Origin of the sequence: Labilibaculum filiforme (genome assembly GCF_002843315.1) — a bacterium.
Classification (GTDB): Bacteria; Bacteroidota; Bacteroidia; order Bacteroidales; family Marinifilaceae; genus Labilibaculum; species Labilibaculum filiforme.
The window spans coordinates 1-57,671 of sequence record NZ_MVDD01000005.1; the positions used below are offsets into that span (position 1 = coordinate 1).

Annotated in this window: 41 protein-coding genes, 1 tRNA gene and 1 CRISPR repeat array (1 of these 43 running past the window's edge); of the genes, 30 read left to right on the forward strand and 12 right to left on the reverse strand. The window is 35.3% G+C overall.

Annotation, left to right across the window (positions count from 1 at the left end; genetic code table 11):
* Nucleotides 1-740: 740 nt before the first annotated feature.
* The 3 genes from BZG02_RS08225 to pyk form a co-directional block, all read right to left on the reverse strand.
* Nucleotides 741-1,445 (reverse strand): mechanosensitive ion channel domain-containing protein, encoded by a 705-nt coding sequence (locus BZG02_RS08225; protein ID WP_101260953.1) that lies wholly within the window; start codon nt 1,443-1,445, stop codon nt 741-743.
* Between the two features lie 11 nt (nt 1,446-1,456).
* Nucleotides 1,457-6,472 (reverse strand): amino acid permease, encoded by a 5,016-nt coding sequence (locus BZG02_RS08230; protein ID WP_101260954.1) that lies wholly within the window; start codon nt 6,470-6,472, stop codon nt 1,457-1,459.
* 662 nt (nt 6,473-7,134) lie between these two features.
* Entirely contained in the window at nt 7,135-8,583 is a 1,449-nt protein-coding gene (gene pyk, locus BZG02_RS08235; protein ID WP_101261196.1) for a pyruvate kinase, read from the reverse strand.
* Between the two features lie 513 nt (nt 8,584-9,096).
* On the opposite strand from pyk, the gene cas6 (BZG02_RS08240) reads away from it, so the two are divergent.
* From cas6 (BZG02_RS08240) to cas2, 11 genes are all read left to right on the forward strand, one after another.
* A complete protein-coding gene (gene cas6, locus BZG02_RS08240) occupies nt 9,097-9,813 on the forward strand; it encodes a CRISPR-associated endoribonuclease Cas6 (protein WP_245868069.1) in 717 nt (238 codons plus the stop codon).
* A gap of 147 nt (nt 9,814-9,960) precedes the next feature.
* Nucleotides 9,961-10,635 (forward strand): CRISPR-associated endoribonuclease Cas6, encoded by a 675-nt coding sequence (gene cas6, locus BZG02_RS08245; RefSeq protein ID WP_101260955.1) that lies wholly within the window; start codon nt 9,961-9,963, stop codon nt 10,633-10,635.
* A 6-nt stretch (nt 10,636-10,641) separates the two neighbouring features.
* Nucleotides 10,642-11,244, forward strand: coding sequence for a hypothetical protein (locus BZG02_RS08250; protein WP_101260956.1), 603 nt, complete (start codon nt 10,642-10,644; stop codon nt 11,242-11,244).
* A gap of 11 nt (nt 11,245-11,255) precedes the next feature.
* Nucleotides 11,256-11,711 carry a transposase gene (locus BZG02_RS08255; protein ID WP_101260957.1) on the forward strand — a complete coding sequence of 152 codons (456 nt, stop codon included), beginning with the start codon at nt 11,256-11,258 and terminating at the stop codon, nt 11,709-11,711.
* Between the two features lie 256 nt (nt 11,712-11,967).
* A complete protein-coding gene (locus tag BZG02_RS08260) occupies nt 11,968-14,136 on the forward strand; it encodes a CRISPR-associated helicase/endonuclease Cas3 (protein ID WP_101260958.1) in 2,169 nt (722 codons plus the stop codon).
* A gap of 12 nt (nt 14,137-14,148) precedes the next feature.
* Complete coding sequence (locus tag BZG02_RS08265; RefSeq protein ID WP_180335671.1) at nt 14,149-15,711, forward strand: hypothetical protein; 1,563 nt, start codon at nt 14,149-14,151, stop codon at nt 15,709-15,711.
* Between the two features lie 20 nt (nt 15,712-15,731).
* On the forward strand, nt 15,732-16,787 hold the full coding sequence (locus tag BZG02_RS08270) for a CRISPR-associated protein Cas7 (RefSeq protein WP_101260959.1): 1,056 nt from the start codon (nt 15,732-15,734) through the stop codon (nt 16,785-16,787).
* A gap of 67 nt (nt 16,788-16,854) precedes the next feature.
* Nucleotides 16,855-17,451, forward strand: a complete 597-nt coding sequence (locus BZG02_RS08275; protein WP_101260960.1) for a transposase — start codon at nt 16,855-16,857, stop codon at nt 17,449-17,451.
* Between the two features lie 65 nt (nt 17,452-17,516).
* A complete protein-coding gene (gene cas4 / locus BZG02_RS08280) occupies nt 17,517-17,996 on the forward strand; it encodes a CRISPR-associated protein Cas4 (RefSeq protein WP_245868074.1) in 480 nt (159 codons plus the stop codon).
* Nucleotides 17,997-18,025: 29 nt separating this feature from the next.
* Entirely contained in the window at nt 18,026-19,030 is a 1,005-nt protein-coding gene (gene cas1b / locus BZG02_RS08285) for a type I-B CRISPR-associated endonuclease Cas1b (protein WP_101260962.1), read from the forward strand.
* Nucleotides 19,030-19,296: a CRISPR-associated endonuclease Cas2 gene (cas2, locus tag BZG02_RS08290; protein WP_101260963.1), complete on the forward strand. Its 267-nt coding sequence runs from the start codon at nt 19,030-19,032 to the stop codon at nt 19,294-19,296. The genes cas1b and cas2 overlap by 1 nt, the downstream gene beginning before the upstream one ends.
* Before the next feature lie 222 nt (nt 19,297-19,518).
* Nucleotides 19,519-24,565: a CRISPR direct-repeat array (repeat unit 30 nt; unit sequence CTCTCAATCGCACCATACTGGAATTGAAAT).
* Nucleotides 24,566-24,693: 128 nt separating this feature from the next.
* Here the strand turns inward: cas2 and BZG02_RS08295 are convergent.
* Nucleotides 24,694-24,775: transfer RNA gene (locus BZG02_RS08295), tRNA-Leu, on the reverse strand.
* A 374-nt stretch (nt 24,776-25,149) separates the two neighbouring features.
* Here BZG02_RS08295 and BZG02_RS08300 point away from each other — a divergent pair.
* From BZG02_RS08300 to BZG02_RS08320, 5 genes are all read left to right on the forward strand, one after another.
* On the forward strand, nt 25,150-26,142 hold the full coding sequence (locus BZG02_RS08300) for a dihydroorotate dehydrogenase-like protein (protein ID WP_101260964.1): 993 nt from the start codon (nt 25,150-25,152) through the stop codon (nt 26,140-26,142).
* A gap of 245 nt (nt 26,143-26,387) precedes the next feature.
* Nucleotides 26,388-27,920 carry an L-piperidine-6-carboxylate dehydrogenase gene (gene amaB, locus BZG02_RS08305; protein WP_101260965.1) on the forward strand — a complete coding sequence of 511 codons (1,533 nt, stop codon included), beginning with the start codon at nt 26,388-26,390 and terminating at the stop codon, nt 27,918-27,920.
* Nucleotides 27,921-28,362: 442 nt separating this feature from the next.
* On the forward strand, nt 28,363-31,125 hold the full coding sequence (locus BZG02_RS08310) for a hypothetical protein (RefSeq protein ID WP_101260966.1): 2,763 nt from the start codon (nt 28,363-28,365) through the stop codon (nt 31,123-31,125).
* Between the two features lie 169 nt (nt 31,126-31,294).
* The gene (locus BZG02_RS08315) at nt 31,295-32,962 is read left to right on the forward strand and encodes a hypothetical protein (RefSeq protein WP_101260967.1); all 1,668 of its coding nucleotides are present in this window, start codon (nt 31,295-31,297) and stop codon (nt 32,960-32,962) included.
* Between the two features lie 96 nt (nt 32,963-33,058).
* Entirely contained in the window at nt 33,059-34,531 is a 1,473-nt protein-coding gene (locus BZG02_RS08320) for a DUF5723 family protein (RefSeq protein WP_101260968.1), read from the forward strand.
* 250 nt (nt 34,532-34,781) lie between these two features.
* Here BZG02_RS08320 and BZG02_RS08325 read toward each other — a convergent pair whose 3' ends face one another.
* From BZG02_RS08325 to BZG02_RS08340, 4 genes are all read right to left on the reverse strand, one after another.
* On the reverse strand, nt 34,782-34,961 hold the full coding sequence (locus tag BZG02_RS08325; RefSeq protein WP_101260969.1) for a hypothetical protein: 180 nt from the start codon (nt 34,959-34,961) through the stop codon (nt 34,782-34,784).
* A gap of 95 nt (nt 34,962-35,056) precedes the next feature.
* Nucleotides 35,057-35,422 (reverse strand): hypothetical protein, encoded by a 366-nt coding sequence (locus BZG02_RS08330; RefSeq protein ID WP_101260970.1) that lies wholly within the window; start codon nt 35,420-35,422, stop codon nt 35,057-35,059.
* A 942-nt stretch (nt 35,423-36,364) separates the two neighbouring features.
* Nucleotides 36,365-36,766: a Bfi1 family immunity protein gene (gene bfi1, locus BZG02_RS08335; RefSeq protein WP_101260971.1), complete on the reverse strand. Its 402-nt coding sequence runs from the start codon at nt 36,764-36,766 to the stop codon at nt 36,365-36,367.
* Nucleotides 36,767-36,768: 2 nt separating this feature from the next.
* A complete protein-coding gene (locus BZG02_RS08340) occupies nt 36,769-37,755 on the reverse strand; it encodes a hypothetical protein (RefSeq protein ID WP_101260972.1) in 987 nt (328 codons plus the stop codon).
* A 333-nt stretch (nt 37,756-38,088) separates the two neighbouring features.
* On the opposite strand from BZG02_RS08340, the gene BZG02_RS08345 reads away from it, so the two are divergent.
* From BZG02_RS08345 to BZG02_RS08375, 7 genes are all read left to right on the forward strand, one after another.
* Nucleotides 38,089-38,334: a DUF4834 family protein gene (locus tag BZG02_RS08345; RefSeq protein WP_101260973.1), complete on the forward strand. Its 246-nt coding sequence runs from the start codon at nt 38,089-38,091 to the stop codon at nt 38,332-38,334.
* 183 nt (nt 38,335-38,517) lie between these two features.
* Nucleotides 38,518-40,071, forward strand: coding sequence for a glycine--tRNA ligase (locus BZG02_RS08350; RefSeq protein ID WP_101260974.1), 1,554 nt, complete (start codon nt 38,518-38,520; stop codon nt 40,069-40,071).
* Nucleotides 40,072-41,179: 1,108 nt separating this feature from the next.
* On the forward strand, nt 41,180-42,391 hold the full coding sequence (locus BZG02_RS08355) for a carcinine hydrolase/isopenicillin-N N-acyltransferase family protein (RefSeq protein ID WP_101260975.1): 1,212 nt from the start codon (nt 41,180-41,182) through the stop codon (nt 42,389-42,391).
* A 184-nt stretch (nt 42,392-42,575) separates the two neighbouring features.
* A complete protein-coding gene (locus BZG02_RS08360; RefSeq protein WP_101260976.1) occupies nt 42,576-45,194 on the forward strand; it encodes a YfhO family protein in 2,619 nt (872 codons plus the stop codon).
* A complete protein-coding gene (locus BZG02_RS08365; RefSeq protein ID WP_101260977.1) occupies nt 45,187-46,410 on the forward strand; it encodes a CDP-glycerol glycerophosphotransferase family protein in 1,224 nt (407 codons plus the stop codon). Before BZG02_RS08360 ends, BZG02_RS08365 begins: the two co-directional genes overlap by 8 nt.
* Before the next feature lie 65 nt (nt 46,411-46,475).
* Entirely contained in the window at nt 46,476-47,711 is a 1,236-nt protein-coding gene (locus tag BZG02_RS08370) for a CDP-glycerol glycerophosphotransferase family protein (RefSeq protein ID WP_101260978.1), read from the forward strand.
* A 9-nt stretch (nt 47,712-47,720) separates the two neighbouring features.
* Nucleotides 47,721-48,110 (forward strand): FAD synthase family protein, encoded by a 390-nt coding sequence (locus BZG02_RS08375; protein ID WP_101260979.1) that lies wholly within the window; start codon nt 47,721-47,723, stop codon nt 48,108-48,110.
* 62 nt (nt 48,111-48,172) lie between these two features.
* Here BZG02_RS08375 and BZG02_RS08380 read toward each other — a convergent pair whose 3' ends face one another.
* A complete protein-coding gene (locus BZG02_RS08380) occupies nt 48,173-49,762 on the reverse strand; it encodes a formylglycine-generating enzyme family protein (RefSeq protein ID WP_218972189.1) in 1,590 nt (529 codons plus the stop codon).
* A 187-nt stretch (nt 49,763-49,949) separates the two neighbouring features.
* A complete protein-coding gene (locus BZG02_RS08385) occupies nt 49,950-51,422 on the reverse strand; it encodes a lipopolysaccharide biosynthesis protein (protein ID WP_101260980.1) in 1,473 nt (490 codons plus the stop codon).
* A gap of 189 nt (nt 51,423-51,611) precedes the next feature.
* Here BZG02_RS08385 and BZG02_RS08390 point away from each other — a divergent pair, with 189 nt between their 5' ends.
* From BZG02_RS08390 to BZG02_RS08415, 6 genes are all read left to right on the forward strand, one after another.
* Entirely contained in the window at nt 51,612-52,484 is an 873-nt protein-coding gene (locus tag BZG02_RS08390) for a cell division protein FtsX (protein ID WP_101260981.1), read from the forward strand.
* Between the two features lie 156 nt (nt 52,485-52,640).
* Entirely contained in the window at nt 52,641-52,883 is a 243-nt protein-coding gene (locus tag BZG02_RS08395) for a DUF3098 domain-containing protein (RefSeq protein WP_101260982.1), read from the forward strand.
* A gap of 58 nt (nt 52,884-52,941) precedes the next feature.
* Nucleotides 52,942-53,730 (forward strand): undecaprenyl-diphosphate phosphatase, encoded by a 789-nt coding sequence (locus BZG02_RS08400; protein WP_101260983.1) that lies wholly within the window; start codon nt 52,942-52,944, stop codon nt 53,728-53,730.
* A 37-nt stretch (nt 53,731-53,767) separates the two neighbouring features.
* Nucleotides 53,768-54,472, forward strand: coding sequence for a tRNA pseudouridine(55) synthase TruB (gene truB, locus BZG02_RS08405; RefSeq protein WP_101260984.1), 705 nt, complete (start codon nt 53,768-53,770; stop codon nt 54,470-54,472).
* An 82-nt stretch (nt 54,473-54,554) separates the two neighbouring features.
* A complete protein-coding gene (gene queA, locus BZG02_RS08410; RefSeq protein ID WP_101260985.1) occupies nt 54,555-55,610 on the forward strand; it encodes a tRNA preQ1(34) S-adenosylmethionine ribosyltransferase-isomerase QueA in 1,056 nt (351 codons plus the stop codon).
* A 126-nt stretch (nt 55,611-55,736) separates the two neighbouring features.
* The gene (locus BZG02_RS08415; RefSeq protein ID WP_101260986.1) at nt 55,737-55,967 is read left to right on the forward strand and encodes an NINE protein; all 231 of its coding nucleotides are present in this window, start codon (nt 55,737-55,739) and stop codon (nt 55,965-55,967) included.
* A 51-nt stretch (nt 55,968-56,018) separates the two neighbouring features.
* Here BZG02_RS08415 and BZG02_RS08420 read toward each other — a convergent pair whose 3' ends face one another.
* Both BZG02_RS08420 and BZG02_RS08425 read right to left on the reverse strand, forming a co-directional pair.
* Entirely contained in the window at nt 56,019-56,450 is a 432-nt protein-coding gene (locus tag BZG02_RS08420; protein WP_101260987.1) for a globin domain-containing protein, read from the reverse strand.
* 104 nt (nt 56,451-56,554) lie between these two features.
* The gene (locus BZG02_RS08425; RefSeq protein ID WP_101260988.1) at nt 56,555-57,250 is read right to left on the reverse strand and encodes a Crp/Fnr family transcriptional regulator; all 696 of its coding nucleotides are present in this window, start codon (nt 57,248-57,250) and stop codon (nt 56,555-56,557) included.
* A 220-nt stretch (nt 57,251-57,470) separates the two neighbouring features.
* Between BZG02_RS08425 and BZG02_RS08430 the strand changes: the two genes are divergently transcribed.
* Nucleotides 57,471-57,671: the start of a NifB/NifX family molybdenum-iron cluster-binding protein gene (locus BZG02_RS08430; protein ID WP_101260989.1), read on the forward strand. Its footprint extends 237 nt past the window's final position; only the first 201 of its 438 coding nucleotides appear in the window; it begins with the start codon at nt 57,471-57,473; its stop codon lies off the right edge, out of view.

Sequence of the window (57,671 nt, forward strand, 5' to 3'; positions counted from 1 at the left end):
AATTCCTAAAAGACAGTCGTTACTGCCTCTAAAAGCGGTTGCAAAGATAAAGACTTTTTAAGCTCATCTGCAAGAAAAAAGTAAAGTTTTTTTTATCTTTTTTTTCGCCGGTGTAAAACCGTTTCAACCACAATCTTGTAAAGAACTTTCGCCGTTTAAAGCGGGTGCAAAGATAAAGAATTTAATTCCTAACCTGCAAATGTTTTTTCAACTTTTTTTTAAAGCTAATTGCACTCCTAAGCCCCATGTTTCCTAGTGACTCGTCGAGTTCGTTAACCCTTAAAGCGGGTGCAAAGATAAGAAATAAAAATCTACATATCCAAACCCAAAGTGAAAAAAATTCAAAGAAAAATAAACTCCGGTTTTTGTGAAACAAAAATCACTCCCTAAATCATTCTAACCGTTGAACACTTTCCGTTGAAAGCGGTGCAAAGATAACCTATTATTTTTCCCACTTCCTAATTCTTTTGAAAAGTTTTTTTTAACAACTTCTTAACGTACTGGTAACCTGACTGAAAAAATGAATTATTTTTTAAAGGAGCGAAGATTGAATGAAATTATCGCGGAGAATTACATTCGCTACTTAATCTGTTTTTTTCCATTAGGGATAGAAGCGATATCCTTTTATTGAGGAACGAAGTAAAAGATTTAGCGAATAGCCCGACCAATTGCCTTTGTTTTGGAAAAGGAAATTGGGAATGGCCAAATTAAAATCGGTAAAACTTCTAGAATACATACTTCTAATAGTAGTTTTTAATGTTTTCGTCCACTCTATTCTTTATATCTTCGGCAAAATGTGGTTGCAGCGTATAGATTACTACTTCAATAAAATATTCATCGTTAACGTGTTCAATATTTTCGATAAGAACAGGTTGCGATAAAGCTACCCAAGGCGTGTTAATAATTTCGACCTTTAGCTTAGGAATGATATAATTTGTTTGTACCGCCCTTGGGAAAAAAAACTTGAGATTCACCTTATTCAGGTTAGCATTATTACTTTGCTTACTAATGATAGTGGCACTGATTTTATGATAGGGAATGCTTTTTATATCGCCATGCTTATCGATAAGGTTCAAACTAAAATTCCCGAGCTTCTCAATTTTTCCTTTCAGGTCGTTTATTTCCACAATACTTCCCTCCCTTACTTTGTCTTGAATTTTTAAATAAACTCCAGAAAAAAAGTCTCTGAGCAGGTAAAATGAAGGTATAATAGCTATTACAATAACAATTCCCAATGAAACTAGGCCAAATATATTTTGTGAAAAATAGTACTGTTTCACTAAACCTATTACTATTCCGAGCCACAATAAAAGCTCTAGTATGGTTAATAGGTAGGTGCTATGATGTTTAAAAGTAGGTGAATACTTTAAGGATCGATTAATAAACCCTAACAATCGGAACATTACAACAATGCCCAATAGAATAAAAAAAAGTTTTACAGACATATGCTTTGTGTTTAGATGATTCCTTTATTGATACATGTTTCGACCATAAACGGCTCGATATTGCGACCCAAACGGTATGTATTAAGTCCTTTTGTTACAATAAGACCGAAATTAAGGAGCTTTACTAGCAATAAATCAACTGCTTTAGTATCGTAACCTGTAATCCGCATCAACTTTTCAGCATCCATGTATTTGTGCTGTATAAATAAGGCTACCACCACCAAAAGCTCGGCATCTAATCTTTTTAGGACCTCCATGTTTGGTTTCGACGGCTTTTTAATACTTATGGTACCAGCCTCCGAATCTACAATGTTAGCTTTCCATGTACTTAGTGCCACTCCAGGAATTCCCTGGGTAAAGTTAAAATAGGCACTAAATAGTAAGGACAAACTAAGTGGAGATATATCCTCTTCTTCCTTGCCATTGTATTTTAGTTTTAAACCACTTGATTTATGCCTGTAAATGATCAATTTTTGCAATTGCTCGGTATTAAAGTTACCACATTCAACAACTGAAAGTAAATGCACTTGAAGCGGCAATGTTTCTTTTATTACGTTGTATGCGTATTTATTACAATTCAACATGAAGAATACCTTATGACTGTAGTTTGCTATCAGCTCAATAATTTTGTTGATTACTTCGCCACCTTTATGATTTCTCTCCCACCACAATTCAATATCATTCATTACCACAATGCTATTGTGAGGAATGCTATTAAAAATATCGTCGAAATTGGACATGTGAACCATTTGTTCCTGCATGCGGGTTAATAACACATGAGTATCGACAGAACCATTTATAGGTGGATCGATCCAAAAAACATTACTTTTCTTGACTAAATTGTTTGCGGCATAACGAGTCAAAGCCGTTTTACCGGACCCATGCACTCCATGAATTAATACGGCACCACTAATGCCATACCTATGACGTTGCATGGCCTGCTTAATTTTTAAATACTCTTCCTCTCGGCCCACCCAAAACTCATCGGATATTTTAGAGCTTCCGCTTAATAAGCTACGATAAAAAACCGGCACGCGCTGGTACACCTTTTTATTGGGTATGAGTTGGTCAATAATATCTAAAATTTCGTTGGCATTAGGCTTGCCTGGTTTCGTGTTTGATAAATATTTTTTAGAAAGAATAATCCCACTACTTGTATTATTTAATAGTTGAATAAACACATTACTAAGTTTGCCTTTTAAAAATTGATATTTATCGCTAATGCTTTTGCTTAGTTTTTTATTCTTACTCTCTCGTTTTAATGTACTTATCTTCTTTTCTGATTCTAAAATAGCATGATAGAAAAAGTTGGAGAAGGTCTCTAACATTAAATCGGTAGCTTTTTTATCTAATACCAACAGAGCATTCTCAATTTTTGCTTTTTCACTAATTACCTTCGCACTTAACTTTTGGTAAAACTCTTGATGTTGATTTTGCTCTCCTTTTAATACATTGTTATTTTGATCCCTATTGCTGAGTCGAAATTGAAGCAAACTACTAAACTCTCTGCACTCAACAATGGCTTGATTAACAATTCCTCCCAGACTTAATACTTCTCGATAAAAAGGTTCATAAAACAAAGTATCAAACGAATGAGATCCAATTCTTCGAAGATTAATATCGATGCTTGTTAGCTCGCTAAAAGGAACCGCCTTCGAATTTTTGTATATGGTTGCTGGTAGCTGAATATTCTCTGGTAACTCATCAATAATTTTAGACAATTTAGTGTGCGATTCGCTAAAGAAATTTTGAATTTGTAGATTATCTGGAAAAATTTGAGATTTCACATTTGCAGTATCCGTCTTCGCAACAATATCAATATTTTCGGCCAATTTAGTGATTGGACTAATTACAAATTCGTTGATATAGGCATACATGCGTTCATTACCAGCAAGAAGTACATTAACTCCCAATTTTTGCTGAGAAATAATCAACACATCAAGATGTAGGGATGTATTGATTAAATTAACCGCAGTTTCCCAATTTTCAGCATACGAAACCAGATACTCGTCGTGTATGTTACTTCGTGTTTTAAATTTTGCATTTGCAGTTTTAATCGATTTTGGATTGTCCATATCCTCGACCAAAGCGATCAGAACCTGACGAACAGACAGTGCAATTGTATTACTAGATTGCTCCTTAAATACAATTAATTCATCCTCAAGCTTTTTAAACTCCGATAAGCTTTCGGATAAACTAAAAAGAAGAATTTCTTGTGAGCTCTCGTTTTGCAACAGCAATTTTTCGTATTGATCGTTAATCCCGAAAATAATTTTTCGAAGCGTTGTAAATAACTGTATGGATAGCTCATCCAATCCTGTTAACTGCTCAGAAATTTTTGGGAAAAGTTCGCTACTTAAATAGTAATCAATAGCCTTTTTGTAAGTTAATTTAGACCTACTTTCTTTCTGCTTATTTGGAATAGTAAAGGCAAGCGCCAGATGATCGGGTGTTTCGTATAATAAATTGCCTTTTTTTGCCAGTAATTCATTAATACCTGCACTTATTCCTTTTTGCGCGCTCAATAAGGTCTGAGGGTTTTTTAACTCCACTATTTTATTGATGCTTCGAAGAAAAGATTGATGATTCCGATTTATCGTTTTTTCATATTCATGCTTCCCTAATTCTGCTAATTCACTTTCTAGCTTAGCATGATTCGCCACAGCAAACTCCCGAATACTTTTCAATATATACAGCTCGCTATCAATGGCTTGCAGTAAAGCATCCTCTACAACTGGTGTGCTTATGGAAGTAAGTTTTGTTTCGAGACTGCTAATATTTGCAGAAACAAGCGAGTTGCTTATTTCGGGTAGCGATGGTAAGTTGATATTTTTTACAATGGCTGGCGCTTTTGTTTTTGCATCGGTTAAGGGACTTATTAAATCGATAACCTCGAATTCATTAGAAGGACTTAAAAACAGTAAGCTTGCAGGTAATTCAGTAAGCTGATTAACTGTGTTAATATATTCAGAGCTATATGCTTCATTTTTTTGCGACAGTCCTAACAATACTAAATCTGCATCGCGCGATTCGGTACAAATAATTGATTCTTTTGTGCGGGTGCCAAAATCATTACCAATGATCTTAATATCCGCAACAATACGCCTATCTACCAACAATTCTTTAATGTTTCGTTGTAAGGTATCGCCAATAAATGTATTGTTATTAATTATTAAAATGCGAATTTTTGCATCTCGCCATTTGGGGTCGATCAACAAAAATTTAATGATGTGAAGGCCTAGATTCAGAATTCTTCCTTTTCCATTCCACCAGATATCAATATTTTGTTTCTTCCCAAATCCAAGCTCCTTATGGTAGCTTAAAAAGATGGCATTTAAACTTTTAGCTTTAAAATCTTGAAGTACATGAGTTAAAAATTCGGCATTCTTTAAATCCTTACTCCATCCCATTAAAATGGTATTTGGTTCAAAACCTGTAAATCCGTAGGCATTGGTCACCGTTTTCATGCCCTCCTCTAAGGTTTTACTGGAGTACTGACGAGTAAAATAATTGGGTGCCAATTTGTTTTTAGCAACCGAAAGTTCTTTTACAGGATTACGATCCTGCCCCACTACTAATTTAAAATCGGTTAAAGCTCCTAACTTTCCGGTTAGCGAAAGTCCCATTTCAATAAGGTGCGGACGTGCGTTTTCGCCTCCGCTGAATAAGATGATATTCGGTTGCCAATTGCGGGAATTCACCTTTTGAATGCTCAGTTTTAAGAGTGCTTTTTTTGCCAGGTTCGTCCAAAAACTACTCCAGGCATCCCCGGTTTCTAAAATTAATTCTTTCCGTTGCAAGTACAAATAGAGCAAGCTCAATACAATTGTTGCTCCTGCAAGTGCCAGAAAATCGAGCAGGATCATTACTATAAAAGCCGACAAAGCTCCCAATATGCTTACAAATTTTGGAATTTTAAAAGCAGGGCGAAAATCGGAACTAGACCAACTCTCTATGGCAGAAGCCAAATTTAAAAAAGCATAAGTGGTAATGAAGAACATCGATACAATACGTGCAATTACATCTAACTCACCAATTAATATTCCTGCCTCTGCAATAACAAATGCAACTAATAATGCATTTCGAGGTTCATTAGTAGCACCAGTACCTTTCGCAAAGGCTCTGTGTGCAATTTTATCCATTGCAATGGCTTGAAGAATACGAGGTGCACCTAAAATACTTCCCAAAGCAGATGATAATGTAGCTCCCCAAATACCGGCAATAACCAATTGAGGAACCAGGGAAATTTTAAAGAGAATATCAGGATCGTTGGCTAATGCATCGGAACTAACGGTAAACGCGTAAAAAAAAGCCAATGCAATGTAAACAACAAAACCAATCCCTACCGCCATAATTGCACCCATAGGTAGCGACTTACGTGGATTTTTTAAATCTCCAGACATGGAAACTCCTGCTTCGAAACCTGTTACTGCAGGAAAAAAGATACCAAACAGCAACATAAAAGGAGCCGAAGTAGCTAATGGTTTTAAATTTACCGTGGTGGGAGCAAAATCGTGATTACCCAAGAAAATAGAAAACAGTGATAATACAATGGCACCCATTATAAAATACTGTGACTTAATGGCTAAGGAGGTACTTATGAACGTAATTGTGGTAACAGCAATCAGCACAATGGTACCTGCTATTCGGATATTAGCTATTGTATTTTCGATGCCCCAGTATTGCAAAAAACTTTCAGAAAAACCAATCAAATATAAGCTGACACTAAAGGATAAACCAACGAATAAGGCTAAACCTAAAGTACCACCAATAGGTAAACCCAAACTTCGCGAAATCATAAAATAAGTACCGCCGTTTTGTACTGGCTTATCCGTTGATAAAGAGGCCACACTAAGACTTGTTGTAATGGAAATAATATGCGCAATAAGAATGATTCCAATGGTATTTATCAAACCTGCCTGTCCAATAATTGCAGGAAAACGTAAATACATGATCACACCAAGAATAGTCAATATCGAAGGAGTAAACACTCCTCCAAAGGTTCCGAATTTTTTTGCTTTAGCCATCTTGCTACTTATTATCTAAATTAAATCTTGCTTTATTCGTTTCTCCTTACTGTTAAAAATTGTCTGATTTCGGCAACCGCTTGCTGTTTCTTTATCAGTAATAATACTTCGTATATCCATGATTATAACATCTCTAGTGCTGGAAGCGAAACTCGATTTCCTCACTTTTTTAGGCAATTCAGTTCTTTAAATCTTTTAAATTTTCAGACTCTTTCCAATCGCTTTCAAAATCTATTCAAGCTTATCTCTTTTCCACTACTTTCAAGTTCTCCAAACCAAACATTAAGTGTACTTTTAAAAATAGACTAAACCTCTTATTATCAGATTATACCTGTAGTATTTTAAATTCGATATAGAAGCTAACTTAAGCATTAAAAGTAAGGATATAAAATAAAGTAATAGTAATAATAAAATCGATACACCACATGCCTACATTCGTCTTTTTTATCTGCTTTTGTGAAATTTTAATTTAGTTCGGGACAATGCTTTTGTTTCTTTTATATCAGCAAATTACTAGAAGTTTGCCTCCTTTTTAAAAGACCCAAAACAATACCTTTACAGTATCTATACAACCAATAATTCCGAATAGTTCCACAATTACTTATTCCTCTCCTAAAATGTAAAAGCTCAACGAATATCTTCGATCGTTTTTTTGATCTATTCTACACATCTTGTTTTTCCGAGATGCGTAAAAACTCCATTCGAGGATTGGCGTTTGGGTTAAAAGACGATGGACCCGCCACCAAAATGGCAATTGAACCCTTAATATCTCTTTCGTGTAGCCATATTCGAGCAAATTCACTCCAATTTTCAGGTTCTTGACTCAGCAGAACGGAATGTACTCCGTACGAGAAGGTGAGTCCTTGACAAACATTGGCATGTTGACTTACTGCCACAATCCAAACCTCAGGGGCAAAGCGCGAAATCATTCTAGCCGTTTTGCCAGTTCGGGTAGGTGTAAATACACTTGCACAAGGCACGGTTTGCAATGCATTTTGTACCATCGTTGAAAGAGCCGCTGCTCCGGTAGCCGGTTTTTGCGGATCGAAAACTACATTCAAATCCACTTGTTTGTGTGCGGGACGGTTTTTCTCCGTGTAACTAGCAATATCCGCGAGCATTTTAACAGATTCTTCGGGATATTTCCCCATTGCTGATTCTCCTGAAAGCATTATGCAATCGGTACCATCCAAAATAGCATTTGCGACATCGGTTGATTCGGCACGAGTTGGTAAGCGACTAATCGTCATCGATTCCAACATCTGAGTAGCGGTAATAACAGGCTTACCGGCCATTCTGCTTTTATTAATCAGTTGTTTTTGTATGATGGCCATTTTCTGAATCGGTATCTCCACACCCAAATCACCCCGAGCTACCATGATGCCATCCGAAGCCTTAAGTATTTCATCAAAGTTATCCAAAGCATCAGCACGCTCTATTTTTGCAATAACAAAAGGATCTTTTCCAAGATCACGAGCAGCTTTTCGCACACTTTCGATGTCGGCAGCGGTTTCTACAAACGATTGACTGATAGCATCTACCCCATTTTCTAAAGCGAATTTAAGACATGCGCGGTCGTGATCAGTAAAGGCACTTAATCCGAGATTTATACCCGGTAAATTGAGTCCTTTTCGGGAGCGTAACTCACCACCCACCGACACTTTGCAGTGTACATCGATATCAGAAATAGATTCGACAATGAGTTGAACTAATCCATCGTTTAAAAAGAGCCTGTCGCCGATTTTAACAACCTTAGGCAAACGCTCAAAACTCACCGAAACTCGTTGTTGATTGCCCGTAATATCTTCGCTAGTTAGTGTAAAACTATCGCCTGATGCTAATTGAATAGGTTCTTTTTCTATCGTTCCCAAACGCATCTTTGGTCCCGGCAAATCGGCCATAATCGCAACCCTACGTCCGGTTACTTTTTGAGCTGTACGGATACGCACTATTCGTTCGGCATGATCGGAAAAATCGCCATGAGAAAAATTTAATCGCGCAATATTCATACCGGCTCGCATTAAACGTTCGAGCATTTCGGGCGAGTCGGAAGCCGGGCCGATGGTTGCAACTATTTTTGTTTTATGATTGGACAAGAATGTATTAGGCATTTCTTTAATTTTTATATTTTTTAGATCCTTAAAAACTGCTCCCTTCATTTAGCTAAGTCTGATTTTTAAAACCACCCAACCAGCTTACAAATTATTACTTAGGGTGAATTGCTAACCATTTACAATAAAGCCAGAGGAATTAAAGATAATGATATATAATTAGCTAATGCTACAAATGATCCTCTCTTGTGAAGGATTATGGGTTTTTGTAAGCATATTCTGAAATTTTAATTTAGTTCGGGATAATTCTTTTTGACATACAAGCTTAAAATTGGACGATATCCACATGAAAATTACGTTTGGGTTCATGAGTTAATTCTATAATCAGATTTCTGAAAATAATGAAGAACTAGCATTACTTTTTCAGTCCCTCCTACTTCTCATAAACTTGACACATTTGACACATTGAAATTTTACTAATTTTACTTAACTTGCTTTTCAATTCGAATATTGCAAGTACAATCAACTACAAAACAGCTACTTGACACAAGATTGAAACGACAGAATAAAATTATGAGATTTGAATTAACATTGAACCGCACCACAAAGCAGCGAATGCTGCCCATGGATTACCAGTATTACATTAGTGCCTGGATTTACAAAGTATTAAAACACGCCGATGCCAACTTTGCCGATTTTCTGCACAACAAAGGTTATGGAAGAGATAAAAACACCAGCAAACTTTACAAACTGTTCTGTTTTTCGAAGTTGAACTTTGGAAAGCCAAAACTCTGGAAAGAAAAGAAACTTTTTGAGATTTCAGCTCATGAAATTAAACTGCAAATTTCGTTCGATGTGAACGAAGTGGCTTCCAATTTCATAAAAGGTTTGTTTATGCAACAAGAATTTTATTTGGGCGATAAATTTAACGGTATCGATTTTAAAGTTGCTAATGTGGCTGCACTGGCTGAACCTGATTTTACAGAAACAATGTGCTACCATTTACAAACTCCTTGGGTGATTAGTTATCAAAAAGAAAATGACAAACCTCCGAGATATCTTTCGCCTACGGATGAACTGTTCGATAGCCTGACAGTAAAGCATCTGACTGAGAAATACGAAAACACCCGCCAAGCAAAATTAATTGAGCCAGACCAGATCAATGTTAAAAGACTAAACGATTTTAAACGTGCTGGTTTTGTGATAAAACCTGGAACCAGAGAGCAAAGTCGCATTGTTGGAAATTTATTTCTTGACTATTTAAAAGTTGAAATGGTGATGAATTATTAAAACTAATGGTAGGTAAATAAATTAACCTTCAAGGTTTTTAAAACCTTGAAGGTTAGAATAAAAAGAAACACTCTGAATATAGCAATTAATAAATATGAAGTTTTTAATAAAAGATTATGTACTCTAAAATAAAAATGAACTAAACATATGAGAATACACATAAAAACCACACCTTCAAAGCAAACTATTGATTTCAACCATTTGCATTTGCTCACTGGAACCATCCATAAATGGTTTGGAAAAAATGAGTTTCATGATTCCATTTCGCTTTACTCATTCTCCAACTTAACAGGAGGTAAAGCATCAAAAAATGGACTAGACTTTCCGAACGGCGCCAGTTTCTTTATCAGTTGTTGGGATAATCAACAAGCCAAACTGCTAGTAACAGGAATCCAAAACCATCCAGAAATGTTTTTTGGCTTGAAAGTCGCTGAAATTATCTTACAGGAAGATCCCGAATTATCAACAAAATCGAGCTTCCAGGTTGGAAGTCCGATTTATATTCAGCGTAATCTAGAAAATGGCAGAAAAAAATTCTACTATTTCGATGATAAAGAATCTCCAGAACTTCTTGCAGAAACTCTTACCTCAAAAATGATAAATGCTGGTTTAGCTGAAGATGAAACATTAAAAATAACTTTCGATAAAAACTATCGCAAAAAAGGCACTAAAAAAATCGATTATATCCGAGGCAATAAAGTCACACAAATTCGGGCAAGTTGGTGTCCTGTAATTATTGAAGGCAAACCAGAAACTAAAGCTTTCGCATGGAATGTAGGAATTGGGAATAGTACTGGAATTGGCTTTGGAGCTATAAAATGAGATAATATGGAAAAGATATTCGTAGTAAAATATACAGGTCCTTTTGGTTTTATAAAGCCATGGACTGCTGTTCGCGATAGCGAAACCTACAGCCAACAATTTTTAACCCCTTCTATTGTCGCTGGAATAGAACGAAAACTATTTCCTGAATTATTGAAAGATGATGATGGAGAAATTAAAAAGATTGTTGGACATCGGTTAAGCTATAAACAAATATCGCAACAACAAGAACAAATTCAACCACGAGGCTGGAACAAAAAAAGTAGTGGTGAAGAAAAAGGATTTCACCGACCTTATGCAATATTAGTTAGGGGTGTCCTCATTGAACCTGTTCTTTGGTTGGCATTTAAAACCATGAAAGATGCTTCAAGTGCATCAGAAGAACACATTTGTCTGTGTAGAAATGAAGATATTCTTTATCCTAACAGTGAAATAATTGAAGTTGCCAAAGATGAATTTAATACAGATCAAGATCAATTTGCAGGATTTGAACTGATATTTGAAAGAAACGATGAATCATTTCTTGTTGGATACAATCGAATAAAAAAGAATGAACCAATGTACGGTTACTTAAAAGTGTTAGGCACACCAGTAAAAACCAATTACTAAATAAACCTGAAATGGCACAATCATTATCAAAATTATATGTCCATTTGATTTACCACATAAAAAATACCTCGGTAGTAATCCGTGATGAAGAAAAACAGAAACTTTACGCCTATATGGGTTCTGTTTTAAAATCGAACGATTCAATTCCAATAATAATTAATGGAACAGAAGACCACGTACATATTTTATGTGTGATGTCGAAAAATATTGCTCTTGCAAAACTGATAGAAGAAATAAAACGCCACAGCAGTAGGTGGATTAAAACACTTGATAAATATTATAATGATTTCGCATGGCAAGGAGGTTATGGAGGTTTCTCCGTTAGTCCATCCATTCATGACAAAACAAAACGGTATATCGAGAATCAAGAAGAACATCACAAGAAAAAAGACTTTAAAGAAGAATATTTAATGTTTTTGAAAGAATATGGAATTAAATACGATGAAAAATATTTATGGTACGATTGATTTGCCCTTTCAGGGCGATTATTTGATGCGATGCATCAAACCCAGGGTTTCGCCCTGGGCTGAATTAAATTGGGCTTTCAGCCCGAAAAAATTTAATTCTTTGAATGTAATTTTCATCTAAATAATTAGTCCGTAACTATAATTGCCTGAAAGGCACATTGATTTTAGCCCAATGGCAACGCCTTGGGAGATTATAGCAACATTATATAATCTGCGGGCTGAAAGCCCAATTAAACAGAAAATCAAAAAATAATATATGAACCAAGTTTGCCCACATATTAAAGCCAAAGGAAAGCCCGAAGAAACCACATTACATCAACATTTGATGGAGGTTAGCTTAGCCGTAGAAAAAATTGCTGGTGCTCTAAATTTTGATGCAGAGATAGCACGATGCGGTGCTATTTTACATGATATTGGAAAAACCAGCTCTGTTTTTCAATCGCGATTAAATTCGAAAACAATACCTAAAACACCATTCAGGCATGAAATAGCTTCCTGCTTTTTTCTTTCTGCTTTCCCAGAAAATATACATCCTCAACTAATCGAGATGGTAATTGCCCATCATAAATCAATTTTACATGATGCTAGAGATAAAGGAATACTCGATTTAGAAGAAGTACGCGGAGATACTTTTAGCCTTCACATAAAAGATTGGAATAACTGGAAGGTTGATGCTATAGAAATTTTAAATGCATTAGGCATTAAAGCGGATAATATTTCGGAACAACAAGCACAAGAAAACTTTGATAAAGTTTATGACTATTGCGATGATATTGTACAAGAAAGAGGTTTTTCAGAGTGGAGAGGTCTGTTAATGGCAGCTGATCATTTTGCTTCTGCTCTATCGGAAAATACAGAAGAATATCTGAAACGCACTTTTCAAACTCCAAACCTTAACTTCTATAATCGTCAACATAAACTCTATCCTTTATCCGAAAAAAATAGCGTGTCAGATAAAAGACACACTATGGTTGTTGCTTGCACCGGAGCAGGAAAAACCGACTACTTATTTCGCAGATGCAAGGGTCGCATTTTTTACACACTTCCTTTTCAGGCTTCTATCAATGCCATGTATAAACGGGTAAAAAATGATTTGAAAAATGACAATCCAAACTTGGACATTCGCTTACTGCATGCGTCTTCTTCTATTTCAGCAAAAGGAGCTACCAAAGAAGAAAAAATAATACAAGGACACGTTGGTGCAGCTGTTAAGGTGCTAACACCACACCAAATAGCTGCTATTGCCTTCGGAACAAATGGTTACGAAGCTATGCTTTTAGATATTAAAGGTTGCGATGTTATATTAGATGAAATTCACACCTATACCAATATTACAAGGGCTATTGTTCTTAAGATCATTCAAGTTCTTAACTATTTAAATTGCAAGATTCATATTGGAACTGCAACTATGCCAAGCATTCTATACAATCGAATTATCAATATTTTAGGAAAAGAGAATGTATTGGAAGTAAAATTGGAAGATAAAGAATTAACAGCTTTCAATAGGCATATTATCCATAAGTTGGATGATTGGGATCAGACCCATGAAATAATATCAACAGCAGTTCTCGAGGATAAAAAACTATTAGTAGTTTGCAACCGTGTTCAACATGCACAAGAACAATACAAAAAATTGTCGGACTTAAACCCTGAAATACCAATTCTTTTAATTCACAGTCGATTTAAAAAAGGGGATCGCGATGAAAAAGAACGATTACTTTTAGGACTGACAGAAGATGGAACACCCAACGGAAATTTCAACACTTCAAACAAAGCCTGCATTGTTGTATCTACCCAAGTTGTTGAAGTTAGTCTGGACATTAGTTTCGATCTCATGATTACTGAAGCTGCTCCTCTTGATTCTCTTATTCAACGATTTGGACGTGTAAACCGAAAACGGAACAATGACACCATTGGAAAATTCAAGCCTATTTATGTTTTAGCTCCACCTGAAGATGAAAAAGAAGCCTTGCCTTACGATCTTGAAATTATAAACCGAAGTTATGCAACACTACCCAACTATGAAGTGCTTCAGGAAAATCAATTACAAGCTAAAATAGATCAAGTTTTTACTGAAATTGATTTTCTAAAAATTGAAGAACATTCGGTTTTTAAAGAAGATGGACGATGGACAATTGATAAACTCACTCATAATTCAAAAGCTATTTTACTTGACCTACTGGATATTGACAGTGTGAATTGTATTTGTGAGGCGGATGAAGATGCATACCGTGAAGGAAATACCGAAACAAGAAGCAAACTCACCGTGAGTACGCGCTATTACATTGCCCAGAATCTAAATCAGCTTACTAAATGTGGAATCGAGCCTTTTATTTTACCCGATGCCGCTTATAGTAGCGAATTTGGTTTAGATGTATCAAAAGCAAAACCAGAATTTTACGATACTAAATATTCATTCCTATAAAATGAAAATACAATGATAGCATCAACAATAGGACGCACTTTTTTGAAAGTGTTCAATGAAAAAACAGAAAATAATTATACTGCCAAGGAGTTCTTTGAAAAGGAATATTTTGAAACTTTTTACAATCATTCAAAGTACTTTTCTTGGCCACAAAATTCTCCCTTTGTGCAAGGAATAACGACACTTGAAAATGGTATACTCGGATTAATGAGTGTTGTAAAAAATGAAAATGGCGATACCAAACAATTTAGTACTGATGAAGAACTTGAGGACTGGTGCAACAAATTAAAAAAGGATCCAAATTTTGGAGGTTTTAAGGTTAAAACAAAGAAGCAAGTAAAGATTATCCAAAAATTAAGCCTTGCAAAAAGAAAAGAACTCCTAGAAGAATTTACAAATAAAGTAATTGAAGCGAAGAATAATAAAAACATAGAAGCAAGTATTGCCATTGGTTTTCCTGCTTCTGAATTAAAAGAATATGCTACAACATCAGGAGCTGTAACCGATATTACTATTGAAAACGATATTGAAGACATATATCTTTCATGGATTGGTGGTGGCTTATGTGTAGGAATCGCAGGTGGATATTCTATATTCTTTAATGAACCCAATATTCTTTTTAAACTTTATGAAGGATGGAAAATTTATCGAAACTATTTAAATGATCAAAGCTTGCTTAAACTCAGAGGAAATCAAATAAATACATGGAACGGACAATGGTTAAATTTTGCATTTAATAAACGTTTCCGCGAAGATTTTGACTTTGCTCAACTTCACACTCAGGATGTATTTTCAGTCACTGAACAAGTAATTGAAGTCAATACTATTAACTGGAGTGAACTATTTTTTAATATCTCCAATAAATATCCACAACAAACCTTAACTGGCTATGTATTTAGTTTAGGTCAAACCAATAAAACCCTAGGTTTTTACCCTTTTCATTTCGATAAGGCAAAAACACTTATTCACTATTACAAACTACTATTCGGAGAACAAGCCGCTTTAACTGAAGCCAAAGATTATGAAGCCTTATTTGGTATTCATATAAAACGTGCATGCGAATTAGGTTCTATTGGACTCCAAGCATTGGAACCCAAAAACTTGCGAAAATATTTTGGTAATGACTCTACATTAACATTAGCCAAACCAAAATTGAATCAAAAAGGAAACGAAACCGATGAAGATTATGGAATACGCAAATGCAAAGTTCTTCAAAAAGATTACGATAATATAATTACTTACAGAACATATAAAACTTGGTTATTAGCTATGATTACAAAAAACAAAGAAGAATCGTTAGAATATACCAACGAAGTAGCTAGGGCACTTCTTGCGTATAGAGCAAAAGCAACCAAACTTGACAGAAAGAACTTAATTCAATCTGACATTTTGGGCGCTAAATCAAAAAAAGCATTTATCGATGCTTTAGTTACAATCATTTCAGAAATAGATGAGAATGGATTGTTAGTAATGAAACAACTGCGTGATAGAGTACATATGATGTCGGCTGAGGATTTTGGCTATTTCGTTGTACTACTAAAATTTGATTACGCTTACGAAGAAAGAAATTCATAAATCTTAAAAAATATAAAATAATGAATACTATTTATATCAGAACATTAAAGAGAGCAGAACACACCGTATTTTGTGTGGCCGATGGTCAGAAAACATACTACGATCCTCAATTCAACAAGAGTGTTCCCTATTCCAGTGGACAACAAGTAAAGCGATCGATGATCGATGCACTTTCAAACGCCTTAAACGAGGTTCCATCTCCAACTACATTTTTATTTGATGTTAATAAAAAAGGAGAAATGAAAGAAGGTGAAGTTTTTGCAACTTGCGATCCATCTTATGCAGACCAACTATTTGGCGGATGGATGAAAGCTTCCAAAGGTGGAAAAGATAGAACCATAAAACGTAGAAGTCCATTATCAATATCATCAATGCGAGGTTTACATCCATTATTAGCAGGCATTGACAAGGAAAACGTTTCATTTGATAGAAGCGACAGGCCTAACAACAAGGTTATTGTGCGAGATGAAAAAAATAATATTCTGGATGAAGAACAAATTACTGCTTTGCTTGAAGGAAAAGACCGAAGTTTAAGCCGTAAATGGATACCTGACAACAAAAGAGCCGTTGGTCTTTTTGTGCAAGACATGGCCATCGACCTTCGTCGTTTATTCTGTGTACTACTGAATAAATTGGAACCTGAAATTACTGCAGAAACAGAAGCCAAACTTCGCGAGGTTGGTTGGGAAGAAATCCAAACCGTTTTTGGAACTTGTTTAGTGACTCCTAAAGCTGTTCGTGAAAAATTAATTCCCGCTTTAGCCCACGCAATTATAAACTGGACAATCACTTCCAATCAATCGCGAACTTTTAGTCTAATGGAAACTTTAGCTGTTTCTGTATCAGATAATGCCAATAAAATTGCAGGAAGTATTCGGGCTAAGCTAAAAGAGGAAGAAGATAACAAAGCAGAACCTATTATCGAAGAAGAAATGACTGGTGTTGAAAGTTTCGTTACTCTTTCGGCTGGTGGTTATATCAGAACTAAAAAAGAAAGTGCAGATGCCCTTGATAAAGCAGAACAATCGTTAATCGACAAGATGCTTGCTTTCGACTACGAAAATCAATTAAATTAAAACAGATCATTTCATACCAGACCTTCAAGGTTTTAAAAACCTTGAAGGTCTAAAAAATGAAAAAACAATGGCAAATCCACAAATCCCTTTAGAGCCTGATCAGTTTTACCACATCTACAATCGTGGAATAAACAGTTGTTCTCTGTTTAAGGAGGCAGGCAATTACGAACATTTTCTGAGATTGTATGACAAGTACATTTCGCCGGTTGCCAAAACTTTTGCTTGGGTACTAATGGGAAATCATTTTCATTTGCTGGTATACATTACAAAACCAGAAGGTCTCGAAGATCTTCGTCCTTTAGAGCTTAATAAACGTATTAATCAACAATTCTCGAATCTGTTTAATGCTTACACAAAGGCCTTCAATAAAAGATACAATCGTACGGGAAGTCTTTTTGAACACAGTTTTCGGCGAAAAATAATTGATTCTAAAGATTATTTAAGACAAGTAGTACTTTACATACACAACAACCCCGTACATCACAATTTTTGCGATCATCCAATAGAGTATCCATGGTCATCGTACTTAACTTGCATATCGGTACAAACAACAAAACTAAATCGAGATGCAGTAATGGGCTGGTTCGATCATCAGGCAAATTTCAAATTAAGGCATAATCAAAAACTCGATATCGAAAAAATAGAACAATGGCTGGATTTGTAATGTTTCAACAAAAAAATCAATTCTTATAGCTTATGCATATCACTGGCACACACTTCAATTATTACATGGTTTGTCATCGCAAGCTGTGGTTATTTGCGAATAATATCCAAATGGAACAGTCTTCGGATTTGGTTTACGAGGGAAAAATGATTCACGAAAGCAGTTATCAGCAACGAAGTTCGAAATACGAAGAAATTGCAATAGATGGTATTAAAGTGGACTACTACGATACTAAGAATAAGGTGGTTCACGAAATTAAAAAATCGAGTAAGTTATTCGAATCTCATGTTTGGCAGGTAAAGTACTATATCTATGTATTGGAATTAAATGGTATCGAAGGCGTAAGTGGCATTCTGGAATATCCGAAAGAACGCAAAACAGAAGAGGTGTTTTTGAGTATCCCCGATAAGGAGAGAATTGCGGAACTACTTGAAGAAATTGATACAATTATTCACTCCGATAAATGCCCTGAAGTCATAAATAAGCCTAAATGTAAAAAATGCTCTTACTTCGACTTTTGTTACAGCTCAGAAAACGAAAAGTAATATTTTATATCAATAAATCTTAATCTGAAATGAAGAAAACCTATTACTTATTCAATCCTGGACGTTTATCGAGAAAAGACAATACGCTAAAATTTACACCTGTTGATGAAGAGGGAAATGATTTGAAACCACGATACCTGCCTGTTGAACAAGTTGACCAATTGTATGTTTTGGGAGCCTTGGATGCCAATTCGGCGTTGTATAACTTTTTAGGAAAAAATGATATTGCCGTTCATTTTTACGATTACTATGAAAATTATACCGGATCGTTTGCTCCGAAATGCAAATTGCTTTCGGGAAAAATGCTAATAGCTCAAACTCAGGCCTACTTAAAAAAATCGAAACGTATTATTGTTGCCCAGTCTTTTATTGAAGGCGCATCGTTTAATATGCTAAAGAATTTAAGATACTACGATAATCGAGGTAAGGATTTAATGCCTGTAATTGAAAGTATTGAGCTTCTTCGGAAAAAAATTGGTGAGACAAAAGAAATTGATGAATTGATGGGTATTGAAGGAAATATCCGCAAAAATTATTACGATGCGTTCAATTTAATCATCAACGATCATGAAATGGGAATTCGGACTAAACGTCCTCCTTTAAATATTGTAAACAGTCTGATATCCTTTGGAAATATGATGTGCTACTCGGAGTGCTTGCGCGCCATTCAAAAAACACAATTGGAGCCCACCATTAGTTTCCTGCACGAACCAGGAGAACGAAGATTTAGTCTGGCTTTAGATTTGGCAGAAGTATTTAAACCTTTTTTAGTAGATCGTGTCATCTTTAAGGTGTTAAATAAAAAGGAAATTCAGGAAAATGATTTCGAAGAAAAATTGAACCGAATTGTTTTGAAAGAGAAAGGAAAGAAAAAATTTATACAAGCTTTTGAGAAACGATTGGAGGAAACCATTAAACATCGGAGTTTAAACAGGAATGTTAGCTACAAACATTTAATAAAATTGGAATGCTATAAATTACAAAAACATCTGTTAGGTATAGAAGAATATAAACCCTTTAAAATTTACTGGTAATGTATGTAATTTTGGTTTACGACATGGGCGAAAAACGAGTTGGGAAAATGTTGAAATTGTGCCGACAATATTTAAACTGGATTCAGAATTCGGTTTTTGAGGGAGAAATAACAGAGGTGAAATTAAAAGAATTAATTTTAAAAGCTGAATTTATTATGAATGAAGAAGAACATGATAGTTTAATTCTGTTTAAAAGCCGAGAACAAAAATGGCTGGAAAAAGAGGTGATTGGACATGAAAAAAATGATTTGGATCAATTCCTTTAGTTGTCGATAAGGCATTACCAGTTCTTTCACTCCCTTTTTTTTAATGTTATTTCGTATTTTACGTTCTTTGACATACTGAAAACACAACTATTTCGACATTGTTGTCGAAACCCCGTATATTTTGTACTTTTACCCATCGACAACTTAGACCTATGGTTTAAGTTGAATCTGAAAATCTTAATTTGCTGATTTTCAGGTGTTTTTTTTCGAGTCGTCGATCGACTCTCAATCGCACCATACTGGAATTGAAATTGATTATGATTTATCAGATATGTCACAAGATAAACACTCTCAATCGCACCATACTGGAATTGAAATTTATTTAACCGAGAAACTAATCCGGCTAAGCCTGGCTCTCAATCGCACCATACTGGAATTGAAATTGCAGCATTTTTAAGCATTCGATCTTCAATCTTTTTCTCTCAATCGCACCATACTGGAATTGAAATATTACTTGATAAGGCTGATCAAAAATATCTTTTCGTACTCTCAATCGCACCATACTGGAATTGAAATGAAAACAAGCCGTTTGGGCTTTGAGATGAATCTACAACCTCTCAATCGCACCATACTGGAATTGAAATTGGAAATTTTTAATTGAACAGCATCCAACAGCCCTCTCTCAATCGCACCATACTGGAATTGAAATAATAAACAAAGTAAGCCAATGGTCTTTCGATGTAGCTCTCAATCGCACCATACTGGAATTGAAATGTATAAATTAACGCAGGAGTTTCGCCAACACAAGACTCTCAATCGCACCATACTGGAATTGAAATAAATAATCAAGGTAAGTACTTGGCTAGATGAATACGTCTCTCAATCGCACCATACTGGAATTGAAATAAATTATAACAGGGGATTATAAATCGCATCGCATTCTCTCAATCGCACCATACTGGAATTGAAATGGGGATAAGGAACTGCTTGAAAGAATGGAAATTGAAACTCTCAATCGCACCATACTGGAATTGAAATACGCTCGCATACAGTTTGTAACACCGCATAAAAATACTCTCAATCGCACCATACTGGAATTGAAATAAATAATCAAGGTAAGTACTTGGCTAGATGAATACGCTCTCAATCGCACCATACTGGAATTGAAATTTGCTCATCGAGTTTTGCAAGAAACTTTTATGCGGTGCTCTCAATCGCACCATACTGGAATTGAAATGAACCAAGGGCATCACTCCATGCTAGACTTAATTTTCTCTCAATCGCACCATACTGGAATTGAAATTTAGGAATGAACGCTTATACAAGACTATTACTAACACTCTCAATCGCACCATACTGGAATTGAAATTAAATACGTAGCTCCAAAATTCGATAAGGCAACAGCTCTCTCAATCGCACCATACTGGAATTGAAATATAGAAGAAGAAGTAGACCCTAAAGGGGGTAAAAACTCTCAATCGCACCATACTGGAATTGAAATAGTAAAGAGCATAGCGATAAAGGGGTTGATGATTTGCTCTCAATCGCACCATACTGGAATTGAAATAAAGACTTGGTGTGGATGCTAACTCTTTTTTTACACTCTCTCAATCGCACCATACTGGAATTGAAATCTCATATTGTCGAATACGTTCTTCATAGCCTTTCTACTCTCAATCGCACCATACTGGAATTGAAATAACAACATTGAAGATCATAATAATACCGAGAATTTAACTCTCAATCGCACCATACTGGAATTGAAATTCGCTTGACAGGTCGTAATCGATAGAACAAAGGTAACTCTCAATCGCACCATACTGGAATTGAAATCAGGTAAAAACAAAGCTGATTTATTAGATCTTTATTCTCTCAATCGCACCATACTGGAATTGAAATTCTTTAACGACCCATCACGCCCAACCATCTCAATCCTCTCAATCGCACCATACTGGAATTGAAATCTAACAGGCTTGTACTTCGCAAACCTGTTAATAAGCTCTCAATCGCACCATACTGGAATTGAAATCTAAACGTACCACTACCTGCATTAACTATATTCCTACTCTCAATCGCACCATACTGGAATTGAAATTTACAACGAAATTTGCACCAACTTTTTTACGCTTCTCTCAATCGCACCATACTGGAATTGAAATATGTAACAAATATGCACGGCAAATTACCTATGTATACTCTCAATCGCACCATACTGGAATTGAAATAAAATCACCAAGCATTTGAACATCTTTTTTATTATAAGCTCTCAATCGCACCATACTGGAATTGAAATTCAGAAAGTGAGAATTTGCCTTTTAGTTTTTTTAATCCTCTCAATCGCACCATACTGGAATTGAAATAAAAAAAGGAGCGTTTAAGCTCCTTTTTCTATTTAACTCTCAATCGCACCATACTGGAATTGAAATTAAGGCAGGCATGACAGGCGATCAAAAAGAGGCATTCTCTCAATCGCACCATACTGGAATTGAAATATGGAAATTTAAGGTTGATTAATGTTAAAGCAGGTACCTCTCAATCGCACCATACTGGAATTGAAATTGATGCCAAGGGCAATCGCCAAAATAACGAGTAGTCTCTCAATCGCACCATACTGGAATTGAAATCAGTTTAAACAAACCTGAAAAAATGGTCTATACTCTCTCTCAATCGCACCATACTGGAATTGAAATCATTGTAAATAAGCTTACCGCTATTGGTTACATGCTCTCTCAATCGCACCATACTGGAATTGAAATAACACAACAGTAGTGGTGAAGCTCGTGGTGTTTACCGCTCTCAATCGCACCATACTGGAATTGAAATTGGACTCAGCGCGGTGGTCAAGTCGAGCTACCGTTCTCTCAATCGCACCATACTGGAATTGAAATAATGGAATAAATAGTGTAGCTTTCAGGCTTCCTTTCTCTCAATCGCACCATACTGGAATTGAAATAACCGAAATGTACACTCGTAAAGATGATACTAAGGCTCTCAATCGCACCATACTGGAATTGAAATTGGAGTTATCTTGAATTGTCCACATCTAAGTCTTAATCTCTCAATCGCACCATACTGGAATTGAAATTTTATTGGGAACACCTGCTATACTGGTAAACTCCTGCTCTCAATCGCACCATACTGGAATTGAAATTCAATGTTCATTCTCATCAACATATTTTTAACAGCAACTCTCAATCGCACCATACTGGAATTGAAATTTGCTATTTGCTGCAGTTGCTAAACCTTTATTCATTCTCTCAATCGCACCATACTGGAATTGAAATAAAATATCAGCAATTGCAGTTCCAACCTTAGCCGATCCTCTCAATCGCACCATACTGGAATTGAAATGAAAAAGCAAACGAACTAGTATTTGAAGAGCTAGATCTCTCAATCGCACCATACTGGAATTGAAATGCTGAATATCAAGCTCATGGCGAAGGATATTACCAACTCTCAATCGCACCATACTGGAATTGAAATAAAAAAGAAGTACACACAAAAAGAAGCAATTTATCACTCTCAATCGCACCATACTGGAATTGAAATAAGCAAACACCCGAAGCGTTGTCGAACTTATTGCAAACTCTCAATCGCACCATACTGGAATTGAAATTACATTATTAATTCCTAAATGACATGAACATCGCTCTCTCAATCGCACCATACTGGAATTGAAATACGAAATTCCTGCGCCCAATAATGACCATTCGTTTTCTCTCAATCGCACCATACTGGAATTGAAATAACTTAAACTCTCAATTTGTAACCTCAGATGCTACGGCTCTCAATCGCACCATACTGGAATTGAAATGTAAAATGGGTCGTCTTGTACCAATAATGTGCGAAGCTCTCAATCGCACCATACTGGAATTGAAATACGTCACTTTCTAAAAGACGACAAATTCCAATACTTCTCTCAATCGCACCATACTGGAATTGAAATTAAGAAAGCAACCAAATTTACCGTTAAATCGGTCGGCTCTCAATCGCACCATACTGGAATTGAAATACATCAAAAGAGGGGCTGCTTTATGGTGATGATTGGACTCTCAATCGCACCATACTGGAATTGAAATCTAGTAGCGTGCCTTTATCATCCTCTTTGACCTCTCTCTCAATCGCACCATACTGGAATTGAAATCGCATTTTCCACAAGGTATTGTGATTCGCACACGCTCTCTCAATCGCACCATACTGGAATTGAAATAGCTTCGTAGTCTTGCTTGTCTTTTTTGTCTAACTCTCTCAATCGCACCATACTGGAATTGAAATCACTTAACATGGTAGCTTCCTATTCCAGAGGCTCTTCTCTCAATCGCACCATACTGGAATTGAAATTTCATGCTGATTTTGTACTGTACGAAGCAAGAAAAGACTCTCAATCGCACCATACTGGAATTGAAATAAGTTGTGTCCAATGGATTACCTAAACTACGACTTGCCTCTCAATCGCACCATACTGGAATTGAAATCACGAAAATATAGACTTATCAATTGATATAGGTGAACTCTCAATCGCACCATACTGGAATTGAAATTTACTTTCAACACTAATTTTAATACACATATCTCCCTCTCAATCGCACCATACTGGAATTGAAATTTGCTGTAAAGACGTTATGGACTCCGAATATATCACCTCTCAATCGCACCATACTGGAATTGAAATAGCGAAAGCGCAAAACTAAGAAGAGAAAATTTAATTACTCTCAATCGCACCATACTGGAATTGAAATCTTTTAGCCCGTTATCAAAAGTCCATATTTTAAACCCTCTCAATCGCACCATACTGGAATTGAAATAAGCAATCGACAAGTTAAAAGAAAAATTAAAAGGCTCTCAATCGCACCATACTGGAATTGAAATATGAGAATCACACCGTCAATTACATCGATTTTGTTTGCTCTCAATCGCACCATACTGGAATTGAAATTACCTCGAACCATTCTCTTACGATCATGTTATCCACTCTCAATCGCACCATACTGGAATTGAAATTAACGAATTAAAAAAACGAAAGGCTATGAAATTTGCTCTCAATCGCACCATACTGGAATTGAAATTCATCATAGAGCCGTTTTTAATGGATAATAAGAGGCTCTCTCAATCGCACCATACTGGAATTGAAATTGTGTAGGCACGCTTCCCGAACTGGTTATAAACTACTCTCAATCGCACCATACTGGAATTGAAATAAAGCAGGGTTAACCGCAACACCCTCAAACATTTCCTCTCAATCGCACCATACTGGAATTGAAATCATCGACAGTGAGGTTTGGCTTAAAAAACCTGACGGCTCTCAATCGCACCATACTGGAATTGAAATACATATGCCGTACTATTTCCAATAAATTCATTCCCACCTGATATTCGAATTGATCCCAATTTTTGAAACTGATCCTGAATTTACCACAAAAAAAAAATCCTTCCGAAAATATCGAAAGGATCTTTTTGTACCCAGGGCCGGGATCGAACCGGCACGGGTTGCCCCACTGGTGTTTGAGACCAGCGCGTCTACCAATTCCGCCACCTGGGCATTGCTTTTGAATGCGATGCAAATATAGACCTTTGTTTCAATCTCACAAAACAAAAACACTATTTTTTTTCGAAAAAAACTTCTCCCCTAAAATCTCTGTAAAGCAAGCCTACCGCAGATGTACTGAGCTTCATTTAATTATCCATTATGAAATTCATTATTTTAATTGCGTTATTAATGGCATTGAAGAACTAAAACTTGCACTACAAACGAAAAAATAGGTAACATTCCCGCTTCGCAGGCAAAATCAACTTAGCAATTCACATCAGGAATTTCTATATTAGCATAAAGATTATTGATTTGAAATATTCTACTTGCAAAACTACATTTGATAAAAATCATTTCACACAAAACATAAACTAAACTTTTCTAACATGCCAAACTTAGCTACCAATTACCTTGGATTAGATTTAACCAGTCCTATCATAGTCGCCAGTTCGGGACTATCCGATTCTATCGAAAAATTAATTGAATTAGAAGTACATGGCGCAGGGGCAATCGTGCTAAAATCTCTTTTCGAGGAAGAAATAATTATGGAAATGGATGAGCAAATGCACTCCATGACTAGTCGCCCTTTTGTATATCCCGAAACTTTCGATTATATGGATCAAGATCCACACGAAGATACTCTTCGAAAATATCTTCGATTGATTAAGGAAGCAAAATCGGCAGTTTCTATTCCAATTATTGCAAGTATTAACTGTGTAAGTGCCCAAAAATGGACTTATTTTGCTCAAGAAATAGAAAAAGCAGGAGCCGATGCGCTGGAAATAAACCTATTTGTTCTTCCTACCGATATGAATAGAACTGGAGATGAAAACGAACAAATTTACTATGATGTTTTAAAAACAGTAAAAGAACAAGTTGCTTTACCAATTGCCTTAAAAATAAGCCCTTACCATTCCAACTTATCGAATTTAATTAAGCGTTTGGATGATATGCATGTAGATGGAATTGTAATGTTCAATCGCTTTTACAGTCCCGATTTCGATATTAAAAATTTAAGCATTACCAGCGGACAAATTTTATCGAGCTCCGACGATTACAAGAATTCTTTACGATGGACTGGAATTATGTCGGAACGAGTAAAATGTTCTATTGCCGGCACAACAGGTATTCATACCTCCGAAAGTATTATAAAACATTTACTTGCTGGTGCCGATGCAGTTCAATTGGCTTCGGTATTGTATAAAAACGGTCCTGAATACATCGATGTTTTATCGAAAGAACTTTATGCCTGGATGGAAGAACACAATTTTAAGAAAATTAGCGATTTTAAAGGAAAAATGAGTCAATCGAAATCGAACGACCCAGCAGCTTTCGAACGAGTTCAGTTCATGAAACAATTCAGACACTTTGTAATGTAAAACTATTTTCTATCTGCGAAAGCAAGTTAGGAATTATAATAAAAATAGAAATTAGAATTGTCCAAACCCGAATCTATAACGATTCGGGTTTAATTTTGCGTTCAAACCGCAATTCATATGATATAAATCATAGGGAAACTGCCTTACAATCACTATCTTGTAATTTACGTATTTAAAAAGAAGAGTGCTAACCCCTTATGGTCCGAAAATTTATTTTTCTGCCGAAGGACAAATCATACTAAAACATGAAAGAATTTGGAGTTCAGGAAACACTTAAACGCCTTGGCATTAATTCAATTAATCAAGGAGTTTCGACCGGTACAAATTGGTTCGATTGCAATGGTGCAGTCACCGAATCGATTTCGCCAATTGATGGATCTCTTATTGCAAAAGTTAAAAATGCCGACAATGCCGATTACGAAAAAGTACTAACAACGGCTCAGGAAGCATTTAAAGTGTGGCGAAAAATGCCTGCTCCGAAACGAGGCGAAATTGTTCGCCAGATTGGAAACGCTCTTCGCGACGCAAAGAATGATTTAGGAAAATTGGTTAGTCTCGAAATGGGCAAAATATATCAGGAAGGATTAGGCGAAGTTCAGGAAATGATTGATATCTGCGATTTTGCAGTTGGCCAATCGAGAATGCTTTACGGATTTACCATGCATTCGGAACGTCCGGATCATAAAATGATGGATCAATACCATCCACTGGGAATTGTAGGAGTAATTTCTGCTTTCAACTTTCCCGTTGCAGTTTGGGCGTGGAATGCAATGCTGGCAGCCGTTTGTGGCGATGTAATTATTTGGAAACCCAGCTCGAAAGTACCCTTGTGTGCTTTGGCTTGCCACAATATCATACAAAAAGTATTAAAAGAGAACGATGTGCCCGAAGGTGTTTTCAACCTAGTAGTTGCAAAATCGTCGGTAATGGGCGATAATTTTATAGAAGACAAACGTGTTCCGTTAATTTCGGTAACCGGATCGACAGCCATTGGAAAACGAGTTGCCGAAAAAGTTGGTGCTCGCTTGGGCAGAACCATTGCCGAATTGGGCGGAAATAATGCCATAGTTATGGCTCCAACTGCCGATTTAGACATGGCAATTCCGGGTATTGTTTTTGGATCGGTTGGAACCGCCGGACAAAGATGTACCTCTACCCGACGTTTAATTATCCACGAAAGTATTTACGAAGATGTTAAAAACCGTTTGCTAAATGCCTACAAACAAGTGGAAAAGAAAATTGGTAATCCGCTAAACGAAAAAACATTGGTTGGCCCTGTTATTGATAGTGGCGCGGTAGAGGTTTACAAACATGCTATTGCCGAAGTAAAAAAAGCAGGCGGCAAAATTGTTTATGGCGATAAAGTGCTGGATGGAAATTTTGTGGTTCCTACCTTCTGCGAAGTAGAGAATCATTGGCAAATTGTTCAGGATGAATCATTTGTGCCAGTTCTTTATATCATGAAATACAAGACCTTAGATGAAGCTATTCAGTTGCACAATGATGTACCTCAGGGTTTATCCTCATCGATTTTTACCATGAACATGCGCGAAGCTCAAACTTTTATTTCTGCTGTTGGCAGCGATTGTGGTATTGCCAATATAAACATCGGAACATCGGGTGCCGAAATTGGTGGTGCTTTTGGTGGCGAAAAAGAAACTGGTGGCGGGCGAGAATCCGGTTCCGATTCCTGGAAAACCTACATGAGAAGGCAAACCAACACCATTAATTATGGTGAACATTTACCTCTGGCTCAGGGAATTAAATTCGATTTATAAACACAACACACCAAGCACTTACATTTTAAAAGTAGGAGAATATACCTCGGCATTTGTCGAGGTATTTTTTATTCTTATTCATAAGAAAACCAATCGCTATCGGCAACCACTTAATTTTGATTTTTCAATATCTATCGGCATATCGCCAAGCGGTTTTCAGTTAAAAATGCAGGAACAAATTAACATCGGCTGCTTATCAAAATTTAAAACGACAGAACAACAATACTTTACCCATTTTTTTTATTCGAAGTAAGCTGAATAATATCCAACACATAATTTTTAAAACCCTCGATTAATTGCTATTTTTGATCGATTATACTGCGTAGTAACTAAAACCAAGTAGTATCGGCGCAAGCTCGATATCGACTGTCAACGATTTATTGACAGACTACCGGCATATTTTTATAAAAACAGTATCACTATTCCACCCAAGCCTGTAAGCATGCTGAAAAAAATTTTAACCTCTTTGCTGATTCTTTTGCTTCTCACGATTATCGTTTTAGGCTATTTATTCCTTCAAAAACAGCGTGAATACAAAGGAATTGATCCTTTCTCGGCCATTCCTGTTAACTCGGAAATGATAGTTTCCTTTGAGAGTTTAGAACAACTAATCACTAAACTGGAAAACAACACTGGTGCGTGGAAAGAATTAAGCAAATTCGATAAAATTGCAGACATCAATAAAAACCTTCAGTTTGTAGACAGTCTGATAAGTCATTTTGATTCGCAAGGAACTTTATCTTTGGATCGATCTTTTACCATGGCGAGCCATTTGCAGGGAAAAAATGAAATTGAATATTTATACCTTCTTCCTATTACTGATTACCTGGAAGAAAAGAAAATTAAAAATGCCATTATTAATTGGGTAAGTTTGGACCGATCGGTTTCGGAACGAAAATACCACGACATTACTTTGTATAGTATTCCACCGGCAAACCCAAAGGAGAAAGGACTTCATTTCACTTTTTCGAAAGGATTATTTATTGCCAGCAGATCGATGCTACTAGTCGAAAATTCGGTATTGCAACTTAGTACCGAAAATTCTATTTGTAATTCGAAGGGTTTTGAGCAAATTCGTCGTACCATTGGAAAAAATGTTGATGCCAATATCTTCCTGAATCTTAAAACATTTCCTAAACAGGTTTCCTTATCGCTTGACAAAGATTACAGTAAGTTTATTCGAAACTATACCAATTTTGCAAACTGGACCGAGCTTGATCTTAGTTTCAGAAATAAAATTATTCTGCTTAATGGATTTACCTACAGCGATCCGCAGCAAGCAAATCTTATGAATCTGTTTTTGCAACAAGAACCTGTTAAAATGGAAATGGAAGCTATCATTCCTTCAAGTACCAGCATTTTAGCAATACTTGGCATCGACGATGCTTCTTTGCATCAAGGCAAATATCGTAGGTATCTCGATCAACTAGGACAACTATCAGAATATCAGAAAAACATTAACGAAGTAAAAAATAAAACGGGTGTAGATTACGAAGAGGCGATCTACTCTATTATCTATAAAGAAGTTGGCTTAGCCTTTACCGAAGGACTAACGAACAAGCGCTTTACTATTATTCGAACAAAAAGTGCCAGTATTGCAAAGGAAAAAATGCTGGAAATGATTCAAGGAAATGCGAAAAAAGAACAACGCTCCCTCTCCTATTACATGCGCACTTATCGTCTCGACAAAGAAACTAGTTTCGATATTTACAAATTGCCCGAGGAGCAACTTCCCGAAAAGCTTTTTGGAACTTTCTTTGCCGGAGCCTCATCGGCTTACTTCACTTTTATCGATAACTACCTGATTATGGGACCAGACATTAGCTCTCTTTCCGAATTTATTCAAGAATCGGTTTTAGGAAAAACCCTAAATACCAACCAGACTTATATGGAAAACAAAGAGTTTCTGTCCAATAAGGCGAACTTTTATTTATATGCATCTACTCCAAGGGCTAATGGCTTTATATCCACATTCTTAGATGCCGAGCTGCAGAAAGAAATTCAAGATCATAAACAAAGCGTTAATAAATTTCAGGCAATTGGTTTGCAGTTAAGTTCGAACCGAAACCTGATTTACAACAACTTATTTATCGAATACGATCCAATTTTGGAGTTGGCACCACAAACCGAATGGGAATCGAGATTGGATACCTGCTTTGGGCACAAACCATATTTGGTTGAGAATCATTACACCAAAGAGAATGAAATTTTAGTTCAGGATATTAATAATCAGCTTCATCTTTTAAATCCATCGGGACGAATTTTATGGAAAAAAACCTTAGAATCTCAAATTATTGGGAAAGTTCATCAAATTGATCTTTTTAAAAATGGAAAGCTCCAATACCTTTTTACCACAAAAAATATGCTTCATTTAATTGACCGAAATGGAGAAAATGTTGGAAATTATCCCATAAAATTAAAGTCAGAGGCGGTTCAAGGCGTTTCTATCTTCGATTACGACAACAATAAAAACTATCGATTTTTTATTCCCTGTCAGGATAAAATTATTTACGCTTACACCAAAGATGGCAGAACTCTAACTGGTTGGAATCCTAATAAAGCAGAAAATGAAATTACTTGCGAGCTGCAACACTTTAGGGTAAAAAACAAAGACTATATTGTTTATGCCGATAGGTATCGCGCCTACATTCTAAATCGCCGTGGCGAGGAAAGAATTAAACTGAAAGACCAGTTTTCTAAATCGGTAAAAAATCCTTTTTATTTAGAAAATGCAACGGGAAATACTGCCGACAGACTAGTAAGTACAGATGTGAACGGAACCATTTACTACTGCTATTTTGATGGAAGTGTTGAGAAAAAAACATTTACTCAGCTATCTGATTCTCACTTTTTTGTGGCTGCAGATGTTGATTCCGATGACAAAAATGAATACTTATTTGCAGATTATAACTTCCTAAAAATATTCGATGCCTCGGGAACACTAATTCTCGATAAAAAATTCGATTCGGGAATTAGCTTCCGTCCAAATGTTTACAGCTTTTCGCGAAGAAATATCGAAATTGGAATTTGTTTGGAAGATGAAAACAAAATCTTGCTAATTGATAAAGAAGGAACTATTCATGAAGGTTTCCCGCTAAAAGGAAATACCGAATTCTCTATCGGGTTTTCAAAGAATGGCGACAAATCCTTTCATCTTTATGTGGGCGATAACCGCAACTTCCTTCTTAATTATTCCGTACAATAATTTTTGCCAACAAAAAGGAACTATTCATGCAAGCAAAAAAATAGTCTGAACCGACTATTGCTATTCTCTATTTACAGATAAAACACAAATACTTATTAGTATTCAATTAGGGTGTACCCCTACTTTTTCGGTACTATTTGTAAATACATCTATTAAACTAATAACTACTATGATACTAAAATTAAGATCTCTTATTCCATTTATACTTTCCGGTATTTTAGCCTTAACAACACAATCGTGTTTTGATGGCGATGATTACGACTTCGATAAGCTTTCGGAAAAGGTAAACTGGACCCCAAACATGATTGTTCCAGCTGGTTACGGAACCTACTCGCTATGGTATTTACTAAATCAGCACGAAGAAAACCCTGCCGATCAAGTAATTATTATGGACGAAGAAGGCATGTTGCACATTAAATATACCGAAGCAGATATTTTTTCTTATAGTGTAGATGAAGTACTTAATTTCCCCAATCAGAGTTCAATTGATTTATCGTACGACTTACCCGATTACACGATTGGTATTCCCTACACAGCACTGCCTGCATTTGGTTCGCAAACCGATCAAATTCAGATCGTAACAGGAAACACAGATGTAATGCTTTACGAATTAGATTTAGGTGCAAACATTCAATTCCAATTATCCAATCCATTAAATACCGAAGTAGATATCCATATCTCGATTCCTAATGGAACACAAGCTGGAAGTTCAATTAATCAGACTTATACTTTAGCACCAAATGTGAACAATCAGGTTGAAAACTTAGATTTAACGAACCTAAATTTACTTTTTAATACACCACATACTACCAACAACGATATTGATATCACTTTTGATGTTGATATTAAAGACAATGCATCACACATCATTAGCGGTAGTGGCGATCTGGAGATTAACCTAACCGTTCAAAACATCGTTTTTCAACTGGCAAAAGGCGATTTTGGAAAGCAAGTAATAACACTTGATGCCGGAAGTTTTGATATGAATGTTGACTTTTGGGATGATATTGAGGGAGATTATCAATTTGTTGACCCTCGCATAAATCTTAGCATGGAAAACTCGGTTGGTGTTCCCTTTCAAATTAATGCCAACATTACTGGTTATGCATCCGATGGAAATATGGCATCTTTAAATCCAGATGCACTACAACCAAATTATCCTAAAGAGGTTTCGCTTGCAAATCCTTTTACAATAGATCCTATAACAGAAGTTATCACCTACGATACAAATAATTCTCAAATTGCAGCAGTAATGGCCTTGCCTCCATCAGACAGGTTAGAATATTTCGGAAATATTGCTTTAAATCCCGACGGAGCAACGCCTGCCACACCAACAAACCCAAATATTATTAGTAGCAATTCGGCTATTAATGTAGATATTGAAATTGATGTTCCGTTAGATTTTACTGCCTCCAACCTTGTGCTTAGAGATACAATAAACGACATTGATATTAGCGATACCGATAAAATTATGAATGCCGCAGTAGTTATTGTTACTGAAAACGGATATCCGCTTGAGGTAAACATCGATAAAATTTTCTTTACCGATGAAGCCTACAATGTAATTGATGAGATTTCGGACAATGATGTGATTGATGCAGCCTCTGTATTTACATCGGGAACTAATATTGGCGAAGTAGATCCTGCCTCGATAAAAGAGGTTGAACATCAAATTCAATTAAGCCAAAGTCAAATTAAAAACTTAAATTTAACTAGAAACCTTATCATTAACGCTAGCGTGAGCACTCAAAACAACGATGTTCCTGTTAAACTAAAAGGAGCTTACGAACTTAAATTTACTATTTCTGTTCAAGCTCAAATCGATCTAAATAATTAAAATACTTAGAGTACGAAAAGTTGCAGGTACCTAAAACTATAAATAGTAAACTTTAGGTATTTAAACACTTTTAATACACGTTAGAACTATCTAAATATGACAAAATTAGTTACCAATATATCTCTGACCGGAATACTTATTCTATTCCTATCTCTTTCTGTTGCGGCACAAAAAATGAACAATACTTTGTATTTAATGCAAAATGTGCCTCAATCGAACCAACTTAATCCTGCCATTCAGCCCGAATGCAAAGTTTTTGTTGGCTTTCCGGCACTTAGCTCAATCTATTTAAATTACAGCAACAGTAGCTTTGGTTATAACGATATTATTAAAGATGGCACAGGAATCCAAAAAGATTCTTTAGTAGTAGATGTAAATAGCTTTCACGATGCCTTGCAAACTACCAATTTTGTATCGCAACAGTTTGAACTCACTCTTTTTGCCTTAGGAATACGTGCAAAAGAATACTTTTTTACTTTGGATGTAATTGAAAAGCAAGATACCCGTTTTAGTTTCGATCAGGAGATGCTTACTTTCCTTAAAAATGGAAATTACGATTACCGAGGGAGAACATCGAATTGGGGTGGCTTAGGAATGGATGCTAGTTACTACCATGAAATTGCATTGGGTGTATCCAAAAAAATAAACGACAAATGGACAGTTGGTGTGAAAGGTAAAATGCTATTTGGTATTGCCAACCTACACATGCAAGATTCTAAAATGTCTGTTTTTACTTCGGCAACTGGGGATGAAATAAGATTAAATTCCGAACATCGTCTTCGCGTTTCCATGCCTATTAACCAAATTGGTATCGATTCGGATGGTTATGTTGACGATATTGATATTGATGGCGATGATTACGATGCTGATTTCTTCGCAAATACCGATAATAAAGGTTTTGCTATCGATTTGGGTATGACTTACCAAATGGATGAAAAAACTCGACTATACGCCAGTATATTGGATATTGGAACCATTAAATGGAAAACAGACGGACATGAATTTTCTCAGAATGGAAGTTTTACCTGGACAGGAGCAGACTGGTCGCAATCGGGAAACTCAAAAGATCCCAACTATCGCGAAATTGAAGATGTATTTGAAGATTTAACCGATTCTATAGCTGATGAATTTCGCGTAAGCAATAACATTAATTCCTACTCTGTTGCCTTGCCAACCAAAATCTATATTGGAGGAACACATGATCTTAATAAAAGAGTAAATGTTGGTGCATTAAGCCGAACCGAAATTTTTAATGGTAAAATTCAATCCTCATTAACTTTTTCGGCCAACGCACGTTTTTTCCGAAACCTTAGCACTAGCTTAAGTTACTCGCTAGTAAATAATTCGTACAACAATATCGGTTTTGGATTGGCAACCAAATTAGGTCCAACCCAATTTTATGTGGTTAGCGATAATGTAATGGCTGCTATAAAACCAAATACTGCTCATCTGGCAAATATTCGTTTCGGAATCAACTTGCTGTTTGGATGTAAAGATAAAACCAAGCGAAAAGACTCCTGCTCTTTCGAGGATGAAATAAAGAATAAGAAAAAGCCATTATACAAGTAAAACGATATTTAGCAATCCTTATTAAGGAGTGTTTGCATCAATTTAAATTTAAGACTGCCTTACAGGGCGGTCTTTTTTTCTAAAATAATAGAAGAATGCTATAGAAACCCGCGCGCAGGATAGGTGATTATAGCGCAGGAAGCTTCAAAATACCGCAGGATTACCTATTTTACCGCAGAACGTGCTGATTATTGCACAAAAGAACATTTATTGCCACAGAATTAACCACTTTTACCGCAGAACAAACTTTTTAAAAACAGAAACCATTTTTTGATAAAAGATGGCAAATAGCTAATTTTCTAGTAGCCTTACCCAATGCTTTCAAATCTTCTGGACTGGCAAAATAATTGGAAAATTTATATTCCATTCTGCCATTCGAATCTACAGTAGCACGTAATTCCAAAACCATTTCAGGAGCTTCAATAATCATTGGTTTTACCGGCGGATAATGATGGATGGCTACTCAAATACTAACTAGTGCACTATTGTATGCTTCTGCCGAGTTCTTGTATGGTATTATAAAGTTTATAACATGACTAAGAAAAATGGCAAGCCAACACCCAGCAACCAAAATAACATTGAAAATATAACATCTTGGATAGATTTTTTTTCAAATACCCAAGCTGTATTTTCTGGGTTTCTTTTATAAATTTTCTTAAAAAGCACATTTAAAACTTTAAAAATAATAAAAGAAATAATAGGCATTCGTAAAAATACAAGCATTTTAGGATTCCCGCAATTTACTTCTATCATTAAAAAGGAAAGACCAAACAACAAAATAGTGTAAATAAGTACAACCCAAAACGAAACCCCAAAGCCAAATAACCATTTAATTTTATACATAAATAGCCAAGCAATACTTAATCCCACTAAAATAAAAACAAAATCCATTATTATTCAAAATAATTGTAAACATCATCAAAAACTCCATAACTATCTGCAATACCTATTAAAATTAATAAACCTACAAGAGGAATAATTCAAAACACCAAAAGGCAATGCAAAAACGAGTGAAAAGGATACAAATTTATCCAGCATATCACCTGGAAATAGCTCTACTCTTATCAGGGAAACATTTAGTAAGTCAAAGTATTTTAACCATATAAACAGAATCCATAGATTTAATGCGTTTATCCATGTATTTTAAAAAAAAGATAGCCATTTTTCAGTCTTCCCTTTTAGGATGATGCTTCTTAAAGCTAAGAATTGAATCTGACCAGATTAAATAATATAAGTGTTTCATTTTTTTATTTTACTGAACCACTTTGTAATCTTTCCAACCAAATGCAATATAATTTGTAATATAGGTATCTATAAATATTCATCTTCAAAATATTATTTTATAGGTTTAATAGCAGGAGCCATATAAGTATTATCCCTTGCACAAACATTTATACTCTTTCCTTCAAGCAAAAGTTTGTATTGCTAGATTTATTGAAGGTTGATATAATAGAAAAAGATGCCACTCGTATTTAGGATACCTAAATCAATTAAAGTTTGGTATTAAATTTTATAAAATTGTAGCTTAACTTTTTGTCTAGTTTTTTGTAGGAAATCTATACTGCTTATATTAAGCACCAGTCTTTAATCGCTATCCATGTCGGTGATAAAATATTTGAGACTATAGACCGCACTGAGTAAAACCCTTTGGCATTTCGGGAATGTGAATAAATTCCAACTAAAACAAAGATTTACCGCAAAGCGGTGTGTATGAGTTGGCTTATCATATACAAAATCAAAATCTCTGGAATTGTTGTTCAGGGTATTATTCACGGTAGTAGAAGAGCTTCAAAGGTTAGAAAAGTTTGGACTTGCCTGGCTTTTCGTCTTATTTTATCTTGCAAAAATCCAGTCTTTATTTTTATATAAACCTGCCAGTAATAACAAGCCAAAACTTATTCCATAATAGATTATTATAACAAATATAGGATGTAACTGAGGTTTCCCACTTTTACTCTGCTCATATTTCTCTATTATTCTTTTATATCTGCCTTTAAATAAATAATAGCCTAACATTATACCAACTAATGCAAGGGCAAAAGGAAATTTGTATCTTTCTTTAAATTCTACATCCATTACTCCAAGCCCTTCAAATATTTGAGTAATCGTAAAAATATTAAACATTACACAGGCAACTACAAAGATAATCCCACCTAATACAGGCATATCATCAAAGTTTCTTGAACGCTTTGCTAGAATGTAACTTTTATAAAATAAATAATTATATACTATCATTTTTAATCTCCCATTTTTGTTTCAACCCAATTATAGAACTGATCTCCCCATACGGCATCAGCAACCCCAATTCCGATTGAGAGACCCCAACCCACTACAGGAATAAAGGCAACCCCAGCAGCAACACCATATACCGCTGTCCTTGTACCAGCACTATAATAATCACCATTATCAATATCATTGTAGACCGAAATACCTGTAGTAACAACCCCTGCAACAACACAAACCTTACCAGCTACACGAGTTGTGTTTAGCACTTTAGATGTTGTATTAATATTTACAACAGGGGTTCGAACTGTAACAGGTTTGTTAACTTTATAAATTTGCCCTCGCGGCATGTATGCTCCCCTATTATCCAAGATAGCTTTAGACCCACTCCCTGCAGCACCCATAACACTAAAAGTATTGCTCGCTGCATCATCCCAACCATAACCATCCCCGTTTGAAGAGGCATCACCACCCGTCATGGAATAATTTGGTTCAGAAAATGAAGGTCCAACACCTGGTTCTTCAAGTTCCTCAACACTTAATGACCCATCTTCTAACAAAATTAGACAGCTCCCTTCCGGCAAATGTGGAGCTAATGCTTTTAGGTCTGTTGGGTTGGCAAAATAATTGGAAAATTGGTATTCCATTCTTCCATTCGAATCTACAGTAGCACGTAATTCCAGAATCATTTCAGGAGCTTCTATTATCATCGGTTTTACTGGAGGATAATGATGGATGGCCACCCGAATACTTACCCCGCGATCGGAAACCCGCACATCGCTACTGTAATTGATGGGCTGAATGGGAAAACCCAATACCCGATCGATATTTAGGTAGGTATGCATATTGTGCACATACTGCTGCATTTTATAATTGAGTTCCGATTCAAATACACTTCTTGGATCTACATGTGGACTAGTGCACTGTCGTTTTGCATTTTCCTGAGCAGATTGTATGCTTCTGCCGAGTTCTTGTATGGTATTATAAAGTTTTTTATCCATTAGTTGAAAAATATTACATAAAAGCCTTTCCTCCTACTACTCACTCTCACAAATAATTATTTAATAGTTTCAAATTTATGAAAAACAATATTAGCAAGCAAACTATTTATTAATAAGCTAATGCAACTACGAACCAATTACATTGCATTTAACTAAAATAATGCACTTGCGTTAGGAATCCGATGGTTATCGTAAGCTGAGGAACCCCACAGCGCATAATGAGCACGGAGTTGTAACGAAAAGCCCGTCTGCAGGAAAGGCGCAAAAGCAATTAGCGAAGAACAGCAGAAAAAAAAATGAAATGCTTATATTTGCCTTTCAAAACAAAAGAATATGGCATTAATAAGATTTATAATCATAGCAGTTGGTGTTTACTACATCCTAAAGTGGATATTGAAGGCAATATTCCCATTTTTGGTGCAAAAAACTTTCAGTAAAATGCAGGAACAGGCGAAACAACAGCAAAACCAACAAACTAAAAAAGAAGGTGAAATTACTATTGATAAAACATCGGGCAAAAAGGGCGATCCAAACAAAAAGGATGTGGGCGACTATGTTGACTATGAAGAATTGGATTAGTATGCCCTTACTACTTGCGATGAAAAATATCAAAATCGCTATTAAATAGCAGAATATAAAACCAGCGAATGGCTTTTTTTGTACTTTTGCAACTTGCTTATTGTTTGGAATTCTTGATTTTAACAGGAATTGCTTAGAATATCGAAAACCAAAATTTTTAACAAACCTCAAAATATAAGATTTATGGCTCAGGAAGATGTTTTCAAAAAACTGGTAGCTCATTGTAAAGAATACGGATTCGTGTTTCAATCATCGGAAATTTATGATGGCTTGAGTGCCGTATATGACTATGCGCAACTGGGTGTTGAATTGAAAAACAACATTAAAAAATACTGGTGGGATTCGATGGTGAAACTACACGAAAATGTAGTAGGTATTGATTCGGCTATTTTTATGCACCCTACTATTTGGAAAGCTTCGGGCCACGTGGATGCTTTTAACGATCCGTTGATTGACAATAAAGATTCGAAGAAACGTTACCGCGCGGATGTTTTAATTGAGGATTTGCTGGCCAAGTACGAAGGCAAAATGGACAAGGAAGTAGAGAAAGCAAAAAAGAAATTTGGCGAAAGTTTCGACGAAGCTCAGTTTCGTGCTACCAATCCTCGTGTGCTTGCAAATAAAGAAAAAATGGACGCTGTTCACGCTCGTTTCGTGGAGGCTTTGGATAAAAATGACTTGGACGAGTTAAAACAAATCATTGTTGACAATGAGATTGTTTGTCCGATTTCAGGTTCTAAAAACTGGACAGATGTTCGTCAGTTTAACTTGATGTTTTCTACAGATATGGGCTCTACTTCTGATGGAAGTAGTAAAATTTACCTTCGTCCCGAAACGGCTCAGGGTATTTTCGTAAACTACCTAAATGTTCAGAAAACAGGTCGTATGAAGATTCCTTTTGGAATTGCTCAAATTGGTAAAGCTTTCCGTAACGAGATTGTAGCCCGTCAGTTTATTTTCCGCATGCGTGAATTTGAACAAATGGAGCTTCAGTTCTTTGTTCGTCCGGGCGATGAAATGAAATGGTTTGATGCTTGGAAAGCAACGCGTATGAGCTGGCACAAGGCCCTTGGTTTTGGCGAAGAGAAATACCGTTTTCACGATCACGACAAATTAGCACACTACGCCAATGCTGCTACCGATGTGGAATTTAAATTCCCATTCGGATTTAAAGAGGTGGAGGGAATTCACTCTCGTACCGATTTCGATTTAAGTCAACACCAGGAATTTTCGGGTAAAAAAATTCAGTATTTCGATCCAGAATTAAACAAAAGCTATGTTCCTTATGTAGTTGAGACTTCGATTGGAGTAGATCGTATGTTCCTGCAAATTATGTCGGAAGCATATCAGGAAGAAAAAATTGAAAAAGAAGATGGTAAAGTTGATGAACGTATTGTTCTTCGTTTACCTCTTGCACTAGCTCCGGTTAAACTTTGCGTGATGCCATTGGTGAAAAAAGATGGTCTACCAGAGAAAGCCCGTGCAATTCTCGACGACCTTAAATTCGATTTCAACTGCCAGTACGACGAAAAAGACTCGATTGGTAAGCGTTACCGTCGTCAGGACGCTATTGGTACTCCTTTCTGTGTAACGGTCGATCATCAATCGTTAGAAGACAACATGGTAACCATTCGTCATCGCGACAGCATGGAGCAAGAGCGTGTTGAAATTTCTAAACTGTTTGCTATTGTTGAAGATCATGTAAGCATGAAAAAGTTGTTCAAACAATTAAAATAGATCAATTAGAAAAATGAGATTTTATCGAGGAGATAGTAGATTTATTTACAGGCTGTAAAAAATTACTCTGAACTTAATTAATCATTTAACAGATATATGAATGGCCATTCTCTTGAGGATGGCCATTTCTTTTACATAAACAATCACTACGAACCGGATAAATTTGCCTTTATATTATTTTCTTTCGTGCTTACAGCACTTCTTATTTTGATATTAATTGACTACTACCATATTAACATCCCTACGGGATTTTGAACAGCTCCAGAGGAGCGAGAATATGGTAGCTTACAAACAATCAACAAAAAAAAGCCCCGTAGGTGGCGATACAATATAAAAACAAGTGAAAAGAGTTCTTTGCGATTATTACAAGTCCAACTTACACAACATATTAGCATATTAATAGTTGCTATTTATTCATAATTATCTTTACATTTGTTCTACCCGAATTAACAATCATAAGTGCAATTATAGAAAAACGATCCGATTTGAAATCAAACATTATAAAATTACTCACCATTTGCCTAGTTGCAACAGCTTGCTACTTATTTCATAAGGAGGTAGTTGAAGGCTATCTTAAATTCAATCTCTTCATTTATGATGTACTCCTAAACTTCATATTTTTTATTGTTTTTGTAATTATTATCAACTCCTTTTTTTCGTTATTAACCCGAAAAAACAATGAAAAGAGAACAAACAACAAGCGTCGCTTCTAATTTAACAGGAAGAAATTTTTTAAGTTATTGAAATAGAGAAATGAGATTTAGGATGATTTACAGTCTGTAAATTACAAACTCAAAATTAACGGAGCGAATCCACTAAATAGATGTAAAATGTACACATACATCTCCCCCCTATCCGTTTACTACTTCCTTCTCAAGTTGAAATAATGCAAATTAACATCAAAACTCACCTTATAAAATAGTTCTTTTATATTTATAACTAACTCATAGACTGATACGTAAGGCTTATTTACAGTCAAAACTTGACTAGCTTAAAATTATTATTCATTGCTTCTTTCTTTGAGGTAATTTCAGTGATAAAGCTAGTTCATTCCTCATAATTATTAATTATTTTAGAGCCTCCTAATTACTAAATCACACACTAACCAATGAAAAATTTACTCAGCTTACTACTCATTATAATCGTATTCGGCTATCAAAGCATTGCTTGCACAACAGCAGTTATTTCGGGCAAATACACCAAAGATGGTCGTCCAATGATTTGGAAACTTCGCGATACAGAAAATTTCGAGAACAAACTGAACTATTTCACCGATGGAAAATACCCATATATCGGCATGATCAATTCCAATGATGAAAAGGGCGAGCAGGTTTGGGGCGGTTCCAATTCCGAAGGTTTTGCTATTATGAACAGCGCATCATTCAACGTAAACCTGACAGATACCACTTCTTTTAAGGATCAGGAAGGGCATTTTATGAAACTTGCACTTCAACAATGTGCTAATTTAGAGGAGTTTGAACAATTACTGAAAGACAGACCAAAACCAATGGGTTTAGCCGCTCATTTTGGTGTTTTAGATGCCGAAGGAAATGTCGCTTTTTATGAGGTTAACAATCAGACATTCACAAAATTTGATGCAAATGATCCAAGTCAGGCTCCCAACGGATATATATTGAGAACCAATTTCTCCTTTACCGGAAAAAAAGACATTGGATATGGTTTTATCCGCTTTCAAACTGCTCAGGATATCTTCTATCAGGCCGATGCTTGTGGAAATTTAAATGCTCAAAATATTATTCAGAATTTTTCGAGATGCCTAAAGCATGCTGTACTTCAAAAAGACTTCCGACAAGAATTTAAAAGCATTCCTTACGGAGATAACTTTATAAATTCCGATGATATGATTACCCGTCATGGTTCTTCCTCCATGATATTAATTGAAGGTATAAAAAAAGGCGAAGCTACTGATATGAATACCATTTGGACACAAATCGGCTTCCCGAATACCTCAATTGCTCTGCCAGTTTGGGTAAAAGGCGGACCTAATTTACCTGAAGTTTTAACAGCAGAAGGATCCGAAAATTGCACCCTGAATAAATTGGCCTTACATCTGAAACACAAGTGCTATCCAATTAGCCGATCGGCAGGCTACAAATATTTGAATGTTTCTGAATTAATCAACTCCAACAACACGGGAATTATTCAGCAATTGGAACTTTCTGAAAGGAAAATTTTTCAGAATACATTAGAGAAGGTAGATAAATGGCACAACAATGAACCAACTATAAAGGAAATTGAAGAGTATTATACTTGGCTAAGCGATTACACGAAACACAATTACGAATTATTAGAGCATTAAATCAACACAAAGTGCAAGAACATTGATTCTTGTAAAATATTAAGTGAAGCGCAGGGCAAAATGTTCTGTGCTTTTTGTATTTTAGGGGCTGAATTGAAAATTAATATTATTCATGATGAATTATGATTTGATTCACTCATAATTTATCCCCGATAACTATCAGGGTCCTAATTCATAACTTACTATGAGTTTTAAGTCGATATTTAAGTCTGCATTACCTCATCTGGTTTCTATTCTTATTTTTTTAAGCATTGCTTTTATTTACTTTCAACCAGCTTTAGAAGGTAAAGTATTAAAAAAAGGCGATTCAATTAATGCTTGGGGAGCCAAAAAAGAAATCATCGATTACCGAAATAAAACAGGAGAAAATGCCCTGTGGACTAACTCCATGTTTGGCGGAATGCCTTCCTATCATATTAATGTCGATTATCAGGCAAAAGACATGTCTGTTTTTAAGCAATTGATGGAATTCAACACACCTGATCCGGTGAAGTATCTGGTTTTGTACATGATTGGTTTTTACATTCTATTAATCAGCTTACGAGTGAATCCGTGGCTTTCTATTGCTGGTGCAATTGCCTATGCCTTCTCTACCTACTTTGTTATTATTATTGGCGCTGGTCACTTGTGGAAGGTAAATGCATTGGCTTTTATCCCTCCTGCCCTTGCCGGGATACTGCTGGTTTTTCGAGGAAAATATCTTTGGGGAGGATTACTGGCTACCTTCTTCCTAATCATGGAGTTGTACTCCAACCACATTCAGATGACCTACTACTTTGTTATCATGGTTATTTGTATCCTGATTTTTGAATTTTATTATCAGTTAAAACAAAAAAACTTAGCTCATTTTTTTAAAGCAGTTGGTGTACTTGCCATTGCCTCGATCATTGCGCTCGGCGTAAATTTTACCAACTTATATAATTCGTACGATTACACAAAATCAACCATACGTGCCAAATCGGAACTTACATTAGGCGATAAGGACAACAAAACTTCTGGAGTTGATAAAGACTATGGAACCCAATGGAGTTATGGCATTCAGGAAACCTTAAGTTTACTGATACCCAATGCAAAAGGTGGAGGTGGTTCTCCGCAGGAAGGCATGCAGGTATTGAATTATATTAACAGTGGCCAAATAAAAAGTGTTGGTGATTATTACGGCATGGAACAAGTAGATAATCATCATTATTGGGGAAATCAACCTTTTACAGTTGGTCCGGTTTACTTAGGTGCCATTATCCTATTTCTATTTGTTTTAGGTCTTTTTATTGTTGGCGGACGTTTAAAATGGGGATTACTTACAGCCACCATTTTGGCAATAATGCTCTCTTGGGGTCATAATTTTCAATTTTTAACGGGTCTTTTCTTCGATTATGCTCCGCTGTATAATAAATTTAGAGCTGTTTCCTCTATTTTGGTTATTGTAGAGCTCTGTGTTCCCCTACTAGCCATACTCGCACTCAAGAAAATTATTGAAGATCCGGAGGTTTTAAAACGTAAAATAGCTTTCTCCTCTATCCAATTAAATGTTCTAGTAATTCCATTTGTTTTAACAGGTGGACTTGCAATTTTGCTGTATCTACTTCCTACTTTTGGTCTGGATTTTATGAGCAAAATGGAACAAGGCTATTTCCAACAAATTGGTCAAGCCAATCCAACTGCTTTAGGTTTTATTAGTCAAATTCAAAACGATTTAATTGATGCTCGAATAGCAATTTTTAGAGCTGATGCGCTAAGAACAATTATTTTCATTGGTCTTGCAATAGTTGCCTTGTTTGTTTTCTACAAGAAATACATAAAATCAGAAATATTTATTGCGATTATTATCCTACTAATTGCTGTCGATTTGTATCCTGTAAACAAACGATTCACCACAAACGATAATTTTGTTGATAAGAAAGAATTGAATTTGGCCTATATGCCTACAATGGCTGATTATCAAATTCTTCAATCGGAAATTAACAACAATCCAAAATTACAGGATGTTGCAAAACAAGCTGTAACAGCATATACCAAAGAGCATCGGAAAGCCAGCGATTACGAAAAAGTAGCCGCTCAAATTTGGGCAGTAAGCTACAACAGTAATTATCGTGTTTTTGAAAAAGCAGGTTCTCCCTTCCAAAATGCACGAACTTCCTATTTCCACAAATCAATTGGTGGATATCATGGAGCCAAACTTCGACGAATTCAGGAATTGTACGATTATCATATCGAAAAAGGCAATACCAAAGTGCTAAATATGCTGAATGCTCGTTACTTTATCACTCAAGGGGAAGAAGGTTTAACAGCAGTTTACAATCCAGATGCACTAGGGAATGCATGGTTGGTTTCTTCGTACAAAATTGTAGCCAATTCGAACGAAGAAATTATGGCTTTGCATGCCTTTAATCCTTCGGAAGAAGTATTGGTTGATAAACGATTCGAGGATCAATTACAAAACCTAAATATTGTAGCCGATTCCTCCGCAGGAATAGTAATGACGAATTACTCTCCAAATGCAATCATCTACAATTACCAAGCAAATTCGGAGCAGGTGGCAGTCTTCTCGGAAATGTATTACCAACCAGGTTGGAATTCGTATATCGATGGAAAAGAAGCCAAACACTTTAGAGCCAACTATGTATTGAGAGCAATGCGATTACCTGCTGGAAAACACCAAATTGAATTCAAATTTGAGCCTAAAGGGTATTTTATTGGTGAGAAAATTTCAGTAAGTAGTATGATAGTTTTCTTCCTGCTTTTTGCTGGAGGAATAGTAGTTAGCATTAAAAATTTCAGAAAAGAAACCATTAAAAATGAGTAGTAAGTACACACGAACACAGCAGTTTTTCAATTTTATGCAGAAAATTGTCTTTTTGCATATTGTACTGTTTATTATGCGTTCGATCTATTTTATTTTGGAAAAATTGGTTCCAAAAGACAAGCGAATTGCTCTTTTCTTCCTGACCGAGAAGGTCTATTTCGACAATTCGAAATACTTGTTTGAATACATGCGCGAAAAAAATGATTTCAACAGCATTCTATTCACGCCATACAAATCTTTGTACCGTGAATTAAACATTAAATTTCCCGGAGAGGTAGTTTATTCCTGGTCCTTAAAAGGATTTTTTCTCTTTTTAAGAACCAAACATGTTATTCTTTCCTATGGAATTAGTGCAGCCGCTTTTAAACCGTACTATCTGCACGAAAACTGCAAAAACATCATCTATTTAGGACATGGAACACCTATGAAAAAGATGGCTTTGCAAACGCCTCCTTGGCGAAAATATGCCAAACACAAGCAATTGCAAAAATACAGTTACATGGCAGGCTGTTCTCCCTTGGAACAAATTATTCATGGCGCCGGATTTAATATAGATATGAACGATGTTTGGGTAAGTGGCTTGCCTCGTAATGATTATTTGCTTCAAGATATTAATTTGAGCCCTTCTTTACTGCTTGCAAATCCATTTCTCGATCGTAAAATAATTTTATACGCACCAACTTGGCGCGAAGAAGGCCATAAAACTCACTTTTTCCCTTTCGAGGATTTCGATGCAAAACAACTTTCTAATTTTCTAGAAAAAGAAGATGCCTATATTCTAGTTCGCGGACATAAGGAGGATATTAAACGAAAATCGCTTGAAAAAACCCATGATTTCTTTTCAATCGAAAGAGTAATAAAAGCAGATCAGGATCGATTCCCCGATGTGTATGATTTATTACCCTTCGTTGATATTTTGGTAACCGATTACTCCTCACTTTGGATTGACTATTTGCTATTGGATCGACCTATTATTTATTTACCTTACGATTTAGAAGAATACAAGCAATATAAAGGCTTTTTTATCGATTTCGATGAGAATACTCCGGGAGCAAAATCAAGTACACAAAAAGAATTTATAACGCATCTACAACGATATTTCGAGCAGACGCAAACCCATGCCAAATGGCGTAAAAAAATCCGAGATATGTATCACACTTATCAGGATGCCAATAGCTGTGAACGTGTGTTTCAGGAAATTAAGAAATTGAATTAATAATTAGTCCCGAAAGCTTTTGCAAAACTATTTACGTATTTAAACCATGATTTAAGGCTACAAAAATGAACTTAAATAAGCATTCTAAACCTATTATATTTCTTACCACCCTTTTGGGATGGATTTTTATTGTTCCAATCACCTACCTTATTCCAAAAAAAAAGAATCTAATGGTGCTTATGGGCGCAAAAGATGGTTTTTTTATTGATAATGTGAAATTTTTTTTCCTCTACTTATCCGAGAACGAAAAAGAGCAGGAATGCTATCTCCTAACTGCCAATAAAGAGACTTATGAAACACTTAAACCGGAATACTCCAATATTTTATATTACCCATCCGTAAAGGCATATTGGATCATACTTAGAACCAAGGTTTTTGTTGTAGATAATTTTTCATGGATGGATAACTGCCGATTTCAATTGTTCTGGCGAGCGAAAATTGTTCAAATCTGGCACGGAATCGGATTTAAAAAAATTCAACGCAGTAACAAATTCTTTATTCAGGAAACCAGCTCACTTTATCGTCGATTTATACTAAATTTTGTGGGTAAATTACCTATTTACAATGCGCTTATCTCAACCGGAGAATTCTTTACTGAGCAATTCTTTAAGCCGGCATTTATTTCCGATCACTTCATTAATACGGGATATCCTCGCAACGACATTATCGTAAACCCAAGCAAGTATAAGAATGCTTTAATTAACTCGGACGAGAAAACCATTAAAAAAGTAACTGAATTGCGTAAAAAAGGAATACAATCTATTTTGTATGCACCAACTTTTCGCGATACCGGTGGGGATGGTATTTCCGATGGAATTCTTGATCTGCAAAAGCTGAATGAATTCGCTATTGCTAATAATTTTGTTTTTATTTTCAAACTGCATCCGTTACCACAATACAAATCGATCAGCAACGAGTTTGATCGAATTATTTGGTACGATAACGTGAAAGATGTTTACCCTCTTTTACCAGTAATAGATGGAATGGTGAGCGATTACTCTTCCATTTACATGGATTATATTTTACTGAACAAACCCGTATTCTTCTTACTATATGATCGTGAAAAATACGAAACAAAAGATCGTGAACTGCATACTTTCTTTAACGATTTTATTGTTGGGCCAATTTCTACCACACAAGAAAAATTGGAGCACGATTTACTAAATACATTTACTAAAAATGATGATTTTGTGCGTGCAAGAACCGAAATCATCCAAAAATCATATCTCAATACAGACGATAACAGTTCGCAAAGAATTTTTAATTTCATTCAGGAACATTATCTTCGCAAGAATAAATAAATCAAAACTATGAAGCGAGTTATCACCTTTGGAACATTTGACCTTTTTCACATTGGACACTTACGTATTTTAGAACGCGCTAAAGCGGAAGGCGATTACTTAATTGTTGGTATCTCGACAGATGCTTTAAACTATTCTAAAAAACAGAAAAACCCTATTTATTCGGAAAAAGATCGTAAACGAATTATTGAAGCTTTAAAAGTAGTTGATGAAGTATTCTACGAAGAATCATTAGAATTAAAAGGAAATTACATCCAACAATTCAATGCTGACGTTTTGGTAATGGGAAACGACTGGGAAGGCCGATTTGATGAATTTAAATCGCTATGTGAGGTTAAATATTTAGAAAGAACTCCTTCTATTTCAACTACCGAAATAATCGAGATTATTAAAGAGTAATTTATAATTAAATTAATAAGCGATCGAATAATTCAATCGCTTATTAATTCTGTGTAAAAATCTTATTTTATAGAACGCACTACACGAATACCGTCGTCATTATTACTATCTTCAGGAAAATGAAATGAACGAAAAGCGGATCGGCAATAGATAAAATCACTGTTCCATCCACCTCCTCTTCTTACACGCTTTACACCATCTACGGAACCTGTAGGGTTTATTTGACTATCACTGCTGTAATCACCTAATCTATCAAAACACCACTCATATACATTACCACTCATATCGTGTATACCAAGTTCGTTAGCTTGTTTTTGTCCTACTGGATGAGTTTGATTTTCATCATTAAGAATATTCCATGCTACATCATCGTAAACATTACTACCACTGTAGGTAAAGGCATTACTACTATTCCCACCTTTTGCAGCAAATTCCCACTCCGCCTCGTAAGGTAATCTACCACCGGCCCATTTACAATAGGCGTTTGCACCATACCAAGTAATTTCATTAGCTGGACATTCATCTGAAGGGATCATACTGCTACCTTTAAAATAAAACCGACCAATAGAATATCCAACAGGACAGTCACTATCAGCCATGTCTATATATTGAATATTACCGAATTCATTATCATTATAAGTACCATCAGCATTGCAGCTTATGTCGTTAAGAAATTCGATAAATTGAATCTGTGTTACCTCGTACTTACTAATTTCAAAAGATCCAACTGTCACAGAATGTATAGGTTGCTCATTAGATTCTCCATCCATACTACCCATCTGAAATGTACCTCCCTCAACAGTAATAAATTCAACAGGCTTAACTTCAATATCTTCTACCAAAATAATTTTTAATGGTCCATTACTCCCATTACTATTATAATAGTTCAAAGAGTCATGCGAAAAAGAATAAGTATAAGTTTTATAACCGGTTTTAGAAATGGTCATATCATATGTAGAAACATCATCTCTTACACTAATGGTGTTAGTAATAGCTTCTATATCGCCCTCATATAATATCTTATCTTCATTTTTCAAAACTAAAGTTGCAGAGCTTAAATCCCAATTTTTAATCGTAGAATTATAAACAAATGCACTTAATGAAAAATCAAAAGTAGAAACCACATCAAAACTTATGGTTGAATATCCAAAATCACTTGGAGAACTAGTCCCAACACTTAAAACTTCTGGAACCAACTTTAATACCTCATCTTTCTTTACCTCAAAATTAATAGAAAGCGGACTTTCCACTAAATAAGCTTTTTTTGAACTGGCAAGAGGCGAGGCATAAACAACATTATTATCCTCATCCATTACAAGAAACTCAGTCAATAAATAATCTCCAACAAGCAAACTAATCGGACTGGCTATATAATAACCATTCATATTAAGTAATTGAATTTTTTCTTTGTTATAAATAACTTCTCCAGTCTTGTTAGTAATACTTACAATAACAGATGAAATTTTGTTTTCGGAGACTTTTAACGTAGAAAGCAATTCAGATTTCAACTCGCCATTTAGGATATTCATGGAGAATTCAACCTCACCTTTATCGGTACTTGTTTCTTTCTCAACATCTTCTTTACTGCAGGATACCGAAAGAAACAGCATCATAAAGATTACAACTAATTTAATTGAATGTACTCTGTTCATTTATTTACATTTAAAGTGTTTATATTTAGTAAATATAGAAACAATACTACATAATATACTTCAATGAAAACTAATTAGATTTAGAATAGATAATCATAAGGAGATAAGAAACAGAGGATGTGCCCTAATACCCAGCGAATGTATGTAATCGAATCTTTTTTTAGCTGAAAAATCAGAAGTTAAAATTTTATTTAACCCCTAATTTTTCCTTGACAAAACCATTAAAATCGTCCGATATTTTTAGGAAAAAAGTAAGTAGCACATAAATTCCTCCTACCAAAGTACTTCTTACAATGATATCAACTACATACCAATTCATTTTTGGCAACAGATAGCCAGAAAAATAAGCTAACAAAGCGATCAAAATCACCAGTAGGTATTTAAAATTAAAAGGTTGAAACTTGTACTTTTTCAATAGAAACAAATACTTCGACAAATTAAAAACAAAGGTTGAAAATAAGGAAGCAACAGCTGCTCCATTTATTCCCCAAAGTGGTATCATGATTAAATTGGTGGTAATTACCAAAAGACCATAAGCACCCATAAAGAGGGTTTGCATTTTGTAGTAAGGCGAGGTTTGAATTACAACTCCACTCACTCCTGAAAGCATCTGAATTACATTACCCAAACCAATAAAAAAGATAACATATTTCCCCTCAATAAATTTTTCTGTTACTATTTCTAGTACATTATCCACATTTACCCATATACCTATAAATAAAAGACTTCCAAGCATAAATTGATGCAATCCGCTCTGAGAGTAAATTTTTGCAATGCTTTTTAAATCGTTCTTTTTCCAGGTTTCAGCGAGTACTGTACTTGATATTTTTCGTAAGGATCGGGCAGGCATAGATACAAATACTCCAAAATAGGCCATAATACCATAAATTCCATTGGCTCCTAAACCAATATAACTCACAATCATAATTCGATCGATCTGATTTGCTAACTTGTCGCTCAGTCCATTTAATATCCCGAATAAAGACACACTAGTTATGGATTTTCGAAGTTCCGGAGTCACAAACTTCAGATTCGAAGCAAAAGAAATTTGTCCGCGCCACCAAAGTAAAATAAACAGGAAAACTGCTGGGGAACAATAAGCCAACACGTAGAAAAAAACGAATTGTGAGAAGTCAATCACCTTTAACCAAAACAGAAAAATAATGCTCATGTTCAGTACCTTAAACACAATATCCTGAAAAATAGTTCCCGAAACAGCGTCGTACATTACTCGGTTGTAACCATCGAACAAACTGAAAAAAAGAGTAAAAAATACTAAGGGAATTAAATAAACTAGATAATTGAGATATAAAGGAGAAGCTTCAGCATAAAGACTAACCGCTAATGGATGCAGCAAAAAGTAGAAAGTCAAAGAAATAAGAAACCCAACTATTCCCACCCAAAATAGAATAAAAAGATATCCATTGTGATTCCTATTTTCGTTTCGGAAATAAGGAAACAAACGACCAGTTACACTATTAAATCCTAAAGAAGAAAATTGTGCCGCAACGGTAGTAATCGCTCCCAACCATAAAATTAAACCAATCTGGTCCGGATCTAAAAAACGAGGAAATAAAATACCCGTATTTATTAGTCCTAAAATGGCGCCAAAATAGGAAACTACAGTTCCTTTTATGGTTTGTTGTCGAATGATTCCCACCGTGCTGTTGTGTATTAGATTTCGATTTGTTCACAAATTTAACAAAATTGATTTCTTGTGAAAGCATTTCAAATTCATATAAGTATGATATATTTTAATTGAAAAATCGTATTTTCGCATGACATACGGACAAATCCGGATAAGCATCTGATTAAATAGATCAGACAGAATTCTTTAATTTCATTTCAAATGGCATACAAAGAGAAAGGTACAAAACGAAGACTTCGCTCCTCCTACATAACATCGATAATAAGTATTTCATTGGTTCTTTTCATGTTAGGGCTTATGGGTTTGCTTATTTTAAATGCCAATCAGATATCCAATTATGTGAAAGAAAATATTGGAGTTTCGGTAATTTTAAAAGATAATATTAAAGAAGTAGAGATTCGTCGTCTGCAAAAAATATTAGATGCCAGTAACTATGTGAAAGCTACCGAATATGTTGATAAAGAAACTGCAGCCAAAGAATTCGAAAAAGAATTGGGCGAAGATTTTATTTCCTTTTTAGGTTATAACCCGCTTCGCGCATCGATAGATGTAAAACTATATGCTGGCTATGCCAACACAGATAGTATTGCGGTAATCGAAAAACAGTTACTAAAACAATCTCAGGTTCAGGAGGTTGCCTATCAGAAATCATTGGTACACTTGGTAAACGAAAATGTAAAAAGAATCAGTTTAATTATTCTAGCTTTTAGTGCTTTACTTTTTACAATCTCTTTTACACTAATCAACAACACCATCCGTTTGTCTATTTACTCGCAACGTTTTATCATTAACACCATGCAATTGGTTGGTGCTACCAGAGGGTTTATTCGAAGACCATTTATGGCAAAAACCTTACTACACGGAGTTATAGGTGCACTAATTGCCAACGCCATGCTATCGGGAGTAATATATCTTTCTCAAAAAGAATTGAGCCAAGTAATTAACTTTAGTAATGTTGAAATGATAGGTATTTTATTCCTTTTAATCTTGGCAATTGGACTTTTCATTACCTGGATATCTACCTTATTTGCTGTAAACAAATACTTGCGACTCGAATCCCGTTCGTTGTATTAAGCAGTTCTAATTTAAAATTTTAAACAGCGATTTGTATCGATACTAAAACAGATTAGCTCTTAATATTTAGGCACTTTTAACAAGTCAAGGCGCACATAAATACTTTTTTATTGTAAATTTGGCAACTAATTGTCAAAACAGACAAAATTTGAGAACATGAACAAAGAAGATAAAAAACTGGATTTTGCTCTTTCCAAAGAAAACTACCAACTTATTGTTATTGGTTTTGTGATTATTATAGTAGGATTTTTACTGATGATGGGCGGTGGATCGGATGATCCTAATGTATTCGATGAGAGTATTTTTAGTTTTAGAAGAATTACTTTAGCTCCGATGGTGGTATTGTTTGGTTTCGCTTTCGAAATTTATGCCATCATGAAAAAGCCTAAAGAACAATAAATATCTCCTTATTATTTATTTTCCGAAAACTTAAGCGGAAATATTCCTTTTACCTAGTATGAACTGGATTGAAGCCTTACTTTTAGGCTTACTGCAAGGATTAACCGAATTTTTGCCAGTAAGCAGCAGTGGTCATTTAGAAATTGGCAAAGCCTTATTGGGCATACATGCCGAAAACAATTTAGCATTTACCGTAGTTGTGCACGGAGCAACTGTTTTAAGTACCATTATTGTTTTTCGAAAAGAAATTCTAGAGCTTCTGAAAGGCCTTTTCAGCTTTCAGTGGAACGAATCAACTCAATACATCGCTAAAATTGCCCTTTCGATGATTCCAATCGGAATTGTTGGTGTGTTTTTTAAAGATCAGGTCGAAGAAATTTTTAATACCGATAAAATTTTACTTTTGGTAGGATTTATGCTACTAATAACTGCCACATTTCTAGCATTTACCTACTACGCAAAACAAAAAGAAAAAGAAATTTCATTTCGGGATGCCTTTATAATTGGAATGGCTCAAACTGTTGCAATTCTTCCAGGAATTTCTCGATCGGGAGCAACCATAGCTACCGGATTACTTTTAAAAAATAAGAAATCGGAAGTTGCAAAATTCTCCTTCTTAATGGTTTTAGTACCTATTATCGGAGAAAATATTTTAAGCATTTGTAAAGGCACTTACAGCGCACAAGGATCGGTAGAATTAATGCCTTTAGTAGTTGGTTTTATTGGTGCTTTCCTTTCTGGTTTGTTAGCCTGCAGCTGGATGATTAAATTGGTGAAAAAAGGGAAACTCATCTATTTTGCAATTTATTGTCTGATTATCGGACTAATTGCTATTTTTGCAGCCTAATTTTAAAACAGGGCTCTCCCGTTAAATCCGACACTAAATGATTCAATTTGAAACCGATAACGATTTCCAAGAAGGCGCTTTACTTCTTTTTAATAAGCCTTACGAATGGACTTCGTTTGATTTAGTAAATAAGATAAAGTATAAAATAAAGCATCAATTTCATTACAAGAAAGTAAAAGTTGGACATGCAGGAACACTCGATCCTTTAGCAACAGGCTTGTTAATTGTTTGCGTTGGAAAATACACTAAAAAAATAGATAGTTATCAATCTCAGGTGAAGGAATACATTGCCACTCTTAAATTAGGAGCAACAACCCCTTCCTTCGATTTAGAGACTGAAATTGATCAAACACATCCATTCCAGCATATCACTAAAGAACTGATTGATGAAACATTAAAAGGTTTTATCGGAGAAATACAGCAACGTCCTCCCGATTATTCGGCCGTAAAAATTAATGGAAAAAGAGCGTACGAATATGCCCGTAAAGGTCAGGAAATTGAGATAAAAAAGAAAACACTTGCCATTGATGAAATAGAGGTGCTTGAATTTGAAAAAGACATTCTAAAAATTAGAGTTGTTTGTAGTAAAGGAACCTATATAAGAGCACTTGCCCGTGATATTGGTCAAGAACTAAATAGTGGTGCACACTTAACAGCATTGGAAAGAACTAAAATCGGCGATTTTCACATTAAGGATGCACTTGAAATTGAAGATTTTATAAAATACTTAGAAAATTTATAACTATCTTGCGGTCTTTTCGTAAAAGGAAAAGCTTTACCATCGCCTATCAAAAAAAAATCCAATATAAAAGTCATTCAGCATTATGAAGTTATCGAAGTTTAAGTACAAATTACCAAGCGAACTTATTGCTTTACATCCAGCCTACAATAGAGATGAATCTCGCTTATTGGTGCTTCACAAAGATACAGGTAAGATCGAACACAAAATCTTCAAAGATCTTATCGAATATTTTGACAATGAAGACGTTATGGTTTTTAATAATACCAAAGTTTTCCCTGCAAGATTATCTGGAAACAAAGAAAAAACAGGAGCAGAAATTGAGGTATTCTTATTGCGCGAATTAAATCGCGAGCAAAGATTATGGGATGTATTAGTTGATCCTGCACGTAAAATTAGAATCGGTAACAAATTATATTTTGGCGATGATGATTTACTCGTTGCCGAAGTAATCGACAATACTACTTCTAGAGGAAGAACCCTTCGCTTTTTATTTGATGGACCTTATGAAGAATTTAAAGAAGCATTATATAGCCTAGGAAAAACACCTCTGCCAAGATCAATTATAGATCAACGTAAGGTGGAGCCTGAAGATGCTGAACGTTACCAAACAATTTTCGCAAAACACGAAGGTGCTGTTGCTGCACCTACTGCTGGAATGCACTTTAGCCGCGAATTAATGAAGCGTTTAGAAATTAAAGGAATCGATTTTGCTGAGGTTACTTTACACGTTGGTTTGGGTAATTTTAGAACTGTAGATGTTGAAGATTTAACCAAACACAAAATGGATTCGGAGCAGATCGAAATTAACGATTTGGCCGTTAAAAAAGTAAACAGAGGAAAGAAAAAGAAGAAAAATATTTGTGCCGTAGGTACTACTGTTGTTCGTACTTTAGAAACTTCTGTATCTACCCAAGGAACATTAAAACCATTTGAAGGATGGACAAATAAATTTATTTTCCCTCCCTACGAATTTAGCGTTCCCAATAGCATGGTTACCAATTTTCATTTGCCGCTTTCCACCTTACTAATGATGGTTTGTGCATTTGGAGGATACGATCAAGTAATGGCTGCTTATCAGGAAGCAATCAAAGAAAAATATCGTTTTGGAACTTATGGCGATGCAATGTTGATTATCTAATTGATAAAATACGATATAAAAAAAGCTGTTGAATATTATTTCAACAGCTTTTTTTTTATTAAACCAAACCGTTTCAATACAATAAATAATTATTAAATTCGTTGAAACCAATAATAATTATTCGATATGGAAAATCAAATTACGCTTCAAAAAAGTGACAAAAATTTTATTGCTACGCTGCTTTTATGCTTCTTTCTTGGAGGACTAGGTATTCACCGTTTTTACACTGGCAAAACAGGAACAGGCATACTAATGATACTAACCCTAGGTGGCTTTGGAATTTGGATCTTAATTGATCTTATAATGATTGCATTAGGAAGTTTTAAAGACAGCAATGGACTTTATGTAAAAGCATAAATCTGTTGAAAACACACACAAAAGAGAGATCAAATAATTTGATCTCTTTTTTTATGCTTCTGAATTTACCATCCAACTCGAAAATACATCCAGATAGTTCCAGAAAGAAAGAATCACCTCCTCGGGCACATCCAAGTCAGGCAATAGTTGTTGGTAGCTTTGCATCCAAACCAGACGAGCCTCTGCTGTAATTTTAAAATTAGCATGCCGGTTTACCAATTTAGGTGCTCCCCTATTCTGATTAAAATATTCTGGTCCGCCCAATACCTGAATAAAGAAGTCCGATGAACGAAGCTTTGCCTCTTCAAACTCCTCTCTATCTTGCGGAAATAAAGGGCTAAACTTACTTTTTCTCAACAATTCATAATGATCATCGACTAATTTCCGAATACCACTTTCTCCCAAATACTTTAAAAGATCCTTATTAGGCCTAGTTACTTCTGGTCTCGCCCCAAAAGGATAATCATTAATTTTTAATTCCATCTCGTTACTATTTACTCGTTGTTAGATAAAATTATTAGTTTTTATTAATTTACAAAACTTAAACAAGTAGATAAAAATACTTTCCTACCGAATTAATCTTACAATTAACCTCTCCTATTAATTTCTTCCAGTACTTTTATATCTGTGATTGTAATTCTTTTTCCATCCAAACAAATTATTCCTTCCTTCTCAAATTCTTTAATAAATTTGACTGCACTTTCCACACTTATCGATGCAAAATCAGCAATGTTTTGGCGAGTTAAATACTCATAAACATTGTCGTCTATAAACCGCTCGGAAGATAAATACAACAAAGCAGAAGCTAATTTTCCTCTCATTTGCTTGTAGGAGATATTTTGAATAATATCGATATACCTATTTTCATTATGGCAATTCTTGGAATTTATTTCCATTGCAAATTGAGGATTTCTCAACAATAACTCTTTTAACGCCTGCTTATCAATGATACAAATATTCGAATCTTTTAAAGCAATTGCAGAATAGAGATACGTGTCTTTCCCAAAAATGGAAGAAAAAGCAATTAAATCGCCCTTTTTAGCCAAACGAATATTTATCTGCTTGTTCTTATTCGTTTGCAAGTATACCCTCACCAAACCTTGGTTTACAAACAACACATGCGGAGCAAATGCACCTTGCTTAAAAACAGTTTCATCCTTAAAAAACTTAACCTGTTTTTTCTTTTCATTAATGATTTTTAAATCCGTAAGTCCCAGATTTTGAAAACAATCAACGTTTAACTCGTTATTTTCTTTACTATTATCAATCGCATTCAAAGTCATTCCGTTTTACTATTTTATTAGCTACAAATGTGCTAATCGTTAAAAAAAAGAATATCACTACTGAAAAGAGAATTATTATCTCGTTGCAAAAAAGTTATCAAATTTCAATTTTAATTACAGAATACTCCATTTCCTGTTTCTTGTTTTCGCATAAGACTCCTCGTATTTTTGCTTTGGTAAATTTATCAAGAATAAATAAGGATAACAATCTCTTTGCGCTATGAATAATTACAAAATAATATTTGCCTTTGCGGTTAGCCGAACCAATAAATTTGAAGCAAAACATTTTGGTGATGTAGATAAATATCTAATCTATGAATATTCTAACGAATCCTTTAATTTGGTTTCTCATCAAGTAAATAAGTATAAAAACCTCGATGAAAAACCCGTTCATGGTTCCATAAAAAAAGGAGATTCCATT

Excerpts from the sequence above, each read along its gene's own strand:
- BZG02_RS08225 (WP_101260953.1), bottom strand. The coding sequence starts at position 1,445 with ATGTCTGTAAAACTTTTTTTTATTCTATTGGGCATTGTTGTAATGTTC.
- BZG02_RS08230 (WP_101260954.1), bottom strand. The coding sequence starts at position 6,472 with ATGGCTAAAGCAAAAAAATTCGGAACCTTTGGAGGAGTGTTTACTCCT.
- pyk (WP_101261196.1), bottom strand. The coding sequence starts at position 8,583 with ATGCCTAATACATTCTTGTCCAATCATAAAACAAAAATAGTTGCAACC.
- cas6 (WP_245868069.1), top strand. The coding sequence starts at position 9,097 with ATGAGATTTGAATTAACATTGAACCGCACCACAAAGCAGCGAATGCTG.
- cas6 (WP_101260955.1), top strand. The coding sequence starts at position 9,961 with ATGAGAATACACATAAAAACCACACCTTCAAAGCAAACTATTGATTTC.
- BZG02_RS08250 (WP_101260956.1), top strand. The coding sequence starts at position 10,642 with ATGGAAAAGATATTCGTAGTAAAATATACAGGTCCTTTTGGTTTTATA.
- BZG02_RS08255 (WP_101260957.1), top strand. The coding sequence starts at position 11,256 with ATGGCACAATCATTATCAAAATTATATGTCCATTTGATTTACCACATA.
- BZG02_RS08260 (WP_101260958.1), top strand. The coding sequence starts at position 11,968 with ATGAACCAAGTTTGCCCACATATTAAAGCCAAAGGAAAGCCCGAAGAA.
- BZG02_RS08265 (WP_180335671.1), top strand. The coding sequence starts at position 14,149 with ATGATAGCATCAACAATAGGACGCACTTTTTTGAAAGTGTTCAATGAA.
- BZG02_RS08270 (WP_101260959.1), top strand. The coding sequence starts at position 15,732 with ATGAATACTATTTATATCAGAACATTAAAGAGAGCAGAACACACCGTA.
- BZG02_RS08275 (WP_101260960.1), top strand. The coding sequence starts at position 16,855 with ATGGCAAATCCACAAATCCCTTTAGAGCCTGATCAGTTTTACCACATC.
- cas4 (WP_245868074.1), top strand. The coding sequence starts at position 17,517 with ATGGTTTGTCATCGCAAGCTGTGGTTATTTGCGAATAATATCCAAATG.
- cas1b (WP_101260962.1), top strand. The coding sequence starts at position 18,026 with ATGAAGAAAACCTATTACTTATTCAATCCTGGACGTTTATCGAGAAAA.
- cas2 (WP_101260963.1), top strand. The coding sequence starts at position 19,030 with ATGTATGTAATTTTGGTTTACGACATGGGCGAAAAACGAGTTGGGAAA.
- BZG02_RS08300 (WP_101260964.1), top strand. The coding sequence starts at position 25,150 with ATGCCAAACTTAGCTACCAATTACCTTGGATTAGATTTAACCAGTCCT.
- amaB (WP_101260965.1), top strand. The coding sequence starts at position 26,388 with ATGAAAGAATTTGGAGTTCAGGAAACACTTAAACGCCTTGGCATTAAT.
- BZG02_RS08310 (WP_101260966.1), top strand. The coding sequence starts at position 28,363 with ATGCTGAAAAAAATTTTAACCTCTTTGCTGATTCTTTTGCTTCTCACG.
- BZG02_RS08315 (WP_101260967.1), top strand. The coding sequence starts at position 31,295 with ATGATACTAAAATTAAGATCTCTTATTCCATTTATACTTTCCGGTATT.
- BZG02_RS08320 (WP_101260968.1), top strand. The coding sequence starts at position 33,059 with ATGACAAAATTAGTTACCAATATATCTCTGACCGGAATACTTATTCTA.
- BZG02_RS08325 (WP_101260969.1), bottom strand. The coding sequence starts at position 34,961 with ATGATTATTGAAGCTCCTGAAATGGTTTTGGAATTACGTGCTACTGTA.
- BZG02_RS08330 (WP_101260970.1), bottom strand. The coding sequence starts at position 35,422 with ATGGATTTTGTTTTTATTTTAGTGGGATTAAGTATTGCTTGGCTATTT.
- bfi1 (WP_101260971.1), bottom strand. The coding sequence starts at position 36,766 with ATGATAGTATATAATTATTTATTTTATAAAAGTTACATTCTAGCAAAG.
- BZG02_RS08340 (WP_101260972.1), bottom strand. The coding sequence starts at position 37,755 with ATGGATAAAAAACTTTATAATACCATACAAGAACTCGGCAGAAGCATA.
- BZG02_RS08345 (WP_101260973.1), top strand. The coding sequence starts at position 38,089 with ATGGCATTAATAAGATTTATAATCATAGCAGTTGGTGTTTACTACATC.
- BZG02_RS08350 (WP_101260974.1), top strand. The coding sequence starts at position 38,518 with ATGGCTCAGGAAGATGTTTTCAAAAAACTGGTAGCTCATTGTAAAGAA.
- BZG02_RS08355 (WP_101260975.1), top strand. The coding sequence starts at position 41,180 with ATGAAAAATTTACTCAGCTTACTACTCATTATAATCGTATTCGGCTAT.
- BZG02_RS08360 (WP_101260976.1), top strand. The coding sequence starts at position 42,576 with ATGAGTTTTAAGTCGATATTTAAGTCTGCATTACCTCATCTGGTTTCT.
- BZG02_RS08365 (WP_101260977.1), top strand. The coding sequence starts at position 45,187 with ATGAGTAGTAAGTACACACGAACACAGCAGTTTTTCAATTTTATGCAG.
- BZG02_RS08370 (WP_101260978.1), top strand. The coding sequence starts at position 46,476 with ATGAACTTAAATAAGCATTCTAAACCTATTATATTTCTTACCACCCTT.
- BZG02_RS08375 (WP_101260979.1), top strand. The coding sequence starts at position 47,721 with ATGAAGCGAGTTATCACCTTTGGAACATTTGACCTTTTTCACATTGGA.
- BZG02_RS08380 (WP_218972189.1), bottom strand. The coding sequence starts at position 49,762 with ATGAACAGAGTACATTCAATTAAATTAGTTGTAATCTTTATGATGCTG.
- BZG02_RS08390 (WP_101260981.1), top strand. The coding sequence starts at position 51,612 with ATGGCATACAAAGAGAAAGGTACAAAACGAAGACTTCGCTCCTCCTAC.
- BZG02_RS08395 (WP_101260982.1), top strand. The coding sequence starts at position 52,641 with ATGAACAAAGAAGATAAAAAACTGGATTTTGCTCTTTCCAAAGAAAAC.
- BZG02_RS08400 (WP_101260983.1), top strand. The coding sequence starts at position 52,942 with ATGAACTGGATTGAAGCCTTACTTTTAGGCTTACTGCAAGGATTAACC.
- truB (WP_101260984.1), top strand. The coding sequence starts at position 53,768 with ATGATTCAATTTGAAACCGATAACGATTTCCAAGAAGGCGCTTTACTT.
- queA (WP_101260985.1), top strand. The coding sequence starts at position 54,555 with ATGAAGTTATCGAAGTTTAAGTACAAATTACCAAGCGAACTTATTGCT.
- BZG02_RS08415 (WP_101260986.1), top strand. The coding sequence starts at position 55,737 with ATGGAAAATCAAATTACGCTTCAAAAAAGTGACAAAAATTTTATTGCT.
- BZG02_RS08420 (WP_101260987.1), bottom strand. The coding sequence starts at position 56,450 with ATGGAATTAAAAATTAATGATTATCCTTTTGGGGCGAGACCAGAAGTA.
- BZG02_RS08425 (WP_101260988.1), bottom strand. The coding sequence starts at position 57,250 with ATGACTTTGAATGCGATTGATAATAGTAAAGAAAATAACGAGTTAAAC.